Below are 56,404 nucleotides of genomic sequence, written 5' to 3' on the forward strand. Positions count from 1 at the left end.
GGATGTGATTAAAAGAGAGTTGATCGAAGGGGAGCAAGCTACGGCAGCTATCGAACTAATTAAGAAATGTGCGAGGGCGCAGGCTCGTTTAAAAGCTAAGGCTGTTATCCAGTAAAGTGAGTGTGTTGAGAGGAGTATTGTTAGAGCAATTGTAGTGCTCTCAAGACAATGCGGAAAAGACTCAAAGTATAAGTAATTCAAAGGCCTAGATTTCCATCTAGGCTTTTTTATATGATTCCGCGGTTGAGCTTGAGTTGCCTATTACTAGGCCCGAGCTAATTCTTAATAGCGATGAGATCTCGATAGACATGCCAACTAGCATGCCCAACCACTGGCATGGTTAAGATCAATCCCAAGAAGTTGGTCGCCAGGCCAAAACCCACCAGGACGACAATACAGAATGCCCATAGCAGCATGGGTGCCGGGTTATGGGCGCAGGTGCGCAGGCTGGTGATGGCGGCTGTCCAGGCACTGGCGTTGCGGTCTAGCATGAGGGGCATGGCGATGACGCTGATGCTGAAAATAAATGCGGCAAACACGGCGCCAGCAGAAAAATAAACGAATAGAAATGTAGGTTGTTTAAACGTGAATACGTTAATGACTACGTCGGCAAAGGTTGGCAATGCACCGCTGAAATAATGCGCAAAGATGCTCATGGACAGGCGTGCCCAGGCTAAAAACACGAACACCAATAACACCGTGAATAGCATCACGTTAAGCAGGTTGGGCATCCAGGCTGTTAGCGTCGGGCGTAAGGCGGGTGGCTCACCGGCTTCCAGGCGTCTGCTTAGGTCGTACAGGCCCATTGCCAAAAAGGGGCCAAGCAGAAAGAAGCCAGTGGTTGACCCGGCCAGTAGCCAGTAGTTTTCGGCAAATATTGCATGGATGATGACACCCGTGGCGGCAAAGATGATGCCGTAAAAAAGGCTGGCGCGGCCGCCGAGGTGGATGTCAGTCACGCCTGCGTGTAGCCAGTCGAGAATGATATTGGCGTTGACATGGCGGATGGAGATGTCATCGTCAGCGCTGATTTTTGTTGCGCGTAGGTTGTGAATGCTCATGTGGTTAGCCCCCGGTTAAATTACGGCCACGATTAATTACTTGCCAGTAATGACTTCAAGTAGCGCGATTAACCGGCCTGGGCACGCGAATCGTGTGCTTTTTTAACAGGGCCAATCGTGACTACTGTCTTTTTTACATCGATCTACACAAACACTTTTCAACTAGCATACCACCTAAATTTCATGCTTACGAGTGATGTCTCGCATGTCATTTGCATGGCTTTTTTAAAATCTACCACAAAAAATCTGCGCTGGCAGACGTCTGTTTTCGCGCTTGATTTTGCGCTTTTTTGTCCGCAATAAAACGGCCGGACTGGGCTGTTTTGCTGGGTTGGCATGTGTGTGTCAGGCCATATTTGATGACACAAATCACGCCATGCATTTTTACTTCAGGTCACCATAAATTTACATTAATGACAGGATCAATCCCAACTTTTTGTCTTGTCACTAGGATTGTCTTGTGCTAATTTACAACATGTAACAAATTTGTAACTAAGCGTCATTTAGTTGCTACAGGTTGAATTCTGGGTTGGCAAATATGTTAGCGATTTGTGAAACACAGTGCATCACCAGGCCAAATGCATCTGCTTCTAAACAAAGTGTGTTTAAGCTGCTGTTAAGTCTGGGGGTGTTTTCAGGACTGATTGCCATGGCTTTTTTGCATGTCGGTGCCTGGATGGTGTTGCCGTTTGCTGGCCTGGAGTTGGTGTTGGTGGTTCTGGCGTTTGTGGTGGTATTACGTCACAGCGGTGATTACGAAAAAATCACTTTCGTTGAGAATCATGTTGAAATCGAACAAAGTGTGCTGGGAAAAATAAAACACGTTCGCTTTCAATGCTATTGGACCCGGATAACGCTCAGGGAAGGTGAGAACGGTAAAACATCACTGTGGATTGGGTCCCATGATCAAGAAGTTGAGTTTGGTCGAGATACCATGGATAACGCGCAACGCGAACAAGTGGCATCTCATCTCAAGCGGGTACTTCTAAAAACTAAATAACTGGATTTTGGAGCGATTAGATGCAAGGGATGAAGAAACTCGGGGTTGGTGCGTTTGCATTGTTCTTGTCTTTAAGTGCACGTGCTGATTTCACCTGGAATTTTCCAGAGCCGGTCACACCAATGGCTTTGGATACCCTCCACGTACATAACAAATTTATGCTGATTACTGCCGTGATTTTTGTGGCAGTGCTGGCAATCATGATTTACTCCATTGTGACTCACCGTCACAGCAAGGGCTACAAACCTGTGGCCGATAAAGCGCCTTCAACCGCGGTTGAAATTTTCTGGACGCTGATTCCGTTTGCGATTTTGCTGCTGATCGACTTTGTCATCATGGGCATTCCGGCTTACCACAGTGTGGTGATGATGGAGGATACACGTGACCAGTCGACCATGGTGATCAAGATCACGGGTTCACAGTGGCGCTGGCAGTATGAATACTTGGACGGTGATGCCAAAGGCATCAAGTTCGTCAGCAACCTGGCGACCACCAATGACCAGATGCATAACGAAGCAGATAAAGGCGAGCACTACTTGCTGGAAGTTGATAATCCGCTGGTGCTGCCTGTCGGTGAAAAGGTACGCATTCTGATGACAGCTTCTGACGTATTACACAACTGGTGGGTGCCGCAGTTTGGCTCCTCACGCGTGGCGGTGCCTGGCTTTATCCGTGAAACCTGGGTGCAGGTGGAGAAGGCCGGTGTGTATCGTGGCCAATGTAAAGAGCTTTGCGGTAAAGGCCATGGTTATATGCCGGTGGTGGTGAACGCCGTGTCTAAAGAAGAGTTCGCACAATGGGCAACCAAAAAACAAGGTGAGCAACAAGCCGCTAACGATGTGAAAGAAATGACCAAAGACGAGTTGCTGGCGCAAGGTAAGGTGGTTTATGAGAAAAACTGTGCTGTGTGCCATCAGGTCACTGGTGCTGGCTTGCCGCCGGCTTTCCCTGCACTCACTGGCAGCAAAATTGCCACTGGCCCGATTTTTGGCGCCGATGGTAAATATCAAAAAGACAGTCATCTGGACCGTGTGCTGAATGGTAAAGGCGTAATGCCGGCTTGGAAAGCGACATTGAACGATACGGAAATTGCCGCAGTGATCACCTATGAGCGCAATGCGCTGGGTAATACTGCAGCAGTCGATGCAGTCGTGCAGCCAGCGCAAGTTAAAGCTGCACGCGAATAATATTTGAGCGATTTTAGGAGAGCACTATGAGTACTACAACCGTAGCACATCATGATGAGCATCACGACGACCATCCGACCGGGATTATGCGTTGGTTAACGACGACCAACCATAAAGATATCGGCACCATGTATTTAACGTTTTCACTGGTGATGTTTTTGGTCGGTGGCTCGATGATTCTGGGCATCCGTGCCGAACTATTCAAACCAGGCTTGCAGTTAATGAATCCTGAGTTTTTTAACCAGTTGATCGGCGTGCATGCGCTGATTATGATTTTTGCTGCCTTGATGCCTGCCGCGACGGGTTTTGCCAACTGGATGCTGCCATTGCAAATCGGCGCGCCTGATATGGCTTTGCCGCGTTTGAATAACTGGGGGTTCTGGATTCTGCCACCTTCAGCAATCCTGTTAACGCTGCCGTTCACGCTGGCACTGTTCGGTGTCGGTGATGGTGCACTGGCCACGGGCTGGACATTCTATCCGCCGCTCTCTGTGCAAGGTGGTATCGGCGTTGACTTTGCTATTTTTGCCGTGCACTTGCTGGGTATCTCGTCAGTATTGGGTTCTATCAATATTATTGTGACGATTTACAATATGCGCGCACCTGGCATGACCTTGATGAAAATGCCAATGTTTGCCTGGGGCTGGTTGATTACTGCATTCTTGTTGATTGCAACGATTCCAGTGCTGGCTGGTGCGGTCACCATGTTGCTGACTGACCGTCACTTTGGTACCCACTTTTTTGACGCAGCTGGTGGCGGTGACCCGATTATGTTCCAGCACTTGTTCTGGTTCTTTGGTCACCCTGAGGTTTATATTCTGTTGCTGCCGGTGTGGGGTTTCATTCCTCAGATTTTGCAAACATTCAGCCGTAAACCGATGTATGGCTACAAAGCGCAAGTCTATTCACTGTGGGCGATTGGCGCTTTAGCTGTGGTTGTTTGGGCGCACCATTTCTTTACGGCGGGTATGCCGGTGCCTGCATTGCTATACTTTATGTATAGCACCATGGCGATTTCCTTGCCATTGGCCGTGCTGTTCTACTGCTGGATCCGCACCATGTGGAAAGGCTCCATGAGCTTTGAAACTCCGATGCTGTTTACTGTTGGCTGGATTATTTTGTTCGGTATCGGCGGTTTGACCGGCTTGGTGCTGGCTGACGTGGCGGCGGATGCGCAATACCACAACAGCTACTTCGTGGTGGCGCACTTCCACTACACCCTGTTCGCGGGTGGCATCATGGGCATTATGGCGGGCGTGTACTATTGGCTGCCAAAAATGACTGGCCATATGTATAACGAGAAGTTGGGTAAAACACACTTCTGGCTCACTGCCATCTCATTTAACGTGACCTTTATTCCACAGTTCTTTGTCGGCCTGGCCGGGATGCCGCGTCGTATTCCAGACTACGCCTTACAGTTTGCCGAGTTCAACATGATTTCGACGGTGGGCGCGTTTGTACTGGGTCTGTCACAACTGCTGTTTGTGTACATCATTATCAGCTGTGTCAAAGGCGGTAAAAAAGCCACTGACAAAGTGTGGGAAGGTGCGCAAGGACTTGAGTGGACATTGTCCTCACCGCCTCCATACCACAGCTTTACTGAGCAGCCTGTTGTTAAGTAAGTGCTGAGACTTAAGTCTATACAGGCTGAAGTAAATTTGAAGCAAAAGCCAATCAGTCGGTGATTGATTGGCTTGTTTAAAGGTTGACGTATTTTGAGTGATCCCAAGCAGTCAAATAATAGGAAAATTGCCTGGCTGTTAGCTGCAGTGGCCATTATCTGGTACCTGATTTCGATGTTTACGATTTGGAAGTAAGCGGCGTTTGCGACGGTTATGGCATTAGAACAAACGCAGGCAGCGGCCAATAAGAAGTTGGCGTTGAAATTAGTGTGGATTATCGCAGGGGCGTTGCTGTTTGCATTTGCGCTGGTGCCTTTATATGACGTGATTTGCTCGGTCACCGGCTTGAATGGCAAAACCAAGAATACTGCCGAGAGTGCGAGCAAAGCTGTTGTCGATTTGCAGCGCGAAGTCACGGTGCAGTTTGTGTCGTCGGTGATGCCGGGCTTGGGTTGGAACTTTTATCCCAAGCAGGCAAGCATGGTGGTGCATCCGGGCCAGGTTACGACGGTGATGTTTGAAGCAAAAAACATCACCAGTGTGGAGGTGGCCGGGCAGGCGATTCCAAGCGTGACGCCGGGTAAAGCCTCTGCGCATTTGAAGAAAATCGAGTGCTTCTGTTTTGTCAGGCAGACACTCAAACCTGGGGAAGTAAAGGCCTTGCCACTGCGGTTTTTTGTCAGTGCCGAGTTGCCTAAAGATGTACAAGAAATGACCTTGTCGTATTCGTTTTTTCCGGCAAGTCAGTAAACACAATAATTACGAGCAATAAGTTAAAGGATAGGGAGTTAATGCATGGCTAGTCATTCAGAGAATCACTATTTTGTCCCGCATGGCAGTATTTATCCGGCGCTGATTTCTGTCGGATTGCTGTCTATGGCCAGTGGTTTTGTTTTTAATGTGACCGGTTCGGATACGCGTCTGGATGGCTCTATCAAGAACCCGGCGTTGTCCTACCTGGCAACCCCAGGCAAGTACATGATGTATCTGGGCCTGGCGATTATCCTGACCATGATGTTCAAATGGTTAAGCACGGTGGTGACAGAAAGCATCACTGGCCAATATAAAAAATGGGAAGATAAATCTTTCCGCATTGGCATGATCGTGTTCATCTGTTCTGAGGTGGCTTTTTTTGCGGCGTTCTTTGGCGCGTTGTTCTACATGCGCGTGCTGTCGGTGCCTGACCTGGCTTCGTATGCGCCGGATATTACCCCGTATAAAGACTTTTTGAGTGCGTGGCCGTCACAAGGGCCGGGCGGTACGGTGCTCGGCGAGGCTTACAAACCCAACCCCGATTTCCATCCGATGTCCTGGAGCGGTTTGCCGCTAATTAACACCTTGCTGTTGCTGAGTTCCGGCGCAACCATTACCTGGGCGCATTGGGGCTTGATTAAAAATAACCGCAAGCAATTGATTATTGGCCTGTTTTTGACCATTGCCCTTGGCGTGACTTTCCTCTGCTGCCAAGCCGCTGAGTACCATCATGCGTATACAGAAATGGGCCTGACCCTGAAATCTGGGGCTTATGGTGCCACCTTCTTTATGTTGACCGGTTTTCACGGTTTTCATGTGACGATTGGTACGCTGATGCTGATTGTAATCTGGTTGCGTAGTATCAAAGGTCACTTTACGCCCGAGCATCACTTTGGCTTTGAAGGCGTGGCCTGGTACTGGCACTTTGTGGATGTGGTGTGGTTGGGCCTGTACATTTTTGTCTACATGCTCTGATCAACAAAAAAAGGGCGCATTGAGCGCCCTTTTTAGCAGAAATGTCTTTGTTACAGTGTGTGGCCGATATAGCCGAAATGGGCTGCAAGGATCAAAGCCAAAAACAGGAAAATGGATAAGCCGATACGCATGGTCAGGGCTTTCACGGTGCGATCGGAACCACTTTTGTCTTTGAGCAGAAACAGCAGGGCAGAAAACAGGCTGCCAACAATGACAATCAGTATCAAAATGGTGACAATTTTAATGAACATGATGTGATCTCGCGTTAAGTTGGTCACATTATGGGCTGTAAGCTGGAAAATGCAAATACCCTTGGGAAATTATGTCGTTCGTGTGCGCTGGCTGGTGGTGTGTGTCATGGTAGTCGCAATCTGGGGTTGTGTCCGGCTTGGTTTGTGGCAATGGCACAAAGCGGAACAGAAGCAGGAGATTACGCGCGCCTTGGCACATCATGGCGAGGCGATTCAGCCGCAACCGCAGGATCTGGATAGTTTTGCTAAGGTGGAAGCATTGCATTTGCAGACCGTTGAATTCAAAGGCCATTACCTGCCTCAATACGCTTTTTTTCTTGATAATCAGGTCGAACAAGGGCAAGCCGGATTTCATGTGATCACCCCTTTTTTACTCAGTGACCAACTGCACGTGATCTGGGTGAATCGTGGCTGGGTGGCCGGGTTTGCCGACCATCAACAAACTCCCAAAATTACCACAACTCAGACTGAGCAAGTGATACAGGGCTTGTTCTGGCAGCAAACAAAAGTAGGTTTCAGGCTGGATAAACCTGGCAAAGCCTGGCAGCTGGTGCAGCCCGTACTCGATTTTGCTTATTTACGTCAGCATGTTCCTTATACTTTCCCGAATGTGATTCTCAAGCTCGCCCCTGCGGTGGGTGACGGCTATGTGCGGCATTGGGATGTCCCTGCCGGGCAGGTGGAGAAACATCTTAGTTATGCTTATCAATGGTTTGGGTTTGCGGTGGCAAGCCTGGTGCTTGGATTGACTCAAATGGTGGAGAAACGGGCTTGAATATGACCCATGAAGAACTAAATCCTTTGGTGCCGCTGGATCCGGTGCAGCAGCGCAAAGGGCGCATGATCTTTTTATTGCTGGCGATCTTTTTTACTGTGCCTTTGTTGGTGGTGGTGGCGATGATCAAGTTTGACTGGCGCCCGACTGGCAAAAGCTATGGTCAATTGATTCAACCACCCGCGTCTATGGCGCATATGACACATTGGGTGAGCGATCAGCAGCAGGCATTGCCCGCATTCTGGCAGGATAAATGGAACATCGCCCTGATCGCGCGCGAGTGTGATCCCGCTTGTATGCAGCGTTTGTATGACATGCGGCAGATTTATGTCTCGTTATATAAAGACATGATACGCGTGCAGCGCGTGTTGATTACCCAGCAGGCCGACACGACTGCCATTCGTGCCCGCTACCCAGATTTGCTGATTATTAATGGCGAGTCTGAGCAGGTGGCAACATTAGGCAGCATGTTGAGTGGTGGTGGCCAGAATACACTGGATGCGCAACGCGTTTATTTCATCGATCCGCTAGGCAACATCATGATGCAGTATGGCCCCGAGATGGAAGCCAAGTGGATACGCAAGGACTTGGTGAAATTGTTAAAGGCCTCCTGGGCAGGGTAAACCATGTTTAAAGCGTTAAGTGTTTTGGCTGCAATGGTAGCTTTTTGTGTGGTCGTGCTGGGCTCCTATGTGCGATTGTCGGACGCTGGTTTGGGTTGCCCGGATTGGCCGGGTTGTTATGGTGCCCTGACCGTGCCACAGAGTGAGTCGGCGATCCTGTCGGCGCAGCAGGCTTATCCTGATAAGCCAGTTGTGCATGCCAAAGCCTGGAAAGAAATGGCGCACCGCTATCTGGCGGGCAGCCTGGGGTTGCTGGTGGTCGCATTGGCTGTGCTGGCTTATCGTCAACGTCATGCGCTTAAAACTGCCTGGCAGTTGTCGGCCGGGCTCGTCGTACTGATTATTCTGCAAGCCTTGCTGGGGATGTGGACGGTGACCTTGTTATTGAAGCCGGTGATCGTGACTTTGCATTTACTGGGCGGCATGACGACTTTAGCCTTGCTTAGCTGGATTGCGTTTCGTCATAGCAGCGCGCAGGATATTGCCTTGCCAGCCGGTCAACAATGGTGGCTGCGTGTTGCGCTGTTAGTCTGGATTGCACAGGTGTTGTTGGGTGGCTGGACCAGTAGTAACTATGCGGCCTTGGCCTGTACGGATTTTCCGACCTGTCATGGCTTGTGGTGGCCGGACATGGATATTGGCGAGGCATTTCATTTGACGCGCGCCCTGGGCGAAAGCCGTGATGGCGGACAGTTGCATTTGAATGCACTGACAGCCATTCAATGGATACATCGTCTGGGTGCTTTTGTGGTGCTGGCCTGGATGCTGGTGAGCGTGAGGTTGTTGCTGCAAAGACCAGTTGCGCGCGGCTTGGCATGGGGGCTGCTGGTAATTGTATTGTGCCAGGTGGCGATTGGGGTTGGTAACCTGCTGTTGCAGCTGCCGTTGGTGCTGGCGGTGCTGCATAACGCAGGGGCGGCGTTACTGGGTGTATGGCTGGTCGCCATGAATGCCCGCGTGTTGAATACATCATCATATAAAAAATAGGGGGACAGTATGCAAGCAGCATGGATGACACAGTTGGCTTCAGCCAGCATGGGGATGCGCAGTTTTTATGCGCTTTGCAAGCCGCGCGTCACGGCATTGATCGTGTTTACCGCCATCATTGGCATGTTGATGGCCACGCCTGGTATGGTGCCGCTTTCGATATTGCTGGCCGCGACGGTAGGGATTGCCTTTGCGTCTGGAGCGGCGGCGGCGTTTAACTGCCTCATCGAGCATAAGATTGATGCCATGATGGCGCGTACGCGTGCGCGCCCGTTGCCCACTGGTCAGTTGTCGCAGATGGAAACGCTGCTGTTTGCCAGCGTGCTCGGTGGCATTGGTTTGAGCATTCTGTATTACTGGGTGAATCCGCTGACCATGTGGCTCACGCTGGGCACATTTGTCGGCTATGCGGTGATTTATACCGTATTTTTAAAGCCTGCCACGCCGATGAATATTGTGATTGGTGGGGCTTCTGGTGCCATGCCGCCGATTTTGGGCTGGGCGGCAGTCAATAATACGGTGTCACCAGAGTCGCTGGTGATGTTCCTGGTTATTTTCGCCTGGACGCCGCCACACTTCTGGGCGCTGGCCTTATACCGCCGCGAAGAATATGCCAAAGTCGGCATGCCGATGTTGCCGGTCACGCATGGCGAGCAATTCACCTTGCTGCACATCGTACTGTACACCGTGATTCTGGTGGTCGTCTCCATGATGCCTTATGGCCTGGGCATGAGTGGCTGGCTGTACCTGGCATCGGCCGCCGTGTTGAATCTTGTGTTTATGTATTATGTGGTCAGTTTGTATCGCCACTATTCAGATGCGCTGGCCAAAACTACCTTCAAATATTCTATTCTTTACTTAAGCCTGATCTTTGCCGCCCTGTTGCTGGATCATTACCTGGTATAGTCGAGTCGTGGTCTGCTGAATAATGAGAACCAGGTAGCGCATCTGCGCTACCTTTTTTTCTGCCCTAGTGTTTGGTTTCACTGCTCATCAGGCTATGCACGCGTTGGTGGGCGGTCTGCTGATACACCTGCTCTAGCAGTGAGCTGAACAGCGCAGGTTTGCCATGTAAAAAGCCCTGGATAAAGTCGCAGTTGATTACCTTGAGAATGCTCTCCTGACGCGCATTTTCTACGCCCTCTGCAATCAGTTTGATATTCAATTCATGCGCCATCTGAATGATGGACCGGCAAAGAATAAAGTCATAATTATCGACCTCCAGATTTTTAATGAATGACTTATCAATTTTGACGTAATCAATCTGGTATTTTTTCAGGTAACCAAGCGCGGAGTAGCCGGTGCCGAAGTCATCTATCGAGAGCTTGATGCCTGCCTGCTTCACGTTCTTTAAAGTGTCTTGCGTGACTCTGGATGGTTCGAGTAACAGGCCCTCTGTGATCTCGAAACAGAAGCGTTCACAAGGGATGTTGGAGTGTTGCAGGCGCTTGATAAAGGCCATCAGGTGCTGCGGATGCGCAAATTGTACCGGCGAAATATTAAGGCTGATTTGCGTGCCTCGCAGGCGCAGCAGGTCGATGGCTGACAAATCGTGTAGCACCTCATCAAAAATCCATTTGCCTATCTCAATAATCACGCCGGACTCTTCTGCTAGCGGAATAAATACATCAGGCGGGATGGCGCCGCGTGTGGGATGTAGCCAGCGGATCAGCGCCTCAGCTTTAATCAGGCATAAATCACTCAGGCGATAAATGGGTTGATAAACCAGGTGCAGTTCACCGTTGGCAACGGCCGAGCGCAAATCATGGGTCAGCGAAATACGGTCACGTATTTCTCGTTGCATGGTTTGCGTGAAAAACTGATATTGATTTTTGCCTGCACGTTTGGCGGCATAGAGTGCCTGATCGGCGAACATCATTAATTCTTCGCCGGATTTGCTGTGTTCAGGGAACACGGCGATGCCGATACTGGCAGTGACAAAGTATTGGTTGTCTTCAATGTAAAACGGTGAGCGTATGGTATCTACAATCTTGGCGCCAATTTCGTGCAATACCTGTATATCCCGCAGTTTGGGAATCACCACCACAAACTCATCTCCGCCCAGTTTGGCTGTTGTGTTGCCACTGCGTGCGCAAGACTGTATGCGTAACGCGGCATTTTGCAGCAGGCGATCACCCACGGCATGACCGGCAATGTCATTCACATCCTTAAACCCATCGAGGTCAATCAGTAACAAGCCCAGCTGTTGCTGCGATTGCTGGCACTCGATAATCGCTTCTTCCAGACTTTTTTGCAGCAGATAGCGGTTGGGGAGTTGCGTCAGATAGTCATAGTTCGCCTGCCGCCAAAGTTGCTGGCGAATATCGGCTTCCCTGCGCTGCGCGCGTTGATAGAAGCGCCAGAATTGATACAGCAGTAATACGCACACGATAGAAAATGCCGTGATGCTGGTGGTCACCATCATATGGTTAAACGAGCTGTTGTGCGTGGATGCCGCATGGACTGGCACGGCGACCGCAGTCTGGAGCATCAGCGCCGCAACGGCGGGAATCAGTTTGCCTGCCAGTTTTTTGCGAGCCAGTGGATTGATTGTGGTGTTCATACCGTTCTGTCCCAGTATTTGGAGCACATCGTTTGTGGCCTGGTATGTGCACGCCAGCGATGACGATATTGGCGGCGACAACAAGGGCTAACTCAATTAACGGCCGAATATAAAGAAACTTTAGAGCGGTTTTGAAAAAATAATAAAAAATCGCCTGTTGCGGGACAGCAGGCGATGCATGGTGTGAGGGGTTGCTGAGGTTACTTGGCTGACAAGCAGGACTTCATAAAGGCTTTGCGTTCATCACCGGCGAGTGCTTTGGTTTTTGCATCGGCATTACAGGTCTTCATTTTGTTTTGCTGTGCGGTCAGGCCAGCGCTGGCACCGTCCGCAGACAGGCATTCTTTCATAAAGGCTTTGCGCTCATCGCCTGCCAGCGCTTTGGTTTTCGCATCGGCATTACAGGTCTTCATTTTTTCCTGCTGCGGGCCCGCATTGACAGAGATACAGACGCAAGACAACAACAAGGCAATCACCAGTTTATTCATGAAAGTCTCCAAACAAAAAAGATAAGTATTTTTCGAGTGCAGGCTGCCACTTGGCAGGCCTGTGCCTGGCATTGTGACATAGAGATACGCCGTTGGGTGAATAAAAAAGCCCGGTGCTGGACCGGGCTTTATTGCCAATGATAGCGCTGTGATTAATGAATCGGTACGATATGTAAAGTGCCCGCTTTCATATCAGGAACCAACAGGGATTTACCGTCTGCGGACAGGCTGATATCTGCGGCAGACTGGTAGCCCTGGATAATGCGTTGCGGTGTGGCTTTAGGTTCTGTCAGTTGCCAGACGTTACCGCCTGCCCAGTCGCTGACATACAGCATGCCATTGGCATCCCGTACCAGGCCGTCGGCGCCGCCAAAGCCCTGGTTCAGCAAGGTGACACTGGTTTTCTTGCCACCGATTTGCACACTGAACAATTTGCCTGTGCCAAAGTCAGCTACCAGCAAACGGTCAGGGCCATCCATCAGCAAACCATTCGGGCGCTTGATGCCTGCTTTGGCTTTGAGCACTTGCGTGACTTTGCCATCCGCTGCAATTTTGAAAATACCTGCGCCATTGCCTTGCTCGTCGCCGCTGTCAGACACATACACATTGCCCAGGCCGTCGATTTCAATGTCATTTAAAAACACTGGTTTTTGCGGGAAAGCACTGGCCGCAGCAATCACGGTTTGTGCACCGCTACTGGCATCAATGCGCACGACGCGGTCCATATCGGCGACATACAACTGGCCATCAAACAGATCCAGGCCTTTTGGGTCATTCAGGCCATCGGCCAAGGAGGTGCGTGTGCCGTCGGCGGCAATACGGGTGATTTTGCCATCGCCCAGTTTGCCAAATTCGCCAATTTCAGACATGTAAGTCACGCCTTGCGGAGTCGCAAACACAGATTCCGGCATCACAAAACCGCTCAAGGTGTTGGCTTCGCTGGCAGTGGTCGCTGCTGCGCTATGGGTTTTGCCATCATAGCTGACACGGTAAATCACACCATTGTAGTCATCTGAGACCAGCAGGGAGCCGTCCGGCAATTGCAGGACATCATTCGGTCGGCCCCAGACTTCGCCTTCGGCGCTCAGCCAGCCATCAATAAACGGTTTGGTTTCCTTGACCTGATGTTGCGCGTCAAACGTCACGCGTACCAACTGGTAGCCGACAGGGACTTTGCGGTTCCATGAACCATGTTGGGCAATCACGGCATTGCCCTGATATTCGGCCGGGAACTGTTTGCCAGTATAAAACTTAAAGCCCAGGTTGGCGCTATGCGCCTGAAACTCAGCGACAGGCTTGGTGACTTCTGCAGGCGGCGTTTTGTTTTTCCAGTTCGGGTCGCGCGCATCGCCACCGGCATAATAAGGAAAGCCAAAATGCAAACCGGCTTTAGGCGCCGCATTGAGTTCGTCATGAGGTACATCGGCGCCCAGCAGGTCTACACCGTTGTCAGTGAAAAACAGGGTGTTGGTACCTGGCTGAAAGTCCATGCCGACGGAGTTACGCACGCCTTTGGCAAAGGTTTCTACCTGACTGCCATCTGTATTCATGCGGATAATGGAGGCTTCAATCCCGACCGGGTCACAAATATTGCACGGTGCACCCAGGGTGACGTAAAGCTTGTTGTCCGGACCTGCGGCCAGGTAGCGCCAGCCGTGGTGCGCCTTGTCTGGCAATTTGTCGTAAATGACTTCACGCATGGCCTTGAACGGCAGGGTTAAATCGAAATCGGGGGCGGCATAACGCGTGATGCGATGCTGCTCTGCCACATATAAATGACCATCTACCATGGCCACGCCATTGCCTACGTTCAGGTCATCCAGAATGGTGACGACCTGGTCGGCTTTATGGTCTTTGTTTTTATCAACCACGGCATACACTTTGCTGCCGCGCGTGCCAACGTACACATTACCATTGGTGCCCAACGCCATTTGGCGCGCACCGGGCACTTCTGCGTAGACCTCTACATGAAAGCCTTCAGGTACATGCAGTTTGCTTAAATTGGCGCGTACATCGTTAATATCTGCCCAGGCAGCGGTGGCCAGTGTGGCGAACATGGCGCTGACCAGGCCTGTGATCAGTGGATTCTTTTTCATTGGTATCCCTTTCTCCAAAAGTATTGCAATCAATCCAATTGCAATAAGTCCAGTGTAAGCAGTTGCATCCATCGTGAAAAGTTAAAAAATATGAAATGATTGCCTAATTCTATGGTGGTGGTGATGCTTATTGCTCATTTGGCGTAATATAAATGCCTAATTATTTTATTCGCACTTATATTATGAATAATAACGAATGCTGGCATGCGCACGACAAAGACCGCACGATTGCGCTGCTTTCAGCCTTGACGCCGACTGAGGGCTTTACGCTGACTGCGCTGGATGGCGTCAAACTCATGCGCTGGAACCGCGCCATTCCGCGTAGCCCGGTGTTTTATGAGCCCAGTATTGTCTTTGTTTGCCAGGGTCGCAAAGTGGGCTATCTGGGCGGTGAGGTCTATCAATATAATCCGCAGCAGTTCCTCATTTTGTCGGTGCCGTTGCCATTTGAAAGTGAAACCATTGCCTCGGCCGAAGAGCCCTTGCTGGCCATTTCCATCCGCATCAACCTGTCCATGGTGTCTGAGCTGTTATTAAGTGTGGCGCATGATGCGCCCATGAATATCAATGGCAGAAGCGGCATCAGTTCTACGCCTTTGGATAAGCAACTTTCGAATGCCGTGGTGCGGTTGCTGGAATGTCTGCAATCCAAGGTCGAGGCTTCTGTGCTCGGTCAGTCGATTATTCGCGAGATTCATTACCGCATCCTGCAGTCTTCGCAGGCGTCAGCGATTTTGGCCGCCCATAGCACGCACAACAATATGGGCAAAATCAGCAAAGCGTTACGCTTGATTCACGCTGAATATGCCAATGAACTCAATGTCGATACGCTGGCGGCGGTGTCTGCTATGAGCGTGCCGTCTTTTCATGCCGCCTTCAGAGATGTGACGGCCACCTCGCCGATTCAATATTTGAAGAAAACCCGTTTGCATAAGGCGCGCTTGCTCATGGTACAAGACGGCATTAATGCCACCTTGGCCGCCACCAAAGTGGGCTACGAGAGTGCCTCGCAATTCAGTCGTGAGTTCAAGCGCATGTTTGGCAAAAGCCCGATGGAAGAGGTGAGTGCCGTGCGTAGTGCGTTGATTACCTCGCCCGGTGAGTTTGCGGCCAGTCAGCGGGTTGACCAGTATGTGACTGTGCAACAGTAAGCGCGTCATGATGGCAAGTCAGCAATAGGTGGCAGGTCTGTATCAAAGAGAATTAGGCAAGCATTTGATAAAAGCAGGCAAGCACTTTTGAGTGAGCTTGTTTAGACTGTCTGACGATACAGTGGCGCGGTTTTGCCACTGGTTAACACGTAACAACAGATGATGGAGATGCTATGAAAACTGCCGCCTATGGTGTACAAAATGCGACCTCACCGGTCGCGCCCATGCGTATTGATCGCCGTGAAACGGGCCCGCACGACGTCCTGATCGACATCGAATACTGTGGTATTTGCCACTCGGATATTCACCAGGCCCGCAACGAGTGGGGCGGCGGTTCCCTGTATCCCATGGTGCCCGGCCACGAAATTGTTGGCCGCGTAAAAAGTGTCGGCAGTCATGTCACCAAGTTCAAGCTGGGGCAACTGGTTGGAGTCGGCTGTATGGTCGACTCCTGCCGCCACTGCGAAGACTGTCACGCCGGTGAAGAACAATATTGCGATCATTCGGTGTTTACCTACAACGCCAAAGATCCCAAACATGGCGGCCTGACTTTTGGTGGTTATGCCGAGCGCATTACTGTCGATGAGAACTTCGTTGTCAGCGTACCGGAAAACCTGGATACCAAAGCCGTGGCGCCATTATTGTGTGCGGGCATTACCTTGTATTCGCCACTCAAGCACTGGAATGTGCAGCCTGGCCAGAAAGTTGGCATCATCGGCCTCGGTGGCTTGGGCCATATGGGCGTCAAACTGGCTGCCGCCATGGGCGCGCATGTGGTGATGATTACCACATCAGCGGGCAAGGCTGCCGATGCCACCCGCTTGGGTGCGCATGAAGTGCTAATCTCAAAAGACGCCGATAATATGGCCAAGCATGCCGCCAGTTTTGACCTGATTATTGATACTGTGCCGGTGGCGCATGACCTCAACCCCTACATCGGCCTGCTCAAACGCGATAAAACCATTGTGCTGGTCGGCCCGCTGGATCCAGTTGAGGTGCATGGCGCTAACCTGATCACCAACCGCCGTCAGGTGGCTGGTTCATTGATCGGCGGCATTGCCGAAACGCAGGAAATGCTGGATTTCTGTGGCAAACATAATATTGTCAGCGATGTGGAAATGATCGATGCCAACTACATTAATGATGCTTACGAGCGCATGCTCAAGAGTGATGTGAAATATCGCTTTGTGATTGATATCAACTCAATGAAAGCGTAAGCAAGCGCTTACCAAAAGCCCTGTTCGGTTGAGCAGGGCTTTTTTATTTTGCGTGCTTATTGGGGGCGATTGTGACTCATTGATCAAGACTATTGGCCTGTAAATTCCAGGCCTCAGCGAACGGCCCCCCATTCGCACGCAACACTTCTGGCGGGCCATCTTCAATAATCTTCCCATGTTTCAACACGATAATTCTATCGAAGGTGGCCAGGGTAGACAGCCGGTGCGCGATCGCCAACACAGTACGGCCTTGCATCAGCGAGGCGAGTGCAGATTGGATTTCCTGTTCCGACTCAGAGTCCAGGGCCGAGGTCGCTTCATCCAGTATCAAAATCGGCGCATCTTTTACAAAGGCCCTGGCAATCCCCAGGCGTTGCCGTTGGCCGCCAGACAAGCGGACGCCTTTTTCACCAACGATGGTGCGATAGCCTTTGGGCAGGCTGCGAATAAACGCATCACAATAGGCATTGCGCGCCGCGGTATACACCTCCTCGTTTGAAGCGTCTGGCCTGCCGTAGCGGATGTTCTCAAACACCGAGCGGTGGAACAGCGCAATATCTTGCGGGACCACGGAGATATTTGCCCGCAAGCTGTCTTGCGAGACCTGGTCAATCGGCTGGCCATCAATCAGGATGCGGCCATCCTGAAGATCATCCAGGCGTTGAATCAGGCCGATCAAGGTTGATTTTCCGGCGCCTGAAGCGCCTACCAGCCCGACTCTCTCTCCCGCTTTGATCTCAAATGACAGCTGATCAAACACCTTGTGGCCATCCGGATAGGTATAAGACACTTGTTCAAACACGATATGGCCACTTTTCGCGGCCAGCGCCGATGGCGCATCTGGATCTTTGACTGAGTGGGGCTGGGCAATCACCTTGAGCGTTTCGTTGATGATGCCGAATTGTTGGGCCGTGCCGACCAAGGCCAGCGCCAAGTCTCTTGAACCATGCAATATCCTGAAGGTGAGGGTGCTAACGATGACCACATCGCCGGTGCTAATGCTGCTGGCACGCCATAGTAAGATGGACCAGATCAACATGCCTGCGCCAGTGGCGACCAGGCACAGGTCATGAATCACACGCGCCAGTTCTACATACATCCAGCTACGGCGGTGCGCTTTGGCCTCGCGGTTCAACTCGCGCGACAAGCGGCTTTTTTCGCGATAGCGGGCAGAGAAGGCTTTCACCGTCCATACATTACTCACCACATCAATCATTTTGCCGCTGGCATCGGAGGAGAGCCTGGCGTAGTGATCATGCACCCTGCGGCCACGAATGCCGAAGAGGATCAGCAAGCCCGCGACAAATATCACAGAGCACATCAAGCCTAGACTCATTTGCCAACGGATAGTGGTCAACACGATGATGGCGCCAAGAAAGTCGGTGATCGGCGGCAGGATGCGCCAGAACATGGTGGCAAATATCTCACCCGTGGCGGAGGCGGTAGACGTGATGCGGTTGCCTAGCGCCCCTGAAAAGTGCTGGTTGAAATAACGCATCGAATGGCCGGTCAGATGCTCGAACAGATCTAGCCGGAGATCTACCCCGCTGGCCACAATCGCGCGAGAACCTTGCCAGCCGCCTAGCCGCCACAATAGGTTCTCGACCGTGATCAGTGCCAGAAACAGGGCTAAAGGCCACCAGACATTGGCGCTTGATCGTACGGTATTGTCCATGGCATCTACCAGCAGCTTCATGGCATATTGCACGCCCACCGCTGCGCTGGCGGCGCCGATAATGATGAGAAATACAGAGCCGAACAACCAGGGGCGGCGCTGGATATATAAACACAGAAAAGAGAAAGCTTTCTGCGGGAGAGGGTGGTTTTTCACGTTCACAAGCGAGGGTGGGGCAGTATTAAAGTTGAGGGGCACAGGTGAATTAAACCAGAAAAATCACAGCCATGACGTGAACGTTCTTTTGCTGACGATGATTTTTTACTTGCATTTGGTTTGATTCCATACTATATTGATCCGTACTATGTTGCTACTTAAAGAATTACCCACCTCTAAAAGCCTGGAAAAGTTTGTGACGCGCTATCCCGGCACAGACATTTCCGCCATCTCTGACTTTGTGAGCATTTTGCGCGCGGCCTCGGATATTTCGTCGGCGTTGGATGCCTTGTTGGCTCAGCATGGCTTATTGCAAGGCCGCTGGTGGGTGCTGGTGTTGCTGATGCGCCAGGAAGACCTGACTTCGTCGCCTTCGGATCTGGCCGAAAAGGCGGGCGTCACCAAGGCAACCATGACGGGCTTTATTGATGGGTTGGAGCGGGAAGGGTTGGTGTCACGCTTTATGGATACCAATGACAGACGCAAATTCCTGATCCGTTTATCGATGGCCGGGCAGCAAAAGCTGGATGCAGTGATGCCGGTTTATATTCAATGTGTCACACAGTTTATGGATGTGTTGGCCAAGCCGCAAAGAAATACCCTGATTGCAGATTTGACGACCTTGGCCAGTCGGGTGGATTTAATTAAGTAACACGATGCTTTAAAATTTTTTATTCATTTAGTTTGATCCCATACTATCAATAACCATACTTTATGTTGATGCCATTGATTTTAAGTCTGACTAGCCTGCGTTTGCACCGGGGTTCTCACCGCACACCTTGGGCGGTCTGGGTGTTAGCCTTGCTGTTAAATGGCTGTATCAGCTCTAAAGGCATCGCCCCGACGTCGCAACCGCTGGCGCAGGACAAGCTGGCACTGGGGAAGGCGATAGCGGATGCTGCTGCCATCGCCTGGCCGACCGAGCATTGGTGGCAGGCGTATCAGGATGCGCAGTTGGACCGCCTGGTAGAGAAAAGCCTGCATGATCATCCTGACCTGAAAAAAGCCACTGCACGGATTGCATTATCGACCGCCATGGCCGAGCAGGCGCATGCGTCTACCTTGCCCAATATCGGCGGCAAAGTGAGTTCTTCCCGCGAGCGTTTTACTGAGTTGAGTTTTATCCCCAAACCCTGGGCAGGCCGTTTTAACTGGAATAACCAGGCAACGGTAGATATGTCTTACAACCTGGATTTGTGGAAACAGCAAAAGTCGGCCTGGCTGGCGGCGCTGGATGAGACACATGTGGCCGAAGCGGAAATGCAACAAGTAAAAATTGAACTGACTGCGGCGATGGTGAAAAGTTATATCCGCCTGGCGGCCGAGTACCAATGGCGTGACCTGGCAGAAGAGGAGCTGGATGATCTGCGCCATGAGATTGCCATCGCTAAAAAAGCGCTGGCAGCCGGGCTGAATACCCAACTCAACCTGAGCCGCCTCGAAGCAAAATTGCCAGCGGCACAAAACAAACTGGTGCAAATTGAATTACACCTCACTTTACTCAAAAACCAGATGGCGGCACTCAGTGGTGAAGGGCCGGGCGCAGGTGAGGGCATTACACGCCCAGGCTTGCATTTGTCGGCCAGTATTGGCCTGCCTGATCAGCTACCTGCTAATCTGGTCGGCCGTCGCCCGGATATTGTGGCCGCCAGATGGCGCGTCGAGGCCTCGCAGAAACATATCCAAAGTGCCAAGGCTGCGTTTTACCCGAATATCAATTTGCTCGGCTATATCGGCTTTCAGGCGTTGGCATTTTCTGGCTTGTTTTCGAGTGCCGGTCTGGTGGGCAACCTGGGTCCGGCCATGTCACTGCCGATGTTTGATGGCGGCAAACGCCGGGCTAACCTGTCAGCAGAAACCGCCCTTTATGATATGGCGGTGGAAGATTACAACGCTACCATCCTCAAGGCGCTGGAGGGGATTTCCAACCAGTTGTCCGTATTGAATACCGTGGCCACTGAAACCAACCATACGCAACAGGCGCTGCAAAAAAGCGAACAGGCACATAGACTGGCGGTCAAGAACTACCGCGCAGGCCTGAGTAACCTGATTGAAAGCCTGCAAACCAATGCGCTGGTGTTGCAACAAAAAAGCATACTGGTGGAGCACGAAGCCGTACGGCTGGAGGCTTATGCGACGCTGATGCTGGCGCTAGGCGGAGGCGTGATGGATGCTGAACATGCCGCGCATTAATCATGGCGTGCGGCTGGCTGTTGCGTGCATGCAGCAAGCGGGTGCTGACTGGTATCGACAGGACTTTCCGCTGATTGGCTATTTGTTTAAATACCTGTTGGCGGCATGGCTGGCGTTGTGGGTGGCCTTGAAAATGGAGATGGACCAACCGGCCACAGCGCTGCTGACGGTGGTGATTGTGATGCATTTCCGTTCCGGCATGGTGATGACCAAAAGTTATTACCGCCTGATCGGCACCGTGATCGGTATTTTGTTTTCCATGCTGCTGGTAGCTTGGTTCGCTCAGGACCGCTTTCCCTTTTTTATCGCTGCAGCACTCTGGATAGGCTTGTGCACGGCGGGTTCGCTGGTGACGCGCAATTTCCAGTCATATGGCTTTGTGCTGGCTGGCTATACCTTGTGCATCGTCGGTCTGCCGGCCACGCTCACGCCTTGGCACACCTTTCAAATTGCGTCGACCCGCTTGTCTGAAATTGGCGTGGGGCTGTTAAGCGCGACTTTGGTCAGTGAGCTGGTTTTGCCACAGCGCCTGTGGGAAAACATCCAGGCGGTGGTGCGCAGCAAGTTCCGCGATTTCAGTCAATTGCTCGGTACCGGCGCACCCGCGGGCCTCAACCAGCCTTTTCTCAAGTTTATGCAGGACCTGTATCAACTGGAGTCTTTCCGCGCATCGGTGCAGTTTGAAACCGATGATGCACGCGTGCACAGCACGACGATCAATCAGCTCAATGTGCGGTTTACAGCGGTGTCTACCACGTATGTGGTGTTTCAGCGCCTTGTGCAGCGATTGCAGGCGCGCGGCCGCAGCGCAGAAGCAGAGGCTTTGCTGGCCTTGATGCAGCCGTTGGCTGAGGCGGTTTTAATTGATGGGCGTCCGGCCAGCGATGCCCAGGGGCTGGCGGGTTTGCAGCAGGCAGTGACTGATTTTCAGCTCGGCTTTACTGCCTTATTCAGCCGACAGTTGCAGGCGTTGGCCTCGCTACCTGATGTGAATCGCCTGGAGGTGGAAACCGGGGCCGAACTGTTACAACGTCTGGCCACTGAGTTGGCATCGTATCTGCAAACCTATGTGTTGCTGGTGGCGCATCCACGCGCGCGCCAGGTCGATCGCCGTGAATTTACCGCTGACCAATTGCATATGCACATCGATTGGCTGCCGGTGTCCATTGCAGCGATCCGTGGGGCGCTCACCTTACTAATCCTGGCGGCCATCTGGATGACCATAGACTGGCCTTCAGGCATCCTGGCCATGACCCTGGGGGTGATTACCAGCACGCTGTTTGCGGCCAGTCCGGCGCCGATGGCGACAATTCGTCAGTTTGCGGTGGGCGTGTTGTTGGGCATTGCGCTGGTGTATGTGAGCAATGTGTTCTGGCTCACGGCGGCGCACGACTATGTGATGCTCTGTATTGTGATTGCCCCGGCCATTTTGCTCACCGCCTGGTTAAGTGGCAGACCCACAACGGCCTTGGTGGGTGCGGGGTTGGGCATTGCCTACTTTTTAATGGTTGGCTTTAACCAGGCACTGGGGGATAACCCGGTGAAATACTTCAACGACTCGATTGCCCTCATGATTGCGCTGGTGGTGTCCGGCATCATGTTCAGCCTGACTGACTATGCCGCCAGCCCGTGGGCCAAAGCGCGCGTGTTTGCCCAGTTGCGTCAACTGGTGGTCGATGCTTGCCGCAACCCCGACATGACCGCCACCGCCTTTGAAATGCGCGCGCGCGACCTGATCCAGCGTTCTGGCAATGTACACCGGCCACAGGATGCCGACAGTGTACGCATGGTGGAGGCTTTGTGTGCCACGCTGGAAATCGGCCATGCCGTGATTGCCTTGCGCACTGCCGCGGCAGAGTTGTCGACGCAGCCATTGCTGCAACATACCATTGCGCAGGTGGCGCACTATTACAAACAGCCTGTGCACAGCAATCAGCAGCAGGCTTTGCAGTGGCTGGACCATTTCCTGGCCTGGTTGCAGGGCGGTGAGTATGGTCAGGCATTGGCACCGTTGCAGGCGCAAAAGCTCACCACCCAATTGCATTTTATTCGGCTGGTGATCGCGGCGGAAACACCGGAGGGCCAGCATCCGCCTTTGAATAGGGAGGTGAGTCATGTTGCATGAGTGGATTCCGCGTGAGTTGGCGTTTCTGGATGCGCATGTGCCGACTTTGTTTCTGGCGTTTTTATTGGCCGCGGGGGCGATATGGTTGCTGGATAAATGGCTGGCCGCGTGGAATCTCTACGACCTGGTCTGGTACCCGGCGCTGCTGCGCGTCGCGCTGTTTTTTAGCTTGTTTTCCGTGTTTGGTTTAATGGTGTATTGAAAGGCTGCTTATGCAAACGCAACACCTCTGGTTTAGGGCCACAAAAGGCATCCTTAGAGTAGGCATTACGCTGGCGATTGCCGTCGCCGCCGGGCTATTGGCATACAAGTTATGGGTGCGCTATACCGATTACCCGTGGACGCGCGATGGCCGCGTGCGTGCCGATGTGGTGAATATTGCGCCGGATGTGGCGGGCCTGGTGACGGCGGTGCCCGTGCGCGATAACCAGTATGTGCATCAAGGTGACGTACTGTTTCGCATAGACACCATGCATTACCAGCATGCACTGGCGGAAGCGACGGCGGTGGCCCAGCAAAGAAAGTCAGTCTGGGAGATGAAAAAACAGCAATCTGCGCGCCGCGCGCATCTGGACGATGAAGTCATTTCGCGCGAAAACCGGGAAGATACCGATCTTTCTGCGGTGGCAGCCAAAGCCGAATACGAGGCGGCTGTGGCACAGGTCGAAAAAATCAAACTCGACCTGGAGCGTACGGTGGTGCGCTCGCCAGTCGATGGTTGGGTATCCAACCTGTTGGTACGTCCCGGGGATTTTGCCCAGGTGGGTGCCGCCAAGCTGGCGGTGATCGACCAGCATTCATTCTGGGTGTATGGCTATTTTGAAGAGCACAAACTGGGCATGATCAAGGTGGGGGATGCCGCTGAAGTACAGTTGCTGGGCAGCCACACCACGCTCAAAGGCCATGTCGAAAGCATAGCGCATGGCATTACCGACCGAGATAACCCGACCGATATCCGCCTGCTGGCCAATGTGAACCCGACGTTTAACTGGGTGCGCCTGGCGCAGCGTATTCCGGTGCGTATCCATTTGGACCAGATGCCGACCGAGCTGCCGTTGGTGGCGGGCATGACCTGTTCGGTGGTGATCAGCCACGGCTAAGCAGGTGGCCTATGCAGCAGAATCAGGCTGTCTCTGTTAAGATGGTTATTCATTGATCACAATCTAAGCGCATGCTTACCGAAAAACCGCCCGCGGGACTGCTGTCCCTGATTATTTCAATTATCGCCTACCTGGCATTGGCGCAAGCCGACAAAGTCATGCATATCGGCCAGCCCGAATCACTGGCCATCTCTATCCTGTTTGTGCTGCTGATTATTAACCTGGCTTTCCAGTTGTCGTTTCAGGTCGAATACGTGGCCGAGCAGCTCAAAGAGCCTTATGGCACCATGATACTGACCATCAGTGCTGTCATTATTGAGGTGGTGATTATTGTCATGATGCTTAGCCATACGTCTTCGACCACGCTGGCCAGGGATGCGATTTATTCGGCGGTGATGCTGGATATCAACGGCATTCTTGGCTTGTGTGCCATTGTCGGTGGCATCAAATATGGCGAGGTCGAATACAACGTCAACTCCGGCAATACATATATTGTCATGATCATGACCGCACTGGGCATCTCCATGGCCTTGCCCGCGTTTTTGCCGCCCGAGCACTGGCGTTTGTATTCGATGTTTACCATCGTCACCATGAGCGTGTTTTATGCCTTGTTCCTCAAAATGCAAACCGGGCGCCACCGTAACTACTTCAGTTACCGCGACCAGCATCAGGCGCAAAGCGGGCAGCCAGCGGGCGTGATGAACGCGGATGTCAGATTTTCCATTCTTTACATGTTGGCAGGCATCATTACCATCGGTTTCCTGTCTGAGGAGATGAGCATGCATATGGATGCCGGTTTAACTGGCAGCGGCGTGCCCCCGATTGTGGCTGCGATTGTAGTGGCGATTATTGCCGCCAGCCCGGAAGTACTCACAGCGTTAAAGGCGGCGGTGAATGACCGCATGCAAACGGTAGTGAATATTTCACTGGGGGCCACTTTGTCGACTGTGATCCTGACCGTGCCGGTGATTGAAGCCATTGCCCTGATCGAAGACAGGCCGCTGATAGTTGGTTTGTCGCCGACGCAGATGGTGATGACCTTCCTCACCTTGATTGTCGCGACGATTAATCTGCATGATGGTGAAACCAATGCGATTGAAGGCATGACACATTTTGTCTTGTTTATGGCTTTTGCCATGTTGGCCGCGTTGGGGATGTAGGGTTGTTTTTTTGAGTGTTTGTCGCGAAATAGTCTGCCTTTATGAATACCGTTCTTGAATTGATACAGCACTATGGCTTGCTGATTGTGTTTGCCAGTGTGTTCCTCGAGCAAATGGGCTTGCCGCTGCCAGCTTACCCGACCCTGTTACTGGCAGGCGTGTTGATTGGCAATGGCCAGTATTCCTGGGCCGCAATGTTGCTGGTGGCGATGGTCGCTGCCTTGCTTGCCGACTCGATCTGGTACCGCGCCGGACGCAAATATGGCAAGCGTGTCATGGGCAAATTGTGCAAGATATCCTTGTCGCCTGATACCTGTGTGCGCCAAACCGAAGCCCTGTACTTAAAATTCGGCCCGCCTGCCTTGCTGGTGTGCAAGTTTATTCCCGGTTTTGCTTCTATCTCCAGTGCGCTGGCAGGCTCTTCCGGCACGCGCTACTGGCTGTTTGCACTCATGGATGGCCTGGGGGCCTTGTTGTGGGCTGGGTCTGCATTGTGGCTGGGCAATTTGTTCAGCTCTGCGATTGATGAACTCATGCTCACCCTGGTTGAAATGGGCAAGTGGGGCACCTTGCTGGTGCTGGTCCTGATCACGGTATTTATTGCCGCCAAATGGTGGGACAGGCAGCGCTTTATCAAAAGCCTGCGCATGGCACGTATCAGCGTAGATGAATTAAACACCTTGTTGACTAGCGGCGCGGCACCAGTGATTCTCGATACGCGTGCCAAACACCTGGTCGACGATGGCTGGATTCCGGGTGCGCAGTTTGTCACTCTGGATGAAGTGGATCAGTTGGTGTTGGACATCGATGAGGATGCGCCGGTGGTACTGTATTGCTCTTGCCCGAATGAGGTGACGGCGGCCAAAGTCGCCAAAAAACTTATCGGCCGCGGCTACCGAAATATCCGTCCGCTGACGGGCGGCATCGATGCCTGGCGGGATGCTGGTTTTGAGGTCAGCATGACAGCCGTGGAGAAAACGTTAGATGTTTAACGTGGTCGGTATTGCGCTCAAGCGGCCTTATACCTTTGTGGTGATGGCCTTGCTGATTTTAATTTTCGGCACGCTGTCTGCCATACGCAGTCCGGTCGATATTTTTCCTGAAATCCGTATCCCGGTGGTGGCCGTGGCCTGGCAATATACCGGCCTGCCGCCTGATGATATGGCGGGGCGCATCACCACGCTGTACCAGCGCAGCTTAACCACGACCGTCAACGATATTGAACATATTGAAGCTAATTCTTATAACGGCTTCGCCATCGTGAAGATCTTTTTCCATGCCGGGGTCAATATCGCTACGGCCAATGCGCAGGTGTCGGCCATCTCGCAAACGGTGACGCGGCAAATGCCGCCTGGCACCACGCCGCCGCTGATCCTGAATTACAACGCTTCTACGGTGCCTATTTTGCAGATTGCCCTGTCCGGCAAAGGTCTGACTGAGCAAAACCTGGCCGACCTCGGCCTGAACGCTGTGCGTATCCGCCTGGTGACGGTGCCCGGGGCAGGCGTGCCTTTCCCTTATGGCGGTAAAAGCCGTCAAATCCAGATCGACCTCAATCCGGCCGCCTTGCAGGCCCGCGGCTTGTCGGCACAGGATATTGCCAATGCGCTGGCGGCCCATAATATGGTGGTGCCAATCGGCACGCAAAAAATCGGCAGCATTGAATACACCTTAAACCTCAATAATGCCGCGGCGGCGATTGAAGACCTGGCCAATATTCCGGTGAAGGTAGTCAACGGCGCCACCGTCTATATGCGTGATGTCGGCCAGGTACGCGACGGCAACCCGCCGCAAACCAACATCGTGCATGTGGATGGTAACCGTTCTGTGCTCATGACCATCCTCAAGAATGGTGCGATTTCGACGCTGGCCATTGTCGACGGCATTAAAGCCAAGCTGGAGGAAATCAAACCTGGATTGCCAGATACACTGGTGGCTACACCGATCAATGACCAGTCTATTTTTGTGCGCGCTGCGATTGATGGTGTGGTGTTTGAAGGCGTGTTGGCGGCAATTTTAACCAGTCTGATGATTTTGCTGTTTTTGGGTAGCTGGCGCTCGTCGCTGATTATCGCCACCTCGATTCCGCTGTCTATTTTGGGCGCGATTATTGGGTTATCAGCCATCGGCGAAACGCTGAATATTATGACCTTGGGTGGCCTGGCGCTGGCGGTAGGTTTGCTGGTGGATGAGGCGACCGTCACCATCGAAAACATCAACTGGCACCTGGAGCAGGGCAAGCCGGTTGAGCAGTCTATCCTCGATGGCGCAGCACAAATCGTCACGCCCGCGTTTGTGTCGCTGCTGTGTATTTGTATCGTGTTTGTGCCGATGTTTTTCCTCGAAGGTGTGTCGCGTTACCTGTTTGTGCCGATGGCCGAAGCCGTGATGTTTGCCATGGTCAGCTCGTTTATTTTGTCGCGTACGCTGGTGCCCACCATGGCCAATTACCTGCTTAAACCGCACTTGCCTAGCGACGAGCACAAGCCAGTCAGCCGCAATCCGCTGGTGCGCTTTCAACAATGGTTTGAGGCTGGATTTGAGCGCATCCGTCATGGCTATAAAGCCGTGCTGATCCTGGCTGTCGGCCATGGCCGCGTGTTTATGCTTGGCTTTATGGCCGTGGTCATGCTGTCGTTTTTATTATTGCCCATGTTGGGCAGTAACTTCTTCCCCAGTGTCGATAGCGGGCAAATTCTCATGCATGCACGCGTGCCGGTGGGGACGCGTATTGAAGATACCGCCAACCGTTTTGCCCATATCCAGGCAGCGATTAAACAAGTGATTCCGGCAGATGAAATCCTGACGATTGTCGACAACATCGGCATGCCGATCAGCAGCATCAACATGACCTATAACAATACTGGCCTGACCGGTGCGCATGATGGCGATATCCAGATTGCGCTTAAAGCACATCATGCACCGACTGCCAGCTATATTCGCACCCTGCGCGAAGTATTGCCCAAGCAGTTTCCGGATACGACCTTTTCGTTCCCCCCAGCCGATATTGTTAGCCAGATCCTGAATTTTGGTTCGCCTGCGCCGATTGATATCCAGATTCGTGGCGGTAAACTGGCGGATGACTTTGCTTACGCCAACCAGTTGCTGGCCAAAGTACGCACCGTGCCTGGCGTGGTCGATGCCCGTATCCAGCAGTCACGCAGCCGGCCGTCATTTGATATCGCCATTGATAAAACCCGCGCGCAAGAGATTGGCATTAGTACGCGCGATGTGACCAATAGCATGGTGATTAATATGGCGGGTAGCTCGCAGGTGTCACCCACCTATTGGCTCAATCCGGCCAATGGCGTCACTTATCCTATTGTGTTGCAAACGCCGCAATACCAACTGGATAGCCTGAGTGCACTGGCCAATTTGCCGATCAGCGGTAGCGATGGCCCGTTGCAGACCCTGGGTGGAATTGCCACCTTTAAGCGCAGTGTCGGTAATGCGGTGGTCAGTCAGTATGATATCCAGCCTATGGTGCAAGTACATGCCAGCACGCAGGACCGAGACCTCGGTGCCGTGGCGGCCGATATCCGCAAGATACTGGACGAGACCAAGGACCAGGTACCCAAAGCGGCGACTGTGGTGATGCTGGGCCAGGCTTACACCATGGACCATGCGTTCACTGGCCTGTTTTTTGGCTTGCTGGGGGCGATTGTGCTGATTTACCTGCTGATTGTAGTCAACCTGCAATCCTGGAGTGACCCGTTTGTGATTATCTCTGCCTTGCCTGCGGCACTGGCAGGCATCGTCTGGATGCTATTTGTGACTTACACCCCCTTATCAGTGCCTGCCCTGACGGGTGCGATTATGTGTATGGGCGTGGCGACGGCCAACAGTGTGCTGGTGATCAGCTTTGCCCGTGAACGCCTGGCCGAGTTGCAAGATGCCACCGCGGCGGCGATTGATGCCGGGTTTGTGCGGTTCCGTCCGGTGTTGATGACGGCGCTGGCAATGGTGATCGGCATGACGCCGATGGCCTTGGGCCTGGGGGAGGGCGGTGAGCAGAACGCCCCCTTGGGCCGTGCCGTGATTGGGGGCTTGTTATTTGCGACGGTGGCGACGCTGCTGTTTGTGCCGGTGGTGTTTAACGCTATCCACAAAAAGCACTACCCAGGCCCTGTCAGTGATTCTAGCGGAGATTTAAATGCATAATGCGACAACGGGGACTGCCCGTGGACTCAAACTGGGCGGCTTGCTGCTCGCCCTGGCCGCGATTGGGATCGTGGTCATTGGCGTCACCAGCCGTGCTGGCAACCACGAAAAACTCAAAGCGTGGACCGACAAGCAGGCAGTGGCTACTGTGAGCGTCAGCCAGCCTGACCAGGGTGCAGAAGCGGGCAGCCTCAACCTGCCTGGCCGCTTTGAGGCCTATGCTCGCGCGCCCATTTACGCGCGCGTCAGTGGCTATTTAAAACACTGGAAAGTGGATATCGGCGGCAGTGTTAAAAGCGGCCAACTGCTGGCAGAAATCGAAACGCCGGACCTCGACCAGGAGTTGTTGCAGGCCAAGGCAGACCTAGCCAGTGCCCAAGCTAATGTCGCGCTGGCCGAGACCACTGCCAAACGCTGGCAGGAGATGCTGAAAACGCAGTCGATTGCCCGGCAGGAAGTGGATGAGAAGGTCGGTGATTACCAGAGCAAACAGGCGATTGTCAAAGCAGCTGAGGCCAATGTGAACCGCTTGCTTGCACTCAAGAGCTTTGCCAAAATCTTGGCGCCTTTTGATGGTTCGGTGACTGCGCGTAATACGGATACCGGTGCCCTGATTAATGCAGGCAATAGTGGCACCACGGCGCAGCCATTGTTTGAAGTGTCCAATACGCGCAAATTGCGTTTGTATATCAATGTGCCGCAAAACTATGTCGGCCAGATCAAACCCGGCGGCAAAGCCCAGTTTACGGTACCAGATTCGCCAGATGCCGTGTTTGAGGCCACCATACAGTCGACCTCGGGCGCCATCAATGCGTCATCTGGAACGACCTTGGTACAGTTGCTGGTGGATAATGCAGCTGGTCGTTTCCTGCCAGGTGGTTTTGCCAATGTAAACCTGGTGCTCAATGATGCCGCTGGCCGCTTGAGTATCCCCGCCAGTGCACTGATTTTTGACCAGAATGGGCTGAAAGTCGCCACCGTCGGCCAGGATCACAAAGTGGTATTAAAGACGATTACCATTGCCCGTGACCTCGGCAAAACGCTGGAAGTGCAGTCTGGTCTGACCAGTCAGGATCAGGTGATTGAGAATCCGCCAGATGGTGTGACGGATGGTGTGCTGGTGAATATCGCCGCAGGCGCAGATGCACCCAAGTAAGGAAATGGGGGCGTTTCGTTAGCGGGTGAGTATCAGCCAGCCGCTTAAGGCCACCGCAGTGGCGGCCAGAAACAGGTTGACCGCAGGCGGCAACCACAGCACATGGCCGCGCGGTTTTTCCTGGATGTTCAGCGACTGGCAAAAGACCAGGAACTGCACCGCAGACAATAAGGCCGTACAGGCACCCATCAGAATAAAGCCGACCCCGATATACAGCGACAATGCACTTTGCGCATGCGGCAGCGGGTGGTCGTGTGCCACCAGCTGCATAAACAGGCCAAAGCGCTCAATCACAAAACCCAGCCCCATCAGGGCAATCGCTGAGCGTTGCCAAGCCAGCATGGTGCGTTCAGCAGCGAAATAAACACGGGGGTCATCAAGGTAAGACATAGGGTTTATTTCCTCTTTTAGGTTTTTCGTTGTGCCGAAATCACGCCTGGCACCTGCTGCAGCCGCAGCAGCAAGTGCTGCAACTGGTCAATATCGGTGAGCTCTACCGTAAACTGCATCAAGGCCACATGGTTGCGGCTCAGTGTGTTGGCCTTGGTGGTATTGATTTTTTCACGTGCAAACAACTCGCTGATGTCACGCAGCAAGCCCTGCCTGTCGTTGGCTTCCAGCACAATATCCACTTCTGATAAGCCTGATTGGCTGTTGCCCCATTGTGCCGCCAGCAACCGGTTTTGGCGAACCTCGGCCAGACGGCTAATAAAGGTGCAGGCCTGGCGGTGGATGGTGACGCTGTGGTTGCGTGTCAGGTAGCCAACGATGGGCTCGGGCGACACCGGTTTGCAGCATCTGGCCATGGTGGTTTGCACGTTGCCTATGCCTTCAATGGTGACGCCCGCATGGTTGACCTGCGAGGCGGTTGGACGTTTGACCAGTGGCGGTGCGGGTGCCGGTTCGGCAGGGGCGATTTCGCCCTGGATGGTAATGGCAATCTGGTGCTCGCTAATGTCACCGCGCCCAATCGCCGCCAGGCAGTCTTCCAGTTTCTGAAATTGCAATTTTTGTGCAATGCGCTCCAGCGGCAGGCTGCTGGCGCCAGCTCTATGCAATTCTTTATCTAGCTTGGCGCGGCCCTGTGCGACATTCTCGTCAAAGTGCTGGTATTTAAACCAGTGCCTGACCTTGGCGCGCGCACTCGGGCTTTGCAAAAAGCCCAATGATGCATTCAGCCAGTCGCGGCTAGGGGCGCCCTGTTTTGCGGTGAGAATCTCTACGCGTTGCCCGTTCTCCAGCCGTGTGTGCAGTGGCACGATTTGACCATTGATTTTGGCGCCCTTGGTTCTATGGCCGAGGTCGGTGTGCAAGGCATAGGCAAAATCAATCGGCGTGGCGCCATGCGGCAAATCAATCACCTTGCCTTGCGGGGTTAACACATACACTTTGTCCTGGAACAGTTCGCTATTAAATTGTTCCAGCAAATCGCCATGGTCGGCCACGTCGTCTTTCCAGGAAAGAATCTGGCGTAACCAGGCAATTTTTTCATCAAACCTGGCATCGGACTTGGCGCCTTCTTTGTAACGCCAGTGTGCCGCCACGCCCAACTCCGAATGCTGGTGCATTTCAAAGGTGCGGATTTGCACTTCCAGCGCCAGGCCGCGCGGGCCACTCACTGCCGTATGCAATGAACGGTAATTGTTGCTTTTCGGGCGTGCGATATAGTCGTCAAACTCACCCGGAATCGGCTGCCACAGATGATGCACCAGGCCGAGTGCGGTATAGCAGTCCTTGATATCATCGACCATAATGCGCACGGCACGCACGTCATACAGCTGGTTAAACTGCAAATGCTTGCTCTTCATTTTTTTGACGATGCTGGAGATATGCTTGGGCCGACCGCTGACTTCCGCCTTGACGCCCGCCAGCGTGAGTTCGTGTTGCAGTTGGGCGACCACGTCTGCAATATATTGTTCGCGATCCACGCGCCGCTCGTCCAGCATCTTCGCCACTTCTTTATACAACTGTGGCTCCAGGTAGCGCAGCGATAAATCTTCCAGCTCCCATTTCAATTGCCATACGCCCAGCCTGTTGGCCAGCGGGGCAAAAATACTCTGGTTCTCGCGGGCCACCTGCGCCTGTACCTCGGGACTGGCCCCAGCGAGGTGTCGCAGCAATTGCGTGCGTTCTGCCAGCTTGATCAGGACCACGCGGATATCCTGCACCATGGCCAGCAGCATTTTGCGCAGCGCTTCCAGCTGTTGTGCACGGTCATGCTGTGCGCTATCGACCTCACTCAAGGCCTGGATCTGTGACATCCGGGCGATGCCCTCGACCAAATTCACCACCGTTGGACCGAACTGGCTGGATAACTCAGCTGGCCAGTCGCTTAAGCAGTCAGGCGTTGCCTGTAAGATCGCAGCCACCAGGCTATCTGCATCCATATTCATCTCAGCCAGGATGGCGGCAGTTTCCAGCGCATGTTGCAGCAAGGGGCTGCTGTTTATGGCGCATTTTTCACGATATAGCGTGGCTGCCAGCTCACCTGCCTGGCGAATCTGCGCTAATTCATGCGGGCTAAAACGGGACGGTAAAGACGCAATCCATGCGGTGAGCGCCTGAGGATCGTTGGCAATAGGAGTGTGTGCGGGGCGACTGACTGAAACCATGAAGTATTATCGCCGCGATTGCGCATGAGCGTAAAGCTAAAACGCGCCATGACCATGGTCAGGGCGCGTGATCTGGATCAGCGGTTATGCAAACAGGCTGATACCCAACACTGCAGCCAGGGCAATACCAATCGCCAGCAGCAGGAAAATAAAGAAGAACACTTTTGAGATCGTGGCGGCACCAGACTCAATGCCCCTGAAACCCAGTAAACCAGCCACAAAAGAGATCACAAGAAACAGCAATGCATAATAAAGCATAGGTCTGACCTTTCGTTTTAGACAGGGAAGATGTTGGCATCTTAAAAGGCCAGGCAGGCTTGCCCTATCGGTGCTTCGCTAAATTGCTGGTCAGAATTTACCTACGGCCTCGCGTTTTACAAAGGTTAATCCTCTTCGCCTGTTCACCAAATGCGCTATATTGGCAGAGGTCAGATGTCATCTGCCCATTTAAATAAAAAGCATCCTCAATGAAGGGAGCGTGCCATGCGTTCGACCATCATCCCTGCCAGCGTTCGCCTGGCTTGCTCGCTCATGATGCTGCCATGTCTGTTGCCAGCGTTGGTGTTGGCCGCCAGTGACAGTGCCAAAGTGATACATGCACCGCTGCCTGGCAGCAAAGCCGCGGCCAAACCGGCAGTTGTTGCGCTCGTCAGCATGGATGAAGTGTTACCTGATTGCCAGCAGCAAGTCACGGTGACGACCGTGAAAACCGTGGCTTACAGCGAGAGTGGCATGACGCCGGAGAAAATTGGCGTTGACTGGCGGGGGCGTCAGCTCGATATTGCGACCAACGTCGGCGAGAACCCGGTGCTGTCGCTGGAGGAAATCCAGGCCGCGCACCAGTTTATCAAGATCGGCAAACGCTACCTGATTCATTTTCAGTCGTGTGGTGACGGTAGTGGCCAGCGTAGCCTGATTAATATGTACGCTGAACACATGACACCTGCGCGCCCCTCGCGCAAAATTAAAACCTAGTCACCTGTGCCGCGCAGGCCTGATGTGTTGCATTGCCAAGTTGCGCTTGGTTTTATGCGCCAGGCAGAAGCGCGGGTGAAGGTTATGCCAGTTTTTACTAACTCAAGCGCTTGTTATGGCGGATGATTGCAGCAACCATCTATGAACATATAACAGGGGATTTGACATGGGCAGTTTTAGTATTTGGCATTGGGTCATTGTGTTGGCAGTGGTGACCATGGTGTTTGGCACCAAGCGGTTGCGTAACCTGGGGGGCGATGTGGGTGGCGCGGTGAAAAGTTTTAAAGAAGCCATGAACGAGCAACCCGCTGCCATCGAGGATCAATCCAAGCATGTTTGAGGTCGGGTTTTCTGAAATCATCGTCATCGTCGTGGTGGCGTTGATTGTGATCGGCCCCGACAAACTGCCAAAGCTGGCCAGAACCTATGGCCTGCTTTATGGTAGGGCGCAACGCTATATCTCTGGCGTGAAGCAGGATATTGACCGCCAGGTGGCGCTGGATACCATGAAGAAAGCCACGGCAGATGCGCAGCAGAAGTTGTTGTCCATGCAATCTACCTTGATTGATGTGCATACAGAAATTGAGGATATGGTACTGCCACCAGCTGCTGCGAAACCGGCACCACCGGTGCCAGTTGCCGAGCCAGTCGCTTTAAAGTAAAACCAAGATGGAACACACCGATACCCTCAGCCATTTTTACGAGTTACGCACGCGTTTTATCCGCATCTTGCTTGGCCTGTTGCTGGCCGCATGCGTGACCGTGCCATTCGCCAATGAGTTGCATCAGTTTTTTGTGGCGCCTTTGCTGAGCCAGTTGCCAGCAGGGGGTAAGATGATTGCCACTTCTGTCACGTCTCCTTTCATGATTCCACTCAAGATTGCCTTGTATGTGGCATTTGTATTAAGCCTGCCGCACACTTTGTACCAACTGTGGAAATTTGTGCAGCCAGGGCTGTATCCAAAAGAAAAATTCATGAGCGTGCTGGGCGTATTGGCCAGTTTATCGCTCTTTATGCTGGGCGCCTGTTTTGCCTTTTATGTGGTAATCCCGGTGGTGTTCAAATTTATTATCGGCAGCGCACCGGCCGGGGTGGCAGTGATGACCGAGATCGGTAATTACCTGGATTTTCTCATTTCTATCACACTGGCGTTTGGGGTGTCTTTTCAAACGCCGATCATCGTGGTGGCGATTGCCTACATGGGACTGGTCGAATTACAGACTTTGAAAGAAAGCCGTGGCTATGTGATTGTCGGCGCATTTGTCGTGGGGGCGATCTTTACCCCGCCGGACATCATTTCGCAATGCATGCTGGCCATTCCGCTGTGGTTGTTATATGAGCTTGGCTTGCTGGTGGCGCGTGTATTAATTTACCGCCGCAATCGCGCAGAAATGGCGCTGCTGCCAAACCATTAAGAATGAAATGATGGATAGTGTAAAAAAGAGGCCTACTTCAGGCCTCTTGCTCTTTGCAGGGTGTCTATCGGGCATTCCCCAAACAGTTCACGGTAATAGCGCGAGAACAGGCTCATATGCCAGAAACCCCACTTGCTGGCCACGTGCGCAATGCTGGAAACATCTTTGGACGCATTGAGCAATTCAATGCGGATGCGTTGCAGGCGCACATTGCGCATATAGGTGACGGGAGTAATGCCCAGCACTCGGATAAACGCATGGTTCAGGGTTCTACGGCTGACTTTTAAAGCCTTGCACAGCTCTTCAATGGTGAGCGGGAAGCTCGGGTTGGTTAAGGTTGAGCTCCTGACGCGATTCACAATATAGCGCGGAATGCGGTGATCAAAGTGCGGATGCGTGTTTTCACTGGCATGGAACAGCGCATGCAGACAGGCCGACATCAGGTCCTCTTCAAAGCTTTCCCATTTTTGCCTGTTATCCAGCTGTTGCTCCTGCTCAGCGCCAAATTGCAAACCATATTGCAGTGCGCTGAGTAATAGCCTGGCGACATTCGCAGGCAGTAACTCTACCGGTTTGATCGCCCCCATCACTTGGCTGAAGTTCATCCAGTCTATTTTCTCTGCATAGGCTTCGAGTCGTTTGGCCGGGATGACTGCCACGGTGATTTCTGAAATGGTCGATGTCCTGAAGTACAGCTCGGCATTTTTATCCAGGGTGATCAGCGAGTTGACGCGCACCGGCAACAATCCCCAACTGGCTTCGCCTTCGACCACCGTGGTGAGGCCGATGACATAAGAGTCTTGCGGCGCACTGGCAATTTGGTCCACCGCCCGGTTCATGGTTTCAGTGAAGATTTGGATGCCGTTACAGCTCACACTGTTCACGGTGCCAGAAAACACACCTTTACTCAACTGCGTATAGTCCTGTGACCAAAACGGCAAAGCATCTGCCTGTTCCAGCACATCGCCGGTGTTGCGTTTGACTAGGTGAAAGTCAGGGCTGACCAGCTGGTCCAGCCCCAGTATCGTTTCTCTAAACCCCATTTTAATCGCTCCTGATATTCACCGCTTTAGAGAGTGCGGTTGGGATATCCATGAAAGTCCATTTATATAAATATTCGGACTAAATTCATTGTTTTTTATTATTTTTATTGCTTTTTAGGCCTTAAACACCCGGTTTTATTATTTTTTATGGCAGAAAAACTGCCTATGAATGCCACTTTAGAGTGGAAATCTCCAGATGGATAGCAATAAACGGCAAAACACGCAGGCTTTTTCTGCATTTTTCCGCAGCTTTGCCAATTCTTGCTACATCGCTTTCTGCATCGTCGCTATTGTCACATCGCTTCAAATTGAAATGAATCAACTGGCTGCTAGTGCCAGGCAGGGGGTAATCATGGGGGACCGCGGTGTTTGCATCATGACAAACAATGTTGCAAAACACCAGTCATGACAGGCGGTTTTACGCCTGAATTTCCTTGCCTTTCTTTCTAGCCTGGTTGATGCATCAACACTAAAAAATGAAAGAGCGATGAGAGAGGAAATCTATGCACGAGGAAAGAAAGCGCCTGTTTGGCGCATGGTTGTTATTTGCCCTGCTTGCCAGCCAGGCTCAGGCAGAGGAAGTAGGCCTTGATAAGGGCGTGCAGTCTGAGCCCGTTGGGTCTCCGCACCACATCAATGGCAATGTCGGCATCTATAGTGATTATCTGTTCAGGGGCATTTCGTATGGACGTGGCCGCGGTGCTTTCCAGGCGGCCATTGATTATTCACATGAGAGTGGCTGGTTTTTAGGGCTGGGGTATACCAATGTTAATAAAGATGCGATTTATGGCAATACCTATGAGGTCGACTTGTATGGCGGATTAAAAAAGACCTTTGCGAACGATGCCACCGTGACGGCTGGGTTTATCGAATATTACTACCCGCAAAACCGGCACTATGTGGGCCAGCATCCACATGTGGCAGAGGCCAATATCGCGGTGGATTACCATCAGTTCAATCTCAAATATTCACATTCACTCACAGACTGGTTTGGCGTCAATACGGTGTCTATGGGGCATGCCATGGTAGGCAATCACGAGATGGGTGAGGGCGGCTCCAAAGGCAGCCATTATGTCGAGGCCAGTTACACCACGCCATTAGCGAATACTGGCATCAACTGTGTGTTCCATGTCGGCCACCAGGTGGTGAAAAACTATTACATCGGCAATTACACCGATTACTCGGTGGGCCTCAATAAAGACTTCAGCATTGGCAGCTTGAAAGGCTGGAACGCCGGGATAAGTTATGTCGCCATTGACGCCAATGATGACTGGTACACGGCTGCAGATGGCTATAAAACCGCCCAAAACAAGTTCTTTGGCTATATCCGCCTGAGTATGTAGTCGCGGATTTTGCACCTGCCAGCTGGCTCGCCGGGCCAGCTGCTCCCGGTTTATAGCCCCTTCCAGATATCTCCAACATGTCCTTCACAAAGAAGGGGCTTTTTTTCAATAGTAAAAACTGGCATGACTTGGCCTTCATAAAACGTGCATAAAAGGGATATGCCGATTTTTGCTAAAGCCCGCTAATCAAGGCCGCTATATTCATGCTTCATTCAAAACAAAGCTTAGGCCAGCAGGCCAAGGAGGAAATATGAGTATGAACATGGGGGCAACTGCTATCAGCCGTTCGTCCCAACCTTACGCGGCCGAGACCTGTGTCCCTGATGCGTATCATTTTTCAAAAGCGCAATCGACTGGTACGCGCTTCATCATGATGCTGACCGCAGTTGCCAGCGGTGTGTTTGCTGGCCGCGTCATGCATAGCGCAATGTCGGTAGAGATGGCGCTTACTGGTTTGTTTGTGCTGTTGGCCTTTGTGGGCGGATTGCTGTCTACCTGGTCGCCTTGTGGCTATTCCAGCCTGAGTTTGCTCAGACCGGCTGGCCGTTATTCATTAGGCGCTGTCACCCGTTGGGCACCTACCTTCTTCACCCATGCCGTGGGGTATGCCATCGGTGCCGTTGTGTTGGGTGGTGCGCTCGGTGGCATCAGCTGGCTGCTGTTTGCCGAAGTGCCATTGCAGTATTCGGTGATCGGCCTGGCAACGCTGGCGATTGGTTACGGTTTGCACCAGTTTGGCTTTTTGAAAATGCCTTATCCGCAACGCCGTGCGCAAGTGCCGCATGACGCACGCTTCCGCTTTCGTTCATCCGTGATTGGTCTTTTGTATGGCTTTTCACTGGGCATGAACTATCTCACCTACGTGCAAACACCGATGCTGTACATCGTCACCGGTGTGGCTTTGCTTAGTGGTGGCGTCAAGGCAGGTATTGCCGTGATTGCCTTATTTAATATCGGCCGCTGTTTGCCAGTGGCAGTTAACTTCTTACCTGTTAAGGATCAGTCAGTTCAAGCCTGGTTGGCCCGTTGGCAGGAAAGTGCAGTTGAAGTTGATGGTTTCCTGTTATTGGCGATTGCTTCAGCAGCTTTAATGCTGGTGATGTTGTAAGCCAGTAGCAACACCAGACGCAATAGCAAGTTCTATCCATTTAAAAATATTAGGAGGATTTATGACAACATTCGATCATCCATCGATGATTCGTCAAGCCAAGCCGACAAGCTTGGCGGGGGGGCTGGTTTTGGCAGCACTCATGCTATCCAGCAGCCTGGCCATGGCGGATGCAACGCCTAACCAGCTCGGTTCAGAAATTACGGCCAAGTTGCAGGACGAGACTTCTATCGCGATTGCACCCGCAAGCGATTCCAAGCGCGTGTATGTGTTGGATCCAGGTAACTTTCATATGACCTCTACCGTGTATACGATAGATGGCAAATCCAGCAAATTACTGGGCATGACCGATGCCGGTAAATTGCCTAACGTCATGATGGCTTCAGATGGCAAGTTTTTGGCTATCGCTAACACCATGTACTCCCGCGTGGCGCGTGGCAAGCGTGATGACTACCTGGAATTGATCGACACCAAAACGCATCAACCTATCGCTGATATCGATATTCCTGAAGGTCGTTTTTTGACCGGTGTGTTTGAGCGTACGGCTGGCTTGAGTGTGGATGACAAGCACTTGTTGTTCCAGCAGTTCTCACCGTCACCAGGCGTAGGCTTGGTCGATCTGCAACAAAAGGCTTTCGTGAAAATCATGAACGTGCCTGACTGTTACCATATTTTCCCCACGGCCAATCAGAACTTCTTTATGCACTGTAGAGACGGTTCTTTGATGCAGTTCACCTATGACAGCAAGGGCAATACCAAGCAGAAACCCACCAAGGTATTCCATGCCGAGAAAGAGTATCTGCTGAATAACCCTTATTACTCAAACTCTAATAACCACCTGGCCTGGCCGACTTATGAAGGCAAGATTTTTCAGGCGAAATTATCTGAGAGCGGCGCCGAGTTCCTCAAGCCAATCGAAGTGTTCACCGACAAGGAAAAAGCCGACAAATGGCGTCCGGGTGGCTGGCAGACCATCGCCTTCCACAAAGCGCGTAACGAGCTCTATTTGCTAGCAGACCAACGTGAAAAATGGACACACAAATTGCCTAGCCGCTATGTGTTCGTGGTGGACGCGACCTCCGGCAAACGCCTGCGTCGTATCGAGTTGAAGCATGAAATCAACTCTATCGCCGTGAGCCAGGACGACAAGCCGTACTTGTACGCCGTGTCTGAAGAAGCGAAAACACTGTTCACATTTGATGCAGTGAACGGCAAGGCCTTATCCAGCATTGATGAGCTGGGCCGTGCACCTTCCATGATTTTCATTGCGGATAAGTGAGATCGATATGGACTCGATGGTAAATGATCCTACGGTAGCGATGTTTGCCTCGCTGTTCGTGGCGCTGGTCCTGGCCGCGGCAGCGATTCCAAAGCTGAGAAATCAGGATGAGTTCTTGGGCGTGGTCGCCAATTACAAACTGCTGCCAGGTTTTCTGGTGGCACCGTTTGCCAAATTGCTGCCATGGCTGGAACTGGGTTGTGCCGCTGCTTTGCTGGTGCCATCACTGCGTGTGGTGGCCGCCTGTGTGGCTGCCGCGCTGTTCATGCTGTTCTCTTTCGCCATTGCGGTGAATGTCGGCCGCGGCCGCACCCACATTGATTGTGGATGCGTACGCCGCCCAACCAGCATGAGCCGTATTGGCATGTTTCATGTGCTGAGAGCTTTGGCGCTGGCTGGCATGAGCTTGTATGTCGCTGCTGTGCCGTTGGAGATATCTGGCATCAGCATCGAATCAGCCCTGACTGCATTGGCTTCGGCAGTGATGTTGTCACTGATTTACATGGCGGCAGACCTGATGGTGGGCTTTCCAGCGACCAAACATAAATTAGAAATCTATAAAGGAAATTCAAATGACTAGTGGAATCTTGATTGCATCAAATGTGCTGTTGTGGGGAGCATTTTTGGCATTGGCAGCGTTAATGCTGGGCGTGATCCGTCAAATTGGTTTGTTACATGAACGTTCAGCACCGCTGGGCGCCATGATGATAGACCACGGCCCGGATGTCGGCGAACGTTCACCGATTTTCAACGTGAACACCTTCGACGGCGAGCCAGTGCTGGTTGGCCGCTCCATCACCCCGGGTCGTCCAAGCTTGCTGATGTTTACCGGCCCATCCTGCCCGATCTGCCAGAAACTGTTGCCTATCATTCGCTCAGTCGCAGCGATTGAAGAGACAGACGTGATTCTGATCAGTGATGGTACCCAGGCTGAGCATCGCCAGTTCCTTAAGGATCACCCGTTGGATGGCGAGTTGTATGTGGTTTCTGCCGAGATCGGCATGCGCTACCAGGTATCCAAAGTACCTTACGGCGTGCTGCTGGATCAAGACGGCAAAATCCTGGCTAAAGGCCTGTGCAATACCCGTGAGCATGTAGAAAGCCTGTTTGAGACCATTCGCGAAGGTCACTCAACCTTGCAGAACTACCTCAAGGATGAAAACACAGCCCCTAAATTTAAACAAGTGACCGCGAACAAAGTGCATTAACCGCCGGTTCACGTATTGATTACGGAGAGAGTAAACGAAATGAAAAAAGATACTGGGTTTGACTCAAAAATTGAGAAGTTGGCACGCACCACCGCCAGCAAAACCGGCCGCCGTGGTTTTATCGGCCGCCTGGGTGGCTTCCTGGTCGGTTCTGCCTTGTTACCCCTGTTGCCGGTAGACCGTCGCTCGCGCCTGGGTGGCGAAGTGCAGGCGGCTACCACGGGTAACCTGACCAGAAGCGGCTTCAAGCCACAAGACAAGGATCCTAAAGCCTGTGACTACTGGCGCCATTGTACGATTGACGGCAACCTGTGTGACTGCTGTGGCGGTACCTTGACCTCTTGCCCGCCAGGCAGCAGCCTGTCACCAAGTTCATGGGTGGCCAGTTGTTACAACCCGGGTGATCAGCAGACTTACCTGATTGCCTACCGTGACTGCTGTGGTAAACAGACTTGCGGCCGTTGTAACTGCGTCAACACGCAAGGTGAACTGCCAGTGTACCGTCCAGAGTTCAACAACGATATCGTCTGGTGCTTCGGTGCTGACAATGATGCAATGACTTACCACTGCACCATTTCACCTATCGTCGGTAAAGCAAGCTAACGCTTGTTGTTAAAGAAAAGTCAGTATGTTGTTTAGACATTTGGTTCTAATCATAAGCACGCTGATGGTGGCGAATGCTGCCTGGTCCGCAAATCTTCCTCCGAGGGAAAAGTTCAAGCGGCCAGACAGTATTCCGGCACCCCTGTCTAACCCCCTGACCCTGGAAAAAGCAACGCTGGGAAAAACCCTGTTTTTCGACCAGCGCCTTTCCAGGTCAGGTGGGATGGCTTGTGCCACTTGTCACTCCCCAGACCAGCGCTGGAGTGATGGCCGCACGTTGCCATTGCAGGCAGAAGGCGTCAGCAATGCCCGTCGCACGCCGACAGTATTAAACAGTGCCTGGTTAAGTGCACTCATGTGGGATGGCCGTGCCACTACCCTCGAAGCACAGGCCGTGTTACCGATTACCACGGCACACGAAATGAATTTTGACCTCGCCAGCCTGGTGGGGCGTTTACAGCAAATTGAGGGCTATCGCCCCTTGTTTACCCAGGCCTTTGGCGATGACAGTATTAGCCAGCAGCGGATCACGCAGGCGCTGGCCAGTTTCCAGCGTACGCTGGTGTCCAATATTGCCCCGTTTGACCGCTGGGTAGCAGGCGATGAAGAGGCTATCAGCGAATCCGCCAAGCGTGGCTTTGCTGTGTTTAACGATAAAAATAAAGCCAATTGTGTGGCTTGCCATAGCTCATGGCGGTTTACCGACGATAGCTTTCATGATATTGGCCTGCCGAGCAAAGATCTGGGCCGAGGCGCCAAAGTACCTGCGCAAGTGACCTTGATGCAGCATGCGTTTAAAACCCCCTCGTTGCGCGACCTGTCGATTGACGGGCCCTATATGCATGATGGCTCCATCCGTGGTCTGAAAACAGTGATCAAGCATTACAAAAGTGAGGCCATCCAGCGCGAGAGCCTTTCCAAGGATATGCAAAAGTTTGAACTGTCAGACCTGGAAGAAAGTGACCTGATTGCGTTTATCCAAAGCCTGGACGGTGGTGCCTTGAAAATTCAGGCACCGATGATGCCTGAATAGCAGTTGTTGAGTGGTCGTGAAGGTAGCAAAGTAGATGAAAACGTTTTTGCCTGGATTAATGAGCGCGTCGCGCAAACTGTCCGCCTGGATAGGCCTGTATGCCTTGCTGGTATTGCTGGCACTCTATCTCGCCAGCTGTAGCGCGGCGAGTCACGCGCCATTGAAACAGTCTGCTAGTGATCCTGCGCATAGTCATCGCATGACGCTGTCTGACCATGAGTTTGCACCTGTGGATTTTGAACCGCAACCGGGCGACACCATCACCATCCGCAACCGTTCGGATATTTCGCACAGCATTTATGTGACTTACCCGGACGGCACCATGGTGAATCTGGGGGTGCAAACGCCGGGTACGACGGTGCATTGGCAGGTGCCTGCCGATGCCAAAGGTGAGTTTGTGCTGCAATGCTGGATACATCCGATTATTCGCGCCAATCTGCTTATAAATGAAGCGAACACGTCGTCTTCAGCTGCAAAGTCTGCTTTGCCAAAATTCACGCGTCAGGAGATTCTCGATGGTCGACAAAACATCTGTAGCAGCAGAAATCGCCGAGCCTGAGCGGCGTAAAGTTTTTCGCAAGATGTTCCGCCAGTTAGGGGCGGCTACCGTCATTACCATGTTTGGTAAAGCGGTGCTCGATTCCAGTCCGGCGCGCGCGGCCAGCGTGCTCAGGCCGCCAGGCGCCTTGCCTGAGCCAGAGTTCAATGCCGCCTGTATCCGCTGTGGCTTGTGCGTAGAAGCTTGCCCCTATGATATTTTGCACCTGGCGAGCTGGAGTGACCCGGCGCCGACCGGTACGCCTTATTTTGTTGGCCGCACGGACCCTTGCCGCATGTGCCCGGATATCCCATGCGCGCGCGCCTGCCCGACAGGGGCGTTGAGCCCGCTGCTGACTGATATTAAAAAAGCCGATATGGGTGTGGCGGTATTGGTTGGGCATGAGACATGCCTCAATTACAAAGGCCTGACCTGCAGCATTTGCGTACGCGTCTGCCCCATTATTGGTGAGGCGATTTCGCTCAAGCCGATTAAAAACGAACGCGGCGTATTGCAGATTCCTACCGTCGATAGCAGCAAATGCACCGGCTGTGGCACCTGCGAAAAACACTGTGTGCTGTCAGAAGCGGCTATCCGCGTGTTGCCGCGCGAGTTGGGCTTAGGTGTTGAAGGCGCGCAATCGGTAGGTCGCTGGTAAGGCTATGCGAAGCCTGCAAGCCACGTTTTACCGCAATCGCTGGCTGTTCAGCCGACGTATCGTCCAGTGTCTGATTATTGCCGCTTTTGCTATCGAGCTGCCTGCAGGCGGTTATTTTGCGCAAGGCAATCTGTCTTCCAGTGTCTGGTTTGGCATAGGCCTCACTGACCCTTACATCTGGCTGCAATCGTTGTTTGCCGGGGCGCCGTTGGGCAAGGCCGCCCTGATTGGTGTGGTCATTGTGGCCGGGTTTTACCTGTTGTTGGGCGGCCGTATTTATTGCAGCTGGGTGTGCCCGATTAATCTGGTGACTGACCTTTCTTATTGGCTGCGGCAAAAGCTCAATATCAAAAGCAATTACACCTTGTCGAAGAACCTGCGGGTGGCGATTTTAGTGTTATCGCTACTGCTGTCGTTGCTTTCCGGCACCCTGGCCTGGGAGACGATTAACCCAATCACCTTGTTCCAGCGTGAACTGATGTGGGGTTCCGTCGCCGGTGCCACCGTGTTGGCCAGTATTTTCCTGTTCGATATTTTTGTCACGCGGCGTGGCTGGTGCAGCCATATTTGCCCGGTAGGTGCGTTTTACTCCGAGTTGGGGCGGGTTGGCCGTTTACGCATCAAAGCCACGCAGGCTGGCGCGTGTCACGGCTGTGCCGAATGTATCAAAGTCTGCCCTGAGCCGCATGTGCTGGCACCAGTGGTTTCTAAAAAAGCAGCGTATGTCACGCATGGCGATTGCACCCGCTGCGGGGCTTGCCTGGATCAGTGTTCCACCGGCGCACTCGCCATGAGCCTGAGTTTTAAAAAACCAAGTGCCTTTAAAGGCATCCCCGTCGTCAGCAGTGACTAACAGCCCGTTTCAGGCGCATGACAAGGCTGTTAGGTGATGCCGATTTTTGCCATCAAACACTCACGTTGACTATTAGAATTCTCTTACCAAATACACTGGATTTCATGATGAACACTCAATCAAAATATGCATGGTTACCCATGTCTAGCCTGACCAGCTTGCTGTTTATTGCCGCGCTGGGTTTGACCTCACAAGCCGCATGGGCGGATGGCGCAGCACTGGCCGACAAAGGTGGCTGTCTGGCTTGTCATAACGTCGATAGCCGCAAGGTCGGCCCGGCATTTAAGGATGTGTCTGCCAAATATAAAGGCCAGGATGTGCAAGCAACACTAATCGAAAAGATTAAAACCGGCGGCCGCGGTAACTGGGGTGTGTTGCCTATGCCGCCCAATGCGGGCAAGTTGAGCGATGACGAATTCAAAGAAGTGGTGCAGTGGATTACTTCTTTATAAGAAAATGGTTGATCTCCATCCTGACGGGGCTTTTGCCCCGTTTTTTTATGCCTGTGGCTGACGCGAGTCTGTTTTTCAGCCAATAAACCATGATTTTTAGCTAAGAAGCGTTAATTTTTTTGTTTGTATGACGTTATTTTTGATATTGAATACCGAACAATATATAGGCGCAAAAAATGTTGAATGATGAACAGCGACGATTGGAAAAACTCTACGCGTTAGGGTTGCTCGACTCTGAGCCTGAAGATTTTTTCGACACCATTACCCGCGTTGCCTCAACGATTCTTGAGACGTCGATCTCCCTGATTTCACTGGTGGATGAACATCGGCAATGGTTTAAATCCAAGCATGGGCTTGAGGTGTCAGAAACCGCGCGCGACATTTCTTTTTGCACGCATGCCGTTGAAAGCGGTGAGCAGCTAATAGTAGAAAACGCGCTGACTGACGAACGCTTTGCCAATAATCCACTGGTATTGAATGCGCCCAATATCCGTTTTTATGCCGGGATCCCGATCAAAAGCCTGGAAGGTTATGCACTCGGCACACTATGCGTGATTGATGAAAAGCCCAAAAAACTCACTGACAGGGAGTTGGCGGCACTGAATGACCTGGCGCATCTTGCCACACGGGAACTGCAGTTCCGTGAGCGCATGCTGGAAGCTAAGCAATCGATTCAAAGCTCCGAAAGCAAGTTTAAAACCCTGTTTGAAAATGCGGCCATCGGCATTGCCATGGTCAAGCCAAACGGCAGCTGGCTAGAAGTGAACGAAGAGTTGTGCCGCATTGTTGGTTATTCCAGGGCGGATTTATTGACGCTGACGTTTCAGGATATTACCTTGCCTGAGGATTTAAACACCGATTTAAACCTGCTGGATCAATTAGTCGCTGGCAAGTTAGACCGCTATCAGCTCGAAAAAAGATATATTAAACAAGACGGCACCGTGGTTTGGGTGGAGCTGACCGTGACCAAGCAACTCACCGCTACAGGTGGGCTGGATTACTTTGTGGCGATTGTTAAAGATATTCAAAGCGCCAAAGAGACAGAAATCGCGCTGACATTGCTGCGTAAAACGCTGGAGGATAAAGTGAGCCAGCGTACCGAAGAGCTCAAGCAGGCAAACAAGGCCATGCTGGCAGCCTATCAGGAAAAAACGGCTTCGGAACAGTTGTTGCAAAACGCAGAGCTAGAGCTGCGCACCATTCTGGATAATGCCAACGATGCTTATGTATGCATGGATGCTGACGGTATCGTCAAAGCCTGGAACAAGCAGGCTGAGCGTATTTTTGGCTGGGGCGATGAAGAGGCGATCGGCCGCAAGCTGGATAAACTGATTATCCCGAATGAGTTGCAGCAGGCGCATCGGGCTGGCATGCGGCGGTTCGCACTGGAAAAGAAATCTGACATGATGGGCAAGCGCATAGAGCTGGAGGCGATCAGGAAGGATGGCGTGCGTATCCCGATTGAGCTGCAAGTGAACGTGCTGGAGATCAATGAGCAAATCCTGTTCACCTCGTTTTTGCGCGATATTACCGACAGAAAACAACTCGAAAGCCTACTGAAAAACGAAGCCCGCAATGACCCGTTAACCGGCCTGCCTAACCGACGCAAACTGGAGGAGATTTTGCCGATTGCCGTGCAGCGTGCCAAAGCCAATCAAACCACGCTGTCTATTTTGTTTGTTGACCTGGATGGTTTCAAAGGGGTGAATGATACCTATGGCCACAATGTGGGCGACATGCTGTTGCGCGAAGTGGCCAACAGGATAGACAAGTCCACGCGCCAGTCTGACATGGTTGCCCGTTATGCCGGTGATGAGTTCATCATTGTGCTGGAGGGGGTAGGCCAGGTTGCCGACGCGAACAGGATTGCAGAAAAAGTGCTGCGTGCGATTTCTGAGCCGTTTCATTTTAATCAGATCACCTTAAACATCACCGTCAGCATCGGCATTGCCTATTATACGAGTGAACACTCACCGGAGACGCAACCCAACGAGCTGATCCGACAAGCGGACAAAGCCATGTATACCGCCAAAAAGAACGGCAAGAATGGCGTATTTATGGTGGAGACAACGTAATCTGTGCTTGGCTGTTGTTTAGTGATACATATCTCGTCAGACCTCTAACTATTAATTGTTATTAATGGTTAATTATTGAGTGTATTGTGTTAGCATTTAATCCGTTGATCACAATGGAGATGCGCGATGGAAGAAGCCATTTATTTCAGCCATCAGGGCGTGAGCGTCAGCAATAGTCGCTTTATTGTTAACGGTAAAACCATTGCCATACATAATGTCACCACAATAGAGCGCAGAGTGCTCAAACCGCAGCTAGGCTTTGCCCGTGTGTGTATTTTGGGCGGGCTGGCGCTGTTGTTTGGCAGTGGCAGTTTGCCGCTGATTGGGGTGTTTTCCATCATCTATGGCGGCGTGCTGTGGTTCCTGGCGTCCCCCAGATATTCCATTGTGATTCATACGCCAGCAGGCGAACATCAGGCTCTCATCAGCGAAAGCAGCCTGGATGCAGAGAATGTGCTGACGGCTTTGAATGTGGCGATTGCTTTACGAGGTGATAGCAGGTAAGCGCATGTGCCTGTTTGCAGTGGTTGAATGGCTGCGACCGCCATTCAACCATGCACTCCAGCTTGTGTCGGTTCCCCTTTTTTTACCTCAAAAGCTTTCTCTCTAGCTCTTTCAGTCGCGCTTCCAAGTCTGCAATTTTTTGATCACGCTCCTGAATTGCTGGTAGTACATCCTCCACTTTAACCAGCCTCGGGATATGTTTAGGGCAATTTGCATCCCAGGCCTTGATCGTAAACACAATCACACGTTCTACCCTGGCAGCATAATCCGGCGAAGAAACACGTGCAATTAAGTCCTGGTCGCCCGTCACAATCTTGGCTTCACCCCAGATTTTGACACGCTGCGCATGGGCATAATCCATCAAAAACAACTGCGCTTTCGGGTTTTCATCCAGGTTGCCCGCGGTGATGTATTGCTTGTTACCCGCATAATCGGCAAAGGCCAGCGTTTGCTCGTCGAGCACATGCAAAAACCCCTGCGGGCCGCCGCGGTGTTGCATATAAGGCTGGCCCTGGGCATTGGCTGTGGCCATATACATGCTGGTCTGTTCGGCAATAAACTCGGCCAGGACAGGTGTCACGCGAGATTCCCAGCCACGTGTGCTCTCGAATTTCGCATAACCTGCTCTTGAGCCATATGCTTCCTGCCTGGCTTTGACTGCAGGGGTGAACACGATGTCGCTAGGGGATACTAAGGTTGAGGCTAAATGAACAGTCATGATTTTCTCCTTGCGCTGTTTACTCATGGCGCTGTTTACTCATGGCCAAATTTTAGTCAATAATGCAGAGGAGAAAATCAGGGCTAGCCGCAATACATTATTTCGCCAGGAGAATGTAATGGGAGAAAGACCATCGACCAGTTTCACTTAATGAGGGTATTTGCGAGTGTTGCCGAAGAGGGCGGGTTTGCCGCTGCCTCACGCAAACTGGATATTTCCCCGGCCGCAGTGACGCGTGCGATTGTGGCGCTGGAAGAACAATTAGGCGCCAGGTTATTACAAAGAACGACACGTAATGTGCGTTTCACCGATGCGGGCCGCCAGTATTACGACAATGTGCGGGCTATTTTGGCCAGTATTGCAGAGGCCAATGAAGCGGTCGCAGACAGTAACGCCTCACCACGCGGCACGCTTTCCATCACCGCGCCAGTGATGTTCGGGCGTCTGTTTGTCATGCCCTGCATGATTGATTACATGCAACGTTATCCGCAGGTCAAAATGATTGCGCATTTAGTCGACCGCGTCACCAATCTTGTAGATGAAGGCATGGATGTGGCCATCCGTATCGGGCACTTGCCTGACTCCGGGTTGCGGGCCATTAAAGTAGGGCAGGTCAGACGCGTGCTATGCGCATCGCCGGCTTATCTCGAAAAATTTGGTACGCCGCAATTGCCTGCTGACTTGTCCAAGCATGCCATTATCGCCTCAAGTGCCGTTTCACCGCATACCGAATGGCGCTTTCAATCCGATGGCGAACCTTTATTGGTCAAGATGGATCCGCGCCTGACTGTCACCAGCAATGATGCGGCTTTAGCTGCTGCCACAGGTGGGCTAGGCATCGCGCGCCTGCTGTCATATCAAATATGGAACGAGGTAGATCGGGATGCCTTGCGACTGATCCTTGAGCCATTTGAAGAAGCGCCATGGCCCGTGCATGTGGTGCACCGGGAAGACAAATTAGGTTCTTCCAAAGTCCGTCGTTTTATCGATGAGATGGTGGAGTATTTACGTCTTCAGCCAACTTTAAATCCCAAATGATATTACGCCCAGCGAAACAATCCATTTCTCTCTGGGTCGTTTTTCCAGCTGCTTTCCGCTCCTAAAATTCAGGTGTCAATCACGACATTACCTGATCAAAGGAGAACCACATGAAAGCAGCCATCATCATTTTTTCAGACCCAACATACGGCGGTGAAGAAGCGCTAGGCCGCGCATTTAATGGCCTAGCCGCCGCTTACGACTTCAAGCAGAAAAACATAGACGTCGCGATTTATTTTCAAGGCACGGGCACGCGCTGGGTCAGCCATGTCACCAAAGTTGGTCATCCGCTATACCAACTTTACGCGGCAGTCTCCGATGTGGTCGTCGGCGTTTCATGTGGATGTGCGGATGTATTTGGCGCGCGTGAAGATGCGGAGCTGAATGGCTTTCATCTGGTCACCGATAACAGTGTTCCGGGCACGTCTGGTTTGCCAAGCATTGCCCAGTTATCCAGCGGTGGTTATAGCGTGTTCAGTTTTTGATCTGGTACTTCGTTGTGGCTAGCAGCCACGGTAGTGTTGCTAGCCACAACGTTGACGAAGCTTAATCTATCGCTGTAAGCCCCGGGTAAAGGCGCTTTCAATGGGGGCGAGGTGTTTTCAGTTGCCCACAATAAACACGGTGCCGCCGTAAATACCTTGAAATTTGCTAATGGGTTTGCCTGTCCACAGCATGGCTTCGTTATTGAGGGCCGCATAGCCAGCGCTATTTTGCTGGTAAGCATACTCCCCGCGTTTAATGACTGTCTTGGTCGCTCCCGCACCAGTGACCTCTGGCAGGTGATATCCACTGGCAATGACCGCCACCAAGTTAGCCCCTGGTTCTTTCATTAAATTCCAGCGCACCGGTTCATAAGCACTCAGCATTAATACAATCGGCTGGTCCGATTTTTTGATCATGATATTGACCCCGCTTGAAGAGCGATCTTTTGCTTCATAGACGCCGACAGCCTCTACTCTCGCGTTACTCGGAATAGCCCCTAACATACGGGATGTGGTATTGGTGATTGCTTGCTTGCGCAGCTCATTTGCCGCCGCGCTATAGCTTGGAGGGTTTTGTATTGGCGCACTTTGTATCAGAGGGCTAGGCATTGGCGCAGGCGCCATGGCAGGTGCCTCTGCTGCCGGTGCTTCTGCCGCAGGTGACATCGCTGGCGACATGCGCACGGTATTGGGATAATAGCCTCGTTCTAGCTGCCTTCTGATTAATATGTCTTGTGACATAGTTGTGGCGTTGTATGGGTACATAGGACGGGGTGCACGATTCATGTCTTGCCCCATTTTCAATGCTTCCAGCCTGGCCTTGGATAACCGTTCCTCTTGTTCCAATGCCTGCAATTGTCGTTCAAGTTTGCGTCCGATAATCATGTCGTCCAGTGACTCAGGCGTGCCTGCTTGCAGCTCGTCACCTACCCAGACCTTTTGGTGAGACCTGCGCATAAATCCGGTCCGTCCGTTTAATTCATAGATAATCCCCTGATTACCCTCTGCCGTTTCAACGGGTGACAAGGTGGCGTCTTTGACATTGAAAATAAATGGTTTGGTGGTGCCGGTGTTTGGCTGGCTATAACCATCCACTAAAATAGACTCCTCACTCCATTTGGCATAATTGTTTCCAATGACTTCATGAGACTCCCATAGCCTTTCTTCCCGGGTTTCCAGGTTAAACAACATGAAATCGCGGCCTGTCACAAATACAATCGCCTGGCCATCCAGCATCGCCGTTGGCGTCAGTGAGCTGACACTGGCGAATGGCGACTTGATTCTAAACTCTTTGACAACAGAGGCATTGACCCCTTCAGCGGTGCGCGTGTTTTCAATGAGTGAAAACTCCTTATAAGAGCCAATCAGCAGTCGAGACGGCGACGCACTTAAGTGTAATGCCCAGGACTGATTTCTCAGGGGGACTGCATAGGGTTTGCTGGTCCCTGTTTTAAAGTCGATCAGCAAGACGCCGCCATTGCCGGGGCCACTTTTATTGTCTTGCACCAGGACCGCTTGCATTTCTGGTAGCCAGGCATACAGTTGTCCGACGTCTCTCGCTAACCATAGATCCTGTCCGGTTTCGTTATCGATAAACCGCAGGTCTCTATTGTTAACGGCAATGGCAAGCACTCTGCCATTGGGCGAGACGGCGTAATTGGTGTGAGAGGCTTCGGGGATGGTCGGCAAACTCGCAATTTTTTTGCCACTTGGAATTTCGACAGAAGTAAACTCACTACGAGTGCCTCTCAGCACGACCACGCCTGCCTGTGAGGCGGATTTCCCCGTGTAAGTTTCAGCATTCTCCGTGCCATGAATCACTGTTGGTGGACCGAGTTTGACCAGCGGCCGTAATGGCGGCTGTGCCAGCCGGAGACCGACGATCTTGATCCCAATCAGCGCCAGTAGCTGGTCATCTTGTTCTTTCAGGCAATCACGGTCTATGGCTTGTTTTTTGATGTCGTTGACAGAGTCAAAGCGGCCGATAGGCGTGGCTTGGGTACAAGTCAGTGCCCTGAGCGTTAGCTTGGATTCATACGCGCTTTTGAATGATGCCAGTGATGGGTCATCAGACGGAATCAACGCTGTCATGGTTTCGAGCTGAATCCTGACTTCAGGCCTGGGCGGAAAAGCAATATTCACTTTTTCGACGGTACTGAGATGCATGTCGAGCTGCCATCCGATGGCAATACCGATGACGAGCAGCGCTAATCCAATCAGTTTGTTCATATTATTTTTCTTTTTTAAACGTTAAGACATGATAATAACCAATCTGCAAGCAATTGATTGTTTAAATTGACGTGATTTATGTCGCCGTCAATTTAAATTGGCTGGTACGGTCAATCCACGCTCAATGAGCCGTTTGTAAGAGCAAAAAGCCCCACATGGAGTGGGGCTTCAGGCGTAGTTTGGTGCGGTTGGCACAGGGTTATTTTCTGCGAATCACAATCCAGCCGATTAGGCCCAAACCTAATAATACCAAGCTGACGCTTTCAGGTTCTGGTACTGCAACCGTGGTTGATGTCGCGTGGGCGCCAAGTGAGGCTACCAGGCCTGCAAGTGGAATCATTTTTTTTAGCATCTATATTATCCCTTCTGTTTTTATGTATGCTTAATCCCGCAAAGGGGCGCGCATCATAGCATTAACGTCACCTTTTCACTAAACCTTTAATGCTTATGCTGTTATTATCGCGGCGGGTAAAAGCGAGAGATTAAACACTGATGACTACTAAAACGATGACTGTCCTGCGTTCCATTTTGATACTTTCGTCATGGCTATTTGCCACCATGGCGATGGCTGAAGAGTTCAATGCCAAAGAAGCATTCAGGGCGCCTGTGCCTGTGCCTGGGCCTATCATCGCCTACGTGTCGAATGAACTGGGTGGCAATCAGCTAGCTGCCTGTCATGAGATCAAAGCGCTGGATCTATTTGAAGCGCAATTGGTGAGTTTGAATGCCTCAACCAAAGCCTACCTGGTTAAGCCTGCACGTATGTGTCTGTGTGGTGGAGATGAGTGTCCACTGTGGCTGTTTAAAGCAAAAAGCAAAGTGACCAAGCCCATTTGGCATACCAATGGTGCCAGCATGGTAGAGGTGATGGATAAGAAGCTGAATGGCTATTTAAAGCTTAAAGAGTCTGGCAGTGCCGCTGCAAATGGTCATGAAGCCATGTACGGTTGGGACCGTAACAGTTATACAGAAATCTACGCAAATGTGTGGACGTGGGACGCTGAGAAAAACTGCCGTGTGGGCAAAGAAACTACGCAATTAATGGATGGCACCATGGTGCACCATACCAAAAAATGTATACAGGATGGCGAAAAGCCTGCATTAACCACACCGTAGCATGATGCGGTTTTTATTGTAACAATAAAATAATTTTAATGTTACAATAAAAACCATGCAAAACGATGACCCCATAAAATCCGCTAGAAAACCCGGCTCAGGACGCAAGGCTGGCACAGGCACGTATAAAGAAAATACCAGTGTCATCCGCGTGCCAGATAGTCAAAAGCCGGTGATTGCCAGCTTTCTCGAAGCCTATGCCAGAAAGCAAAGGCTGAGTGAGTTAAAAGAGAGCCTGGATAGTGTAGACGAGTTCATACAGCTATCAGAAGACCTCATCAACCTGAGTTTTCCACTGTTTGAGTCTAAAGTCCCCGCTGGCTTGCCATCACCCGCCGATGACCATATTGGCTCAGCGATGGATCCCAACGAATACCTGATCAACAAGGCCGACAAAACCTTTTTTGTCACCATACAGGGTGAGTCCATGATTGAAGTGGGCCTCATGCCAGGCGACAAAGCCATTGTAGAAAAAGACAAGGTCGCCGCGGTAGGCGATATTGTGCTCGCCATGATTGATGGCGAGTTTACGGTCAAAACCCTGGCCAAACAAAAAGACGGTAAACCCAAACTATTACCCGCCAACTCCTCAGGCAAATACGCCCCCATCCTCATTCAAGGCCAGATGCAGTTTGCCATCTGGGGCGTCGTCACCGGATCTTTCAGAAAGTTTTAATCATGACACGTAAAAACATTATTTCTGCCAACTGGACTGATACCGTGTGCCGCGCCAACGGCATCAATATTCATTATTTAAGAACCGGTGGCAACAAGCCCACCCTGATCGCGCTGCATGGCCTCACTGGCAGTGGCGCCTGCTGGTCGCAACTGGCGCGTGAGCTTGAAGACCACTACGACATCATCATGCCAGATGCACGCGGCCATGGTCAGTCGAGTGCCCCACTGCATGGATACACCTATCAAGACCACGCCAATGACGTGATCGAACTGATCAGAACGCTAGATATTCAATCACCTTACCTGCTCGGCCACTCAATGGGCGGCATGACCGCCGCCATGGTTGCCAGCCGCTTAGGCTTTGCGATTGAAGGCATCGTGCTGGCCGACCCGACATTCATCAGCCCTGAGTGGCAGGGCCAACTGGATGAGCGTGAAGCGGTTAAACAGCACCGCCATATATTACGCTCCAGCAAATCAGAGTTGTTTAAAGAAGCTAAAGCCAAATATCGGTATCGTTCATCTGAGATGCTGGAGCATATTGTTCAAGCCAGATTCCGCACCAATCCGCGTGCTTTCGATGTGCTGATCCCGCCGCACCCGGAGTTTGATGAGTTGGTACGTAATATTTACGTGCCAACGTTACTGGTACTGGGCAGCGAAGGTATCGTCTCTGCCGAAACTGCCCGTGAGCTGCATGCCCTCAACCCAGACCTGCAATACAAGCTCATTCCTGATGTTGGACACGGGCTGCCATATGATGAACCTGAACGTTTGGCGGCGGCGATTGATGCGTTCTTAAAGCCTAAATCAACTACGCCACGACATATGGAAACACCAAGCAGATTTTCTGCCCACGTGGCACGCGCCTATTAGGGTTGGATGAGTTATGATGAAGAATTGTTTTCCCTTATTTGTTCAAGTTTTAGAAAATCTCCGGCAATTATGTCCTTGTGCTGACGAAGCAGTTTTATTTCAAATCTTCTTAAGATTTTGCATCGCTCTATGACATGCACGTGAAAACTAAAGGCCTTTGATAATGCCATGGCGAACGGCAATATGTACCAACTGACCTGTAGTTTCAACATCTAATTTCTGTCGTACAGTCGTCTGAATGTTGGCTGCGGTTTTGTATCCAATATGCATTGCTTTGGCAACGGCTGGTAATTTCTCTCCGTTAGCTACGCGACGAAAAATCTCAAACTCCCTCGGTGAAAGTTTTTGGATGGGATTTTCTTGCTTCTCAAAATGGCTCATAGAGATACTTTGCGCAATATCATTATTGAGATATCTACCGCCATTTAAAACCTTTTCAACAGCCTCAAGTACGGTTTCAGGCGGTTCAGTTTTAGTGACATAGCCACGAGCACCTGCTTGAATGGCTCTAGTGGCATAAATGCAATCATCGTGCATGCTAAAAACTAAAATACGCATTTGAGGTTTGCGCGTGAGAAGGCGCTTTAACGTTTCCAGGCCGCCGATACCTGGCATATCGAGGTCCAGAATCAGCATGTCGGGTTTATTTTTCTCTACTAAGGAGCATGCTTCCTCGCCATTGGTTGCGTCTGGCGTGACCTGGTAATTCGCTTGCTCAAGCAGGGTACGTAAACCTTGTCTAAGCATGGCATGGTCATCTGCGATCATAATTTTGGGCATAAGTTTCTCAACGTTTTATGGGGTACCGTGCGTATCTCTATATTGGCGTTAAATGGTTAGGGGTTATCAACAATTGAGAGTTGTTGTTCATCAGAATGCGCTTGTTCAGTTGGCGATTTTACTGACGTTTCGAGGGGGATCGATGCTGTGATGACAGTGCCAACCTCGGCACTGCTCGCAAGCTTGAAGTCACCTTTTAATGATTGAATGCGTTCTCGCATGCCGACTAACCCTATGCCATCGAATGATTGCGAGGTATCCATCCCTTTACCATCGTCACGAATCTCGATTTGCAGGGCAGGGGCGCTT

The 56,404-nt window shown here is 52.0% G+C and carries 59 protein-coding genes (2 of these 59 only partly in view); 44 read left to right on the top strand and 15 right to left on the bottom strand.

Features of this window, described 5'->3' with window-relative positions; translation table 11 throughout:
* Positions 1-115, top strand: partial view of a type I restriction enzyme HsdR N-terminal domain-containing protein gene (locus INP78_RS07145; protein WP_194741488.1) — the 3' portion only. 650 nt of this gene lie to the left of the window's left edge; only the last 115 of its 765 coding nucleotides appear in the window; its start codon lies beyond the left edge, outside the window; its stop codon occupies positions 113-115.
* Positions 116-275: 160 nt separating this feature from the next.
* Here INP78_RS07145 and INP78_RS07150 read toward each other — a convergent pair whose 3' ends face one another.
* Positions 276-1,061: a DUF2189 domain-containing protein gene (locus tag INP78_RS07150; protein ID WP_194741489.1), complete on the bottom strand. Its 786-nt coding sequence runs from the start codon at positions 1,059-1,061 to the stop codon at positions 276-278.
* Positions 1,062-1,599: 538 nt separating this feature from the next.
* Here INP78_RS07150 and INP78_RS07155 point away from each other — a divergent pair.
* From INP78_RS07155 to INP78_RS07175, 5 genes are all read left to right on the top strand, one after another.
* Positions 1,600-2,061, top strand: coding sequence for a DUF2244 domain-containing protein (locus INP78_RS07155; RefSeq protein ID WP_228522721.1), 462 nt, complete (start codon positions 1,600-1,602; stop codon positions 2,059-2,061).
* Between the two features lie 20 nt (positions 2,062-2,081).
* A complete protein-coding gene (gene coxB, locus INP78_RS07160) occupies positions 2,082-3,248 on the top strand; it encodes a cytochrome c oxidase subunit II (RefSeq protein WP_194741490.1) in 1,167 nt (388 codons plus the stop codon).
* A gap of 26 nt (positions 3,249-3,274) precedes the next feature.
* Positions 3,275-4,870: a cytochrome c oxidase subunit I gene (gene ctaD, locus INP78_RS07165; protein ID WP_194741491.1), complete on the top strand. Its 1,596-nt coding sequence runs from the start codon at positions 3,275-3,277 to the stop codon at positions 4,868-4,870.
* Positions 4,871-5,083: 213 nt separating this feature from the next.
* Complete coding sequence (locus tag INP78_RS07170) at positions 5,084-5,620, top strand: cytochrome c oxidase assembly protein (RefSeq protein ID WP_194741492.1); 537 nt, start codon at positions 5,084-5,086, stop codon at positions 5,618-5,620.
* A gap of 45 nt (positions 5,621-5,665) precedes the next feature.
* Positions 5,666-6,598 carry a cytochrome c oxidase subunit 3 gene (locus INP78_RS07175; protein ID WP_194741493.1) on the top strand — a complete coding sequence of 311 codons (933 nt, stop codon included), beginning with the start codon at positions 5,666-5,668 and terminating at the stop codon, positions 6,596-6,598.
* A gap of 50 nt (positions 6,599-6,648) precedes the next feature.
* On the opposite strand, the gene INP78_RS07180 is transcribed toward INP78_RS07175, so the two are convergent.
* Positions 6,649-6,849, bottom strand: a complete 201-nt coding sequence (locus INP78_RS07180) for a twin transmembrane helix small protein (RefSeq protein WP_024930704.1) — start codon at positions 6,847-6,849, stop codon at positions 6,649-6,651.
* 61 nt (positions 6,850-6,910) lie between these two features.
* On the opposite strand from INP78_RS07180, the gene INP78_RS07185 reads away from it, so the two are divergent.
* The 4 genes from INP78_RS07185 to cyoE are packed head-to-tail and all read left to right on the top strand — an operon-like array spanning position 6,911 to position 10,140.
* Positions 6,911-7,624, top strand: a complete 714-nt coding sequence (locus INP78_RS07185; protein ID WP_228522722.1) for an SURF1 family protein — start codon at positions 6,911-6,913, stop codon at positions 7,622-7,624.
* 2 nt (positions 7,625-7,626) lie between these two features.
* Positions 7,627-8,247 carry a hypothetical protein gene (locus tag INP78_RS07190; protein ID WP_194741745.1) on the top strand — a complete coding sequence of 207 codons (621 nt, stop codon included), beginning with the start codon at positions 7,627-7,629 and terminating at the stop codon, positions 8,245-8,247.
* A gap of 3 nt (positions 8,248-8,250) precedes the next feature.
* The gene (locus INP78_RS07195; protein ID WP_194741495.1) at positions 8,251-9,234 is read left to right on the top strand and encodes a heme A synthase; all 984 of its coding nucleotides are present in this window, start codon (positions 8,251-8,253) and stop codon (positions 9,232-9,234) included.
* Positions 9,235-9,243: 9 nt separating this feature from the next.
* Positions 9,244-10,140, top strand: a complete 897-nt coding sequence (gene cyoE / locus INP78_RS07200) for a heme o synthase (RefSeq protein ID WP_228522723.1) — start codon at positions 9,244-9,246, stop codon at positions 10,138-10,140.
* 64 nt (positions 10,141-10,204) lie between these two features.
* Here the strand turns inward: cyoE and INP78_RS07205 are convergent, their stop codons facing one another.
* The 3 genes from INP78_RS07205 to INP78_RS07215 all read right to left on the bottom strand — a co-directional run bounded on the left by INP78_RS07205 (position 10,205) and on the right by INP78_RS07215 (position 14,381).
* On the bottom strand, positions 10,205-11,797 hold the full coding sequence (locus INP78_RS07205) for a bifunctional diguanylate cyclase/phosphodiesterase (protein ID WP_194741496.1): 1,593 nt from the start codon (positions 11,795-11,797) through the stop codon (positions 10,205-10,207).
* A gap of 200 nt (positions 11,798-11,997) precedes the next feature.
* Positions 11,998-12,285, bottom strand: a complete 288-nt coding sequence (locus INP78_RS07210) for a PsiF family protein (protein ID WP_194741497.1) — start codon at positions 12,283-12,285, stop codon at positions 11,998-12,000.
* Positions 12,286-12,437: 152 nt separating this feature from the next.
* Positions 12,438-14,381, bottom strand: a complete 1,944-nt coding sequence (locus tag INP78_RS07215; RefSeq protein ID WP_194741498.1) for an SMP-30/gluconolactonase/LRE family protein — start codon at positions 14,379-14,381, stop codon at positions 12,438-12,440.
* 182 nt (positions 14,382-14,563) lie between these two features.
* On the opposite strand from INP78_RS07215, the gene INP78_RS07220 reads away from it, so the two are divergent.
* Together INP78_RS07220 and INP78_RS07225 are read left to right on the top strand one after the other, a co-directional pair.
* Positions 14,564-15,532, top strand: coding sequence for an AraC family transcriptional regulator (locus INP78_RS07220; RefSeq protein WP_228522724.1), 969 nt, complete (start codon positions 14,564-14,566; stop codon positions 15,530-15,532).
* A gap of 173 nt (positions 15,533-15,705) precedes the next feature.
* Positions 15,706-16,749 carry an NAD(P)-dependent alcohol dehydrogenase gene (locus INP78_RS07225; protein WP_194741500.1) on the top strand — a complete coding sequence of 348 codons (1,044 nt, stop codon included), beginning with the start codon at positions 15,706-15,708 and terminating at the stop codon, positions 16,747-16,749.
* A 76-nt stretch (positions 16,750-16,825) separates the two neighbouring features.
* Here INP78_RS07225 and INP78_RS07230 read toward each other — a convergent pair whose 3' ends face one another.
* Positions 16,826-18,580: an ABC transporter ATP-binding protein gene (locus tag INP78_RS07230; RefSeq protein ID WP_368667974.1), complete on the bottom strand. Its 1,755-nt coding sequence runs from the start codon at positions 18,578-18,580 to the stop codon at positions 16,826-16,828.
* A 148-nt stretch (positions 18,581-18,728) separates the two neighbouring features.
* On the opposite strand from INP78_RS07230, the gene INP78_RS07235 reads away from it, so the two are divergent.
* The 9 genes from INP78_RS07235 to INP78_RS07275 all read left to right on the top strand — a co-directional run bounded on the left by INP78_RS07235 (position 18,729) and on the right by INP78_RS07275 (position 30,475).
* Positions 18,729-19,232 (top strand): MarR family winged helix-turn-helix transcriptional regulator, encoded by a 504-nt coding sequence (locus INP78_RS07235; protein ID WP_194741502.1) that lies wholly within the window; start codon positions 18,729-18,731, stop codon positions 19,230-19,232.
* Between the two features lie 62 nt (positions 19,233-19,294).
* Complete coding sequence (locus INP78_RS07240) at positions 19,295-20,773, top strand: efflux transporter outer membrane subunit (protein ID WP_228522725.1); 1,479 nt, start codon at positions 19,295-19,297, stop codon at positions 20,771-20,773.
* The gene (locus INP78_RS07245) at positions 20,760-22,898 is read left to right on the top strand and encodes an FUSC family protein (protein ID WP_194741503.1); all 2,139 of its coding nucleotides are present in this window, start codon (positions 20,760-20,762) and stop codon (positions 22,896-22,898) included. The genes INP78_RS07240 and INP78_RS07245 overlap by 14 nt, the downstream gene beginning before the upstream one ends.
* Positions 22,888-23,100 carry a DUF1656 domain-containing protein gene (locus tag INP78_RS07250; RefSeq protein WP_228522726.1) on the top strand — a complete coding sequence of 71 codons (213 nt, stop codon included), beginning with the start codon at positions 22,888-22,890 and terminating at the stop codon, positions 23,098-23,100. Before INP78_RS07245 ends, INP78_RS07250 begins: the two co-directional genes overlap by 11 nt.
* Positions 23,101-23,110: 10 nt before the next feature.
* Complete coding sequence (locus tag INP78_RS07255) at positions 23,111-23,998, top strand: efflux RND transporter periplasmic adaptor subunit (RefSeq protein ID WP_194741504.1); 888 nt, start codon at positions 23,111-23,113, stop codon at positions 23,996-23,998.
* 71 nt (positions 23,999-24,069) lie between these two features.
* Positions 24,070-25,158: a calcium:proton antiporter gene (locus tag INP78_RS07260; RefSeq protein ID WP_194741505.1), complete on the top strand. Its 1,089-nt coding sequence runs from the start codon at positions 24,070-24,072 to the stop codon at positions 25,156-25,158.
* Positions 25,159-25,199: 41 nt separating this feature from the next.
* A complete protein-coding gene (locus INP78_RS07265; RefSeq protein WP_194741506.1) occupies positions 25,200-26,150 on the top strand; it encodes a DedA family protein/thiosulfate sulfurtransferase GlpE in 951 nt (316 codons plus the stop codon).
* Positions 26,143-29,319, top strand: coding sequence for an efflux RND transporter permease subunit (locus INP78_RS07270; RefSeq protein ID WP_194741507.1), 3,177 nt, complete (start codon positions 26,143-26,145; stop codon positions 29,317-29,319). The genes INP78_RS07265 and INP78_RS07270 overlap by 8 nt, the downstream gene beginning before the upstream one ends.
* On the top strand, positions 29,312-30,475 hold the full coding sequence (locus tag INP78_RS07275; protein ID WP_194741508.1) for an efflux RND transporter periplasmic adaptor subunit: 1,164 nt from the start codon (positions 29,312-29,314) through the stop codon (positions 30,473-30,475). Before INP78_RS07270 ends, INP78_RS07275 begins: the two co-directional genes overlap by 8 nt.
* A gap of 18 nt (positions 30,476-30,493) precedes the next feature.
* Here the strand turns inward: INP78_RS07275 and INP78_RS07280 are convergent, their stop codons facing one another.
* The 3 genes from INP78_RS07280 to INP78_RS07290 form a co-directional block, all read right to left on the bottom strand.
* A complete protein-coding gene (locus INP78_RS07280; protein WP_194741509.1) occupies positions 30,494-30,865 on the bottom strand; it encodes a YidH family protein in 372 nt (123 codons plus the stop codon).
* Positions 30,866-30,882: 17 nt separating this feature from the next.
* Positions 30,883-33,087 carry a bifunctional (p)ppGpp synthetase/guanosine-3',5'-bis(diphosphate) 3'-pyrophosphohydrolase gene (locus INP78_RS07285; RefSeq protein ID WP_194741510.1) on the bottom strand — a complete coding sequence of 735 codons (2,205 nt, stop codon included), beginning with the start codon at positions 33,085-33,087 and terminating at the stop codon, positions 30,883-30,885.
* A gap of 84 nt (positions 33,088-33,171) precedes the next feature.
* Complete coding sequence (locus INP78_RS07290) at positions 33,172-33,345, bottom strand: DUF1328 domain-containing protein (RefSeq protein ID WP_194741511.1); 174 nt, start codon at positions 33,343-33,345, stop codon at positions 33,172-33,174.
* A gap of 225 nt (positions 33,346-33,570) precedes the next feature.
* On the opposite strand from INP78_RS07290, the gene INP78_RS07295 reads away from it, so the two are divergent.
* From INP78_RS07295 to tatC, 4 genes are all read left to right on the top strand, one after another.
* Entirely contained in the window at positions 33,571-34,062 is a 492-nt protein-coding gene (locus INP78_RS07295) for a hypothetical protein (protein ID WP_194741512.1), read from the top strand.
* Between the two features lie 166 nt (positions 34,063-34,228).
* The gene (tatA, locus tag INP78_RS07300; protein ID WP_047516589.1) at positions 34,229-34,402 is read left to right on the top strand and encodes a Sec-independent protein translocase subunit TatA; all 174 of its coding nucleotides are present in this window, start codon (positions 34,229-34,231) and stop codon (positions 34,400-34,402) included.
* Positions 34,395-34,724 carry a Sec-independent protein translocase protein TatB gene (tatB, locus tag INP78_RS07305; RefSeq protein ID WP_194741513.1) on the top strand — a complete coding sequence of 110 codons (330 nt, stop codon included), beginning with the start codon at positions 34,395-34,397 and terminating at the stop codon, positions 34,722-34,724. The genes tatA and tatB overlap by 8 nt, the downstream gene beginning before the upstream one ends.
* A 7-nt stretch (positions 34,725-34,731) precedes the next feature.
* Positions 34,732-35,478, top strand: coding sequence for a twin-arginine translocase subunit TatC (gene tatC, locus INP78_RS07310; protein WP_194741514.1), 747 nt, complete (start codon positions 34,732-34,734; stop codon positions 35,476-35,478).
* Positions 35,479-35,510: 32 nt separating this feature from the next.
* Here the strand turns inward: tatC and INP78_RS07315 are convergent, their stop codons facing one another.
* On the bottom strand, positions 35,511-36,521 hold the full coding sequence (locus INP78_RS07315; protein ID WP_194741515.1) for a helix-turn-helix domain-containing protein: 1,011 nt from the start codon (positions 36,519-36,521) through the stop codon (positions 35,511-35,513).
* A 196-nt stretch (positions 36,522-36,717) separates the two neighbouring features.
* Between INP78_RS07315 and INP78_RS07320 the strand changes: the two genes are divergently transcribed.
* The 14 genes from INP78_RS07320 to INP78_RS07390 all read left to right on the top strand — a co-directional run bounded on the left by INP78_RS07320 (position 36,718) and on the right by INP78_RS07390 (position 48,175).
* Positions 36,718-36,930, top strand: a complete 213-nt coding sequence (locus INP78_RS07320) for a hypothetical protein (RefSeq protein WP_194741516.1) — start codon at positions 36,718-36,720, stop codon at positions 36,928-36,930.
* A 94-nt stretch (positions 36,931-37,024) separates the two neighbouring features.
* On the top strand, positions 37,025-37,864 hold the full coding sequence (locus INP78_RS07325) for a TorF family putative porin (protein ID WP_194741517.1): 840 nt from the start codon (positions 37,025-37,027) through the stop codon (positions 37,862-37,864).
* Between the two features lie 250 nt (positions 37,865-38,114).
* Positions 38,115-38,972 (top strand): methylamine utilization protein MauF, encoded by an 858-nt coding sequence (locus INP78_RS07330; protein WP_228522727.1) that lies wholly within the window; start codon positions 38,115-38,117, stop codon positions 38,970-38,972.
* Between the two features lie 61 nt (positions 38,973-39,033).
* The gene (mauB, locus tag INP78_RS07335; RefSeq protein WP_228522728.1) at positions 39,034-40,251 is read left to right on the top strand and encodes a methylamine dehydrogenase (amicyanin) large subunit; all 1,218 of its coding nucleotides are present in this window, start codon (positions 39,034-39,036) and stop codon (positions 40,249-40,251) included.
* A 7-nt stretch (positions 40,252-40,258) separates the two neighbouring features.
* Positions 40,259-40,831 carry a MauE/DoxX family redox-associated membrane protein gene (locus INP78_RS07340; RefSeq protein ID WP_194741518.1) on the top strand — a complete coding sequence of 191 codons (573 nt, stop codon included), beginning with the start codon at positions 40,259-40,261 and terminating at the stop codon, positions 40,829-40,831.
* Positions 40,824-41,459, top strand: a complete 636-nt coding sequence (gene mauD / locus INP78_RS07345) for a methylamine dehydrogenase accessory protein MauD (RefSeq protein ID WP_194741519.1) — start codon at positions 40,824-40,826, stop codon at positions 41,457-41,459. Before INP78_RS07340 ends, mauD begins: the two co-directional genes overlap by 8 nt.
* A 39-nt stretch (positions 41,460-41,498) precedes the next feature.
* Positions 41,499-42,062, top strand: a complete 564-nt coding sequence (mauA, locus tag INP78_RS07350) for a methylamine dehydrogenase (amicyanin) small subunit (RefSeq protein ID WP_194741520.1) — start codon at positions 41,499-41,501, stop codon at positions 42,060-42,062.
* A 25-nt stretch (positions 42,063-42,087) separates the two neighbouring features.
* Complete coding sequence (gene mauG / locus INP78_RS07355; RefSeq protein ID WP_228522729.1) at positions 42,088-43,095, top strand: tryptophan tryptophylquinone biosynthesis enzyme MauG; 1,008 nt, start codon at positions 42,088-42,090, stop codon at positions 43,093-43,095.
* Positions 43,096-43,129: 34 nt separating this feature from the next.
* A complete protein-coding gene (locus INP78_RS07360) occupies positions 43,130-43,654 on the top strand; it encodes a methylamine utilization protein (protein ID WP_228522730.1) in 525 nt (174 codons plus the stop codon).
* Positions 43,611-44,291 carry a ferredoxin-type protein NapG gene (gene napG / locus INP78_RS07365; protein WP_194741521.1) on the top strand — a complete coding sequence of 227 codons (681 nt, stop codon included), beginning with the start codon at positions 43,611-43,613 and terminating at the stop codon, positions 44,289-44,291. The genes INP78_RS07360 and napG overlap by 44 nt, the downstream gene beginning before the upstream one ends.
* A gap of 4 nt (positions 44,292-44,295) precedes the next feature.
* Entirely contained in the window at positions 44,296-45,144 is an 849-nt protein-coding gene (napH, locus tag INP78_RS07370) for a quinol dehydrogenase ferredoxin subunit NapH (RefSeq protein WP_194741522.1), read from the top strand.
* A 107-nt stretch (positions 45,145-45,251) separates the two neighbouring features.
* Positions 45,252-45,596, top strand: a complete 345-nt coding sequence (locus INP78_RS07375) for a c-type cytochrome (protein ID WP_228522731.1) — start codon at positions 45,252-45,254, stop codon at positions 45,594-45,596.
* A 176-nt stretch (positions 45,597-45,772) separates the two neighbouring features.
* The gene (locus INP78_RS14540; RefSeq protein ID WP_228522732.1) at positions 45,773-47,671 is read left to right on the top strand and encodes a PAS domain S-box protein; all 1,899 of its coding nucleotides are present in this window, start codon (positions 45,773-45,775) and stop codon (positions 47,669-47,671) included.
* Between the two features lie 126 nt (positions 47,672-47,797).
* A complete protein-coding gene (locus INP78_RS07390; protein ID WP_194741524.1) occupies positions 47,798-48,175 on the top strand; it encodes a DUF6232 family protein in 378 nt (125 codons plus the stop codon).
* Positions 48,176-48,257: 82 nt separating this feature from the next.
* On the opposite strand, the gene INP78_RS07395 is transcribed toward INP78_RS07390, so the two are convergent.
* Entirely contained in the window at positions 48,258-48,893 is a 636-nt protein-coding gene (locus INP78_RS07395; RefSeq protein ID WP_194741525.1) for a pyridoxamine 5'-phosphate oxidase family protein, read from the bottom strand.
* Between the two features lie 150 nt (positions 48,894-49,043).
* Between INP78_RS07395 and INP78_RS07400 the strand changes: the two genes are divergently transcribed.
* Both INP78_RS07400 and INP78_RS07405 read left to right on the top strand, forming a co-directional pair.
* Entirely contained in the window at positions 49,044-49,931 is an 888-nt protein-coding gene (locus INP78_RS07400; protein WP_228522733.1) for a LysR family transcriptional regulator, read from the top strand.
* A gap of 110 nt (positions 49,932-50,041) precedes the next feature.
* Entirely contained in the window at positions 50,042-50,416 is a 375-nt protein-coding gene (locus INP78_RS07405) for a DsrE family protein (RefSeq protein ID WP_194741526.1), read from the top strand.
* 117 nt (positions 50,417-50,533) lie between these two features.
* Here INP78_RS07405 and INP78_RS07410 read toward each other — a convergent pair whose 3' ends face one another.
* Entirely contained in the window at positions 50,534-52,645 is a 2,112-nt protein-coding gene (locus INP78_RS07410) for a hypothetical protein (protein ID WP_194741527.1), read from the bottom strand.
* A 199-nt stretch (positions 52,646-52,844) separates the two neighbouring features.
* Positions 52,845-52,997, bottom strand: coding sequence for a PEP-CTERM sorting domain-containing protein (locus INP78_RS07415; protein WP_194741528.1), 153 nt, complete (start codon positions 52,995-52,997; stop codon positions 52,845-52,847).
* Between the two features lie 140 nt (positions 52,998-53,137).
* Here INP78_RS07415 and INP78_RS07420 point away from each other — a divergent pair, with 140 nt between their 5' ends.
* From INP78_RS07420 to INP78_RS07430, 3 genes are read left to right on the top strand one after another with little or no spacing between them, the layout of a single operon-like run.
* On the top strand, positions 53,138-53,761 hold the full coding sequence (locus INP78_RS07420) for a hypothetical protein (protein WP_194741529.1): 624 nt from the start codon (positions 53,138-53,140) through the stop codon (positions 53,759-53,761).
* Between the two features lie 55 nt (positions 53,762-53,816).
* On the top strand, positions 53,817-54,437 hold the full coding sequence (locus tag INP78_RS07425; RefSeq protein ID WP_194741530.1) for a LexA family transcriptional regulator: 621 nt from the start codon (positions 53,817-53,819) through the stop codon (positions 54,435-54,437).
* 2 nt (positions 54,438-54,439) lie between these two features.
* Positions 54,440-55,315, top strand: coding sequence for an alpha/beta fold hydrolase (locus INP78_RS07430; protein WP_228522734.1), 876 nt, complete (start codon positions 54,440-54,442; stop codon positions 55,313-55,315).
* 147 nt (positions 55,316-55,462) lie between these two features.
* Here the strand turns inward: INP78_RS07430 and INP78_RS07435 are convergent, their stop codons facing one another.
* Positions 55,463-56,095, bottom strand: coding sequence for a response regulator transcription factor (locus tag INP78_RS07435; protein WP_194741531.1), 633 nt, complete (start codon positions 56,093-56,095; stop codon positions 55,463-55,465).
* A gap of 56 nt (positions 56,096-56,151) precedes the next feature.
* On the bottom strand, positions 56,152-56,404 hold the 3' portion of the coding sequence (locus INP78_RS07440; protein ID WP_194741532.1) for a histidine kinase. It continues 1,121 nt past the right edge of the window; the window shows 253 of its 1,374 coding nt (coding positions 1,122-1,374); the start codon falls outside the window, past its right edge; the stop codon is at positions 56,152-56,154.

The organism is Methylophilus sp. 14 (genome assembly GCF_015354345.1).
Classification (GTDB): Bacteria; Pseudomonadota; Gammaproteobacteria; order Burkholderiales; family Methylophilaceae; genus Methylophilus.

Excerpts from the sequence above, each read along its gene's own strand:
- INP78_RS07150 (WP_194741489.1), bottom strand. The coding sequence starts at position 1,061 with ATGAGCATTCACAACCTACGCGCAACAAAAATCAGCGCTGACGATGAC.
- INP78_RS07155 (WP_228522721.1), top strand. The coding sequence starts at position 1,600 with ATGTTAGCGATTTGTGAAACACAGTGCATCACCAGGCCAAATGCATCT.
- coxB (WP_194741490.1), top strand. The coding sequence starts at position 2,082 with ATGCAAGGGATGAAGAAACTCGGGGTTGGTGCGTTTGCATTGTTCTTG.
- ctaD (WP_194741491.1), top strand. The coding sequence starts at position 3,275 with ATGAGTACTACAACCGTAGCACATCATGATGAGCATCACGACGACCAT.
- INP78_RS07170 (WP_194741492.1), top strand. The coding sequence starts at position 5,084 with ATGGCATTAGAACAAACGCAGGCAGCGGCCAATAAGAAGTTGGCGTTG.
- INP78_RS07175 (WP_194741493.1), top strand. The coding sequence starts at position 5,666 with ATGGCTAGTCATTCAGAGAATCACTATTTTGTCCCGCATGGCAGTATT.
- INP78_RS07180 (WP_024930704.1), bottom strand. The coding sequence starts at position 6,849 with ATGTTCATTAAAATTGTCACCATTTTGATACTGATTGTCATTGTTGGC.
- INP78_RS07190 (WP_194741745.1), top strand. The coding sequence starts at position 7,627 with ATGACCCATGAAGAACTAAATCCTTTGGTGCCGCTGGATCCGGTGCAG.
- INP78_RS07195 (WP_194741495.1), top strand. The coding sequence starts at position 8,251 with ATGTTTAAAGCGTTAAGTGTTTTGGCTGCAATGGTAGCTTTTTGTGTG.
- cyoE (WP_228522723.1), top strand. The coding sequence starts at position 9,244 with ATGCAAGCAGCATGGATGACACAGTTGGCTTCAGCCAGCATGGGGATG.
- INP78_RS07205 (WP_194741496.1), bottom strand. The coding sequence starts at position 11,797 with ATGAACACCACAATCAATCCACTGGCTCGCAAAAAACTGGCAGGCAAA.
- INP78_RS07210 (WP_194741497.1), bottom strand. The coding sequence starts at position 12,285 with ATGAATAAACTGGTGATTGCCTTGTTGTTGTCTTGCGTCTGTATCTCT.
- INP78_RS07215 (WP_194741498.1), bottom strand. The coding sequence starts at position 14,381 with ATGAAAAAGAATCCACTGATCACAGGCCTGGTCAGCGCCATGTTCGCC.
- INP78_RS07220 (WP_228522724.1), top strand. The coding sequence starts at position 14,564 with ATGAATAATAACGAATGCTGGCATGCGCACGACAAAGACCGCACGATT.
- INP78_RS07225 (WP_194741500.1), top strand. The coding sequence starts at position 15,706 with ATGAAAACTGCCGCCTATGGTGTACAAAATGCGACCTCACCGGTCGCG.
- INP78_RS07235 (WP_194741502.1), top strand. The coding sequence starts at position 18,729 with ATGTTGCTACTTAAAGAATTACCCACCTCTAAAAGCCTGGAAAAGTTT.
- INP78_RS07240 (WP_228522725.1), top strand. The coding sequence starts at position 19,295 with ATGTTGATGCCATTGATTTTAAGTCTGACTAGCCTGCGTTTGCACCGG.
- INP78_RS07245 (WP_194741503.1), top strand. The coding sequence starts at position 20,760 with ATGCCGCGCATTAATCATGGCGTGCGGCTGGCTGTTGCGTGCATGCAG.
- INP78_RS07250 (WP_228522726.1), top strand. The coding sequence starts at position 22,888 with ATGTTGCATGAGTGGATTCCGCGTGAGTTGGCGTTTCTGGATGCGCAT.
- INP78_RS07255 (WP_194741504.1), top strand. The coding sequence starts at position 23,111 with ATGCAAACGCAACACCTCTGGTTTAGGGCCACAAAAGGCATCCTTAGA.
- INP78_RS07260 (WP_194741505.1), top strand. The coding sequence starts at position 24,070 with ATGCTTACCGAAAAACCGCCCGCGGGACTGCTGTCCCTGATTATTTCA.
- INP78_RS07265 (WP_194741506.1), top strand. The coding sequence starts at position 25,200 with ATGAATACCGTTCTTGAATTGATACAGCACTATGGCTTGCTGATTGTG.
- INP78_RS07270 (WP_194741507.1), top strand. The coding sequence starts at position 26,143 with ATGTTTAACGTGGTCGGTATTGCGCTCAAGCGGCCTTATACCTTTGTG.
- INP78_RS07275 (WP_194741508.1), top strand. The coding sequence starts at position 29,312 with ATGCATAATGCGACAACGGGGACTGCCCGTGGACTCAAACTGGGCGGC.
- INP78_RS07280 (WP_194741509.1), bottom strand. The coding sequence starts at position 30,865 with ATGTCTTACCTTGATGACCCCCGTGTTTATTTCGCTGCTGAACGCACC.
- INP78_RS07285 (WP_194741510.1), bottom strand. The coding sequence starts at position 33,087 with ATGGTTTCAGTCAGTCGCCCCGCACACACTCCTATTGCCAACGATCCT.
- INP78_RS07290 (WP_194741511.1), bottom strand. The coding sequence starts at position 33,345 with ATGCTTTATTATGCATTGCTGTTTCTTGTGATCTCTTTTGTGGCTGGT.
- INP78_RS07295 (WP_194741512.1), top strand. The coding sequence starts at position 33,571 with ATGCGTTCGACCATCATCCCTGCCAGCGTTCGCCTGGCTTGCTCGCTC.
- tatA (WP_047516589.1), top strand. The coding sequence starts at position 34,229 with ATGGGCAGTTTTAGTATTTGGCATTGGGTCATTGTGTTGGCAGTGGTG.
- tatB (WP_194741513.1), top strand. The coding sequence starts at position 34,395 with ATGTTTGAGGTCGGGTTTTCTGAAATCATCGTCATCGTCGTGGTGGCG.
- tatC (WP_194741514.1), top strand. The coding sequence starts at position 34,732 with ATGGAACACACCGATACCCTCAGCCATTTTTACGAGTTACGCACGCGT.
- INP78_RS07315 (WP_194741515.1), bottom strand. The coding sequence starts at position 36,521 with ATGGGGTTTAGAGAAACGATACTGGGGCTGGACCAGCTGGTCAGCCCT.
- INP78_RS07320 (WP_194741516.1), top strand. The coding sequence starts at position 36,718 with ATGGATAGCAATAAACGGCAAAACACGCAGGCTTTTTCTGCATTTTTC.
- INP78_RS07325 (WP_194741517.1), top strand. The coding sequence starts at position 37,025 with ATGCACGAGGAAAGAAAGCGCCTGTTTGGCGCATGGTTGTTATTTGCC.
- INP78_RS07330 (WP_228522727.1), top strand. The coding sequence starts at position 38,115 with ATGAGTATGAACATGGGGGCAACTGCTATCAGCCGTTCGTCCCAACCT.
- mauB (WP_228522728.1), top strand. The coding sequence starts at position 39,034 with ATGACAACATTCGATCATCCATCGATGATTCGTCAAGCCAAGCCGACA.
- INP78_RS07340 (WP_194741518.1), top strand. The coding sequence starts at position 40,259 with ATGGACTCGATGGTAAATGATCCTACGGTAGCGATGTTTGCCTCGCTG.
- mauD (WP_194741519.1), top strand. The coding sequence starts at position 40,824 with ATGACTAGTGGAATCTTGATTGCATCAAATGTGCTGTTGTGGGGAGCA.
- mauA (WP_194741520.1), top strand. The coding sequence starts at position 41,499 with ATGAAAAAAGATACTGGGTTTGACTCAAAAATTGAGAAGTTGGCACGC.
- mauG (WP_228522729.1), top strand. The coding sequence starts at position 42,088 with ATGTTGTTTAGACATTTGGTTCTAATCATAAGCACGCTGATGGTGGCG.
- INP78_RS07360 (WP_228522730.1), top strand. The coding sequence starts at position 43,130 with ATGAAAACGTTTTTGCCTGGATTAATGAGCGCGTCGCGCAAACTGTCC.
- napG (WP_194741521.1), top strand. The coding sequence starts at position 43,611 with ATGGTCGACAAAACATCTGTAGCAGCAGAAATCGCCGAGCCTGAGCGG.
- napH (WP_194741522.1), top strand. The coding sequence starts at position 44,296 with ATGCGAAGCCTGCAAGCCACGTTTTACCGCAATCGCTGGCTGTTCAGC.
- INP78_RS07375 (WP_228522731.1), top strand. The coding sequence starts at position 45,252 with ATGAACACTCAATCAAAATATGCATGGTTACCCATGTCTAGCCTGACC.
- INP78_RS14540 (WP_228522732.1), top strand. The coding sequence starts at position 45,773 with ATGTTGAATGATGAACAGCGACGATTGGAAAAACTCTACGCGTTAGGG.
- INP78_RS07390 (WP_194741524.1), top strand. The coding sequence starts at position 47,798 with ATGGAAGAAGCCATTTATTTCAGCCATCAGGGCGTGAGCGTCAGCAAT.
- INP78_RS07395 (WP_194741525.1), bottom strand. The coding sequence starts at position 48,893 with ATGACTGTTCATTTAGCCTCAACCTTAGTATCCCCTAGCGACATCGTG.
- INP78_RS07400 (WP_228522733.1), top strand. The coding sequence starts at position 49,044 with ATGAGGGTATTTGCGAGTGTTGCCGAAGAGGGCGGGTTTGCCGCTGCC.
- INP78_RS07405 (WP_194741526.1), top strand. The coding sequence starts at position 50,042 with ATGAAAGCAGCCATCATCATTTTTTCAGACCCAACATACGGCGGTGAA.
- INP78_RS07410 (WP_194741527.1), bottom strand. The coding sequence starts at position 52,645 with ATGAACAAACTGATTGGATTAGCGCTGCTCGTCATCGGTATTGCCATC.
- INP78_RS07415 (WP_194741528.1), bottom strand. The coding sequence starts at position 52,997 with ATGCTAAAAAAAATGATTCCACTTGCAGGCCTGGTAGCCTCACTTGGC.
- INP78_RS07420 (WP_194741529.1), top strand. The coding sequence starts at position 53,138 with ATGACTACTAAAACGATGACTGTCCTGCGTTCCATTTTGATACTTTCG.
- INP78_RS07425 (WP_194741530.1), top strand. The coding sequence starts at position 53,817 with ATGCAAAACGATGACCCCATAAAATCCGCTAGAAAACCCGGCTCAGGA.
- INP78_RS07430 (WP_228522734.1), top strand. The coding sequence starts at position 54,440 with ATGACACGTAAAAACATTATTTCTGCCAACTGGACTGATACCGTGTGC.
- INP78_RS07435 (WP_194741531.1), bottom strand. The coding sequence starts at position 56,095 with ATGCCCAAAATTATGATCGCAGATGACCATGCCATGCTTAGACAAGGT.